We start from the raw sequence: 55830 nt of genomic DNA on the forward strand, positions 1-55830 counted from the left end.
GCGGCTACCAGATCGTGCTGGAACACGCCGACACGCCCGAGCTGCAGCAGCGCTGCCTGAAAATCTGCGAGATCGGCGCACAGATGCGCCTGCTCTACACCACCGCGCTCTATCACGACTACGTCGCCCAGGAGATCTCCCTGCCTGAACTGGGCATGGCCGCCTGAGCGCGTCCCTGGACGGAAAAGCAGCATCGCATTGGAAATGGACGGCCCCGCCCGGGGCCCGACCGGATAAAGGCTTGGACATCATGGCAGTGGCAAAGACAGACGAATTCACCAACTACATCAACGGCGAGTGGTCGAAGAGCGCCAGCGGCCGCACTTTCGACAACGTCAACCCGGCCGATACCGGCGACATCGTGGGCCGCTTCCAGGCCTCGACGGCGCAAGACGCGCAGGCCGCCGTGGCCGCCGCCGCGGCCGCGTTCGACGCGTGGAAGAAAACCCCGATCACCAAGCGCGCCAGGATCCTCAATAGCGCCGCCGACTACCTCGAAGCGCACGCCGACCAGATTGCCGAGGAACTCACGCGCGAAGAGGGCAAGGCGCTCAACCTGAGCAAGGACGAAGTCCTGCGCTCGGCGCAGACCATCCGCTTCTACGCGGTGGAGGGGCAGTCGTTCTCGGGTGAGACCTATCCCCAGGACGATCCCGACATGATCGTCTACAGCCAGCGCGAGCCGCTGGGCGTGGTGACCGTGATCTCGCCGTGGAATTTCCCGGTCTCGATTCCGGCGCGCAAGATTGCGCCGGCGCTGATCGCCGGCAACACGGTGGTGTTCAAGCCCTCGTCGGATGCGCCGCTGAGCGGCTACCGGCTGGCGCAGGCTTTTATCGAAGCCGGTATCCCCAAGGGCGTGCTCAACTTCATTACCGGCCGTGCCGGCGACGTGGGCGCGGCGATCACCGAAGCACCGGCGGTGCGCGCGATTTCCTTTACGGGCTCCACCGCGGCTGGCCAGCACATCCATCGCTCGGTGTCGCTGAGCACGCGCACGCAGATGGAGCTCGGCGGCAAGAACCCGCTGATCGTGATGGAAGACGCCGATCTGGACCGCGCCGTGGATCTCACCATCAAGGGCGGCCTGTCGCTGAGCGGACAAGCCTGCACCGGCACCAGCCGCGTGCTGGTCATGGCATCGGTCAAGGCAGCCTTTACCGAGAAGCTGCTGGCCAAGGTCAGGACGCTGAAGATCGGCAGCGGCATGACGCCTGGCATGGACGTCGGCCCGCTCGCCACGCGCAAGCAACTGGAAACCGTGCTCGGCTTTGTCGAGGCCGGCAAGGCCGAAGCCACGCACCTGTGCGGCGGCGACCGCCTGGGCGGCGAGCAATACGACAAGGGCTTCTATGTCTCGCCGGCGATCTTCACCGACGTCACGCAGCAGATGCGCATTGCCCGGGAGGAAATCTTCGGGCCGGTGATCGCCATCATCGAAGCCAGCAGCTACGCCGATGCCATTGCCAAGGCAAACGACACTGAATACGGTTTGTCGGCCGCCATCGTGACCAGCAACCCGCGTTATGCGCATGACTTCGCGCACGACATCCAGTCGGGCACGGTCAAGATCAACCGCACCACTACCGGCAACCTGATCAACGCGCCGTTCGGCGGGCTCAAGCAATCCAGCACCTCCACGTTCCGCGAGTCGGGCCGGGCAGGGCTGGAGTTCTACACGCAAATCAAGACCGTCTACCGCGGCTGCTGAACCAGCGCGCCCGCAAACCAACCGGCATTCACGCAGCATTCACGCATCAAGCAGGAGCAGGACATGAGAAAAGCCATCAAGCTGGAACTGAAGGAAGCCCGTCACATGGTGGCGGCAGCCATCCGCAAGTCCGAGGAAATCGGCGTGCTGGAATCGATCTGCGTGGTCGACGACGGCGGCTACCCGCTGGTGCTGGAGCGCATGGACGGCGCACGCATCACCGGCCCGCAGATCGCCTGGAACAAGGCCTTCACGGCCGCCGGTCACAAGCGCTCGACCCACCTGTTCAACCAGGCGCCGAACGGCCCCGCGCTGCCGGGCAATGAAGCCTTCGGCATTCAGTGGAGCTTCGAGGGCAAGTTCGCGGTATTCGTGGGCGGCTTCCCGATCGTGGTCAACGGCGAAGTGATCGGCGGCATCGGCCTGAGCGGCGGCAATGGCGAGCAGGACACCGCCGCTGGCGTGGCAGCACTGCAGGCCCTGCAGGAACTGCTTGCCGGCGAGGATCTGAAGGTGCTGGCCGAAGCCGATATCAAGAAGTAAATCCAGCACCCGGCGACAGCCCGCAAACCGCGCAAATCACGCGATGCGAAGCGAGCCCCCCAAGCGATGCGAAGCGAGCCGTCAAGGTGTACCAGGCCGTATGGGGCGCCTCGGGATCCGGCGAAAAGAGCGGAAAAGAGGGACCCATGTTTGAGTATCGCCTTAAGGCGATGCGAGTTTGGGTCCCGGCCGCTCTTTTCGCCGGATCCCGAGGGGGTGTCGCCCCATCCGGCGCGCCTTCTTTGCCTACTTTCTTGGCAAGACAAGAAAGTAGGTCGCCCCCCGCAGGGGGGTGAAATCGCCTTTGACTTTAGGTTTTAGGTTTTAGGTTTCAAAGCCCATATCCCCACGCATTCCGAGTCAGCCATGTCCTACCGCATCCATCTCCTCGAATCCCAGCAATCATTCGAAGCCGGCGCCGGCGAAACGGTGCTGGACGGTGCCCTGCGCGCCAACGTGCAGATGGCGCACGACTGCCGCTTCGGCGGCTGCGCCACGTGCCGCGTCAGGCTGGTCGAAGGCGCGGTAGCCTATGACGAGTACCCCATGGGCCTGACCCCGGAAGAAGAGGCCGAAGGCTTTGCGCTGGCATGCCAGGCCCGGCCCACCAGCGACCTGGTGATCAGCACCGCGCGGCCGGGCGAGCCATGCGCCGAACCCGCGCGGCACACCGCCGTGATCCGCAATATCGCGCCGCTCAGCGCCGACGTGATGCACCTGACGCTGGAACTGCCGCAGGCGGAAACGCTCGACTACCGCCCCGGCCAGTACCTGAAGATCTTCACCGGCGACGGCATCGCGCGCAGCTTCTCGATGGCGTCGGTGCCGAGAGACCGCACGGTGGACCTGCACGTGCGCCGCATTCCCGGCGGCTACTTTACCGAACGCCTGCTGGCCAGCTTGCGCTCGGACGACCGGCTCGACGTGGAGCTGCCTCTGGGCGGCTTCTATTTCCGCAAGGACGACTATCGTCCGCTGGTGATGGTGGCCACCGGCACCGGCCTCGCCCCGATCAAGAGCATCCTTGAATCGCTGATGGACGATCCGGACTGCCCGCCGGTCTCGCTGTACTGGGGCATGCGCACCGCGGCGGATCTCTACATGCACGAGCAGATCCAGGCGTGGGGCGCGCGTCTCTACGATTTCCAGTACGTACCGGTGCTGTCGCGCGCGGACGAGGCATGGAGCGGCCGGCGCGGTCATGTGCAGCACGCCGTCGCCGCCGACCTGCCGGACCTGTCCGAACATGCGATCTACCTGTGCGGCTCGCCGGACATGATCCGCGACGCGCGCGAGACGTTCCTCGCGCTCGGTGCCAGCGGCGCGCATATCTACGCGGACAGCTTCACCTTCCAACGCAGCTGAACCCACGCGCACGTGGCGGGCCAGGCGCTCGCCATGTCGCGCGACCACATGACGAACATGTCCGACCAATCCGGCAGTGTTCCACCCGGCGCCAAGGCGGCGCTTTCCGGCGATAACCTCGGCACGCGCCATTCGCCGCTGTTCGCGCTGGTGACCGACACGCTGCGCCAGCGCATCGTCGGCGGCGCCTACCGCCAGGGCGACCGGCTGGTGGAACACACACTGTCGGCCGAGCTGGGCGTGTCGCGCGTGCCGGTGCGCGAAGCGCTGCGCGCGCTGGCGGCCGAAGGGTTGGTCAGCATCGAGCCGCGCCGCGGCGCCTCGGTGGCTTGCCTGTCGGAGCATGTCGCCAGGGAAATGGTCGAAGTGCGCGCCACCCTGGAGGGCCTCAATGCCAGGCTGGCCGCGCAGCGGCGCGACCCGCGGCTGGTCGCCGAGTTGCAGGAGGTCCTGCGCCAGGGCAGCGCGGCCGCCCGCGAGGACGAGGCCGAGTGCCTGCTCGCGCTCAACTTCCGTTTTCATGAGGTGCTGGGCACCATCGCCGCCAACGGCGTGCTGCAAGACATGATGCGCTCGCTGCGTGAGCGCACCGGGCTGGTATTCGCGCCGGCTCACCACCTGCGCGCCCAGCAGAACTGGGACGAGCACGCGCAGATCCTGAAGGCGGTGATTGCCGGCGATGCCGATCTTGCATCGCTGCTGGCCACGCGGCACGTCTATAGCGCCGCGGAGGCGGCAACGCCCGCCGGCGGCTAGCCAGCCCCTCAGCGGTGCAGCGCTGCGGCGATGGCGTGGTCGAGATGCTCCATGCCGAAGGTCACATCCTGTATCACCCCGTTGACGAAGAAGGCCGGCGTGCCGCGCACATGGCTGGCGATGCCGCTCTGCTGGTGCTCGCGCACACGCTGGAGGTAGGAGTGGGACTTCATGTCGTAGTCATAGCGCTCAAGATCCAGTTCCAGCGCGGCGGCGTACTGCCGCAAGGCCGCGGGCTTGAGTCCGTGATGCCGCTCGAACATTTGCTGGTGCATCGGCCAGAACTTGTGCTGGGCTCCGGCCGCCTCGGCCGCTTCGGCGGCGCCCTCGGCCAGCTGGTGCCAGGCGGTCAGCGGGAAATGGCGGTACACAAAGCACACGCGGTCGTGGTAACGGCTGAGCAGGATCTTCACGCCGCCATAGGCCAGGTGGCAATACTGGCATTCGAAGTCACCGTACTCGACCACGGTGACGTGGGCCGCTGCGCGCCCCAGCACGTGATCGGTCTGGTCAATGGGAGTCGACAGCATGGCATTCTCCTTGCGGGATTGGCGTGTCTGGACTGGCTTGCGGCTTCAGCGCCTTTAGGGGCTTTGGCGGTGTTGCCGGGCATTGGCTGGACGCCCTTCAAGGGATGAACAGCTTGTCGATATAGCACCATCGCCAGGATTCGCCCGGCTCGAACGACTGGATCACCGGATGCTCGGTGGCGAGGAAATGCCGGGTGGCATGCCTGTTGGGGGAATCGTCGCAGCAGCCGACGTGGCCGCAGCACAGGCACAGGCGCAAGTGCACCCATTCGTCGCCGCTGCGCATGCATTCCTCGCAACCGCTTGCGCTCGGTGTGACAGGGTGGCTCAGCGCGAGATGCGGACATGCCGTTGTCATCGCGAATCTCCCTCGTTGACGCGGGCCCGGCAGGCCCGTGCCGCGCGGCACCGGCACATCCCAGGGTATTTCATTGTAGGCGGCGCGGATGCGAAGGGAAGGGTGGCCGCCGTCGCGCGGCGCGCTGTCGTCGCCTAGACTCAAGCAGATGGGCGGCACTGCATACCGTATGTGCGCGCCCCGCGCCGGCGATGATCAGTGCCGGCTACTTCTGTTGCGGACGTCCTCCGGGCGCCTGCCCCTTCCTACACACAGGAGCCTTGTCATGACCTGCAAGATTCAGGTGGTCTTCTACAGCATGTACGGACACGTCTACAAGATGGCCGAAGCCGTGGCGGCAGGCGCGCGCGAAGTTGACGGCGCCGAGGTGGCGCTGCTGCAAGTGCCGGAACTGGTGCCCGACGCCGTGCTGGAAAAGAGTGGGGCGAAGGCCGCCCGCGCGGCCTTCGCCCATGTGCCGATGGCCGTGCCGGAGAAACTGGCCGACGCCGATGCCATCCTGTTCGGCACGCCCACGCGCTTTGGCAATATGTGCGCGCAGATGCGCAACTTTCTCGACCAGACTGGCGGGCTGTGGATGAGCGGCGGGCTGGTTGGCAAGATCGGGAGTGTCTTTACCAGCACGGCGACCCAGCATGGAGGACAGGAAACCACCATCACCAGCTTCCACACCACGCTGTTGCACCAGGGGATGGTGATCGTGGGCGTGCCGTACACCGAGGCGCGTCTGCTCGACATGAGCCAGATCACCGGCGGTTCGCCTTATGGCGCGTCTACCCTGACCGCGGCCGATGGCTCGCGCCAACCCAGCGAGAACGAATTGGCGATCGCCCGTTACCAGGGACGGCATGTCGCGGGCATTGCCGCGAAACTGATGGCGCGCTAAGCGCGGCTGCCGGAGCCCGGCCCGAACCGGCACTCGTCAGGCGGCGCCAAAGCCACGCGCCCGCGTAGCCGGAATCAGGAAACGTTCCCGCAAAAATATAAGGCGGGCAACAGGGGCAGAGTATGCGAAGATGAAGGCACAGCGGCGCGCCAAATGTGCGCGCCAGGCTGTGTCGGTACCGGGTCCTCAGTCGCGCCCCGCTCCTTTCCGCCAGGGCTCTCGGTTCCAGTGCCTCCCCGAAGCATGCTGCCATCACCTGGGCCCTGGGCTGCCGATGGTTGTCATGCCATTCTCATCGCTGCGTCTCTTCCCGCAACGAATCCGCTGCGGATCCGCAGCGCTGCGTGACCATACACGGCAGGTCATCTTCTTCCCGGACGGTTTCCGGGCGCTGGATTTGATTCCCGCTTGTCACACAGTCCCGGCGGCCCGGCGGCGCCACACTGTCCGCACTGTCCGTCATCGTACCGACAACATACCCAATCAATGGCAGGGTGACGTTAGCGGTCAGGCCCGTGCCAAGTGACGCGAAGTGGCGCGGCTACCTTTGCCTCGGGCTCGAAGATTCCGGCCCCCCTGGCGAGATAGCTGTGGAGGCCTGGCCGAAACGCGGAGTCGGAAAGGGAGCGTTACATGTTAGGAACCGTATTGCTGGTCGTGCTTGTATTGGTCTTGTTCGGCGTCATGCCGACCTGGCCGCATAGCCGTTCCTGGGGCTATATGCCTAGCGGCGTGCTAGGCGTGCTGCTGCTAGTGGTGGTTGTGTTGTTACTTATGGGTCGCTTATAGGCGACAACGTTCTCGTGAGCGCAACAGTCCGCGAAGCGATCGCATGATGGCCGGCAAGCGCGGAGCTTGCCGGCCAGCCGTTTTCAAGGAGGCGAGTCCGTTTCCCGATCCACGTTGACAACCAAGGCGCGCATGTATTCAGCTCTAGGCCGTACGTTCGAGTATTCCCGCTCGCCTTCGCCGTGGGACGACAAGGCACCCGTACGGGAGGAACTGTTCGGCATCGAGCGGCTGGAGCAGCATGCGCAAAGCCTTGCCGCCGCCCAGCCCGTCACGGCAAAGCCGCCGCGTGTCCGGTCCCTGCGCAGCCGCCTCAATGACAATGCCGCGGTCTTGCTGGCGGCCTACCGGGCCGGCGCGGCGGAGCTGGAAAGCGGCAGGGCGGTTGTGCCCGCCGCCGAATGGCTGCTCGACAACTATCACCTGGTGGAGGCGCAGATCCGCGAGATACGCGACGACCTGCCCCCTGGTTACTATCGCCAGTTGCCCAAGCTTGGCGAGGGGCCCTTCGCCGGCTACCCGCGCGTCTTTGGCCTTGCCTGGGCCTTCGTCGCGCATACCGACAGCCATGTCGATCCTGACACCCTGCGGCGGTTCATTACCGCCTACCAGCGCGTGCAGGCCCTGACCATCGGCGAACTGTGGGCGGTGGCCATCACGCTGCGCATTGTCCTGATCGAAAACCTGCGGCGGCTGGCGGAGCAGATCACTGCCGGGCGCATCGCACGCGCGGACGCGGACGCCTTGTCGAAGCGGCTTCTCAAATCGGGTTGCGCCCGCTCGGCGCTCGATACGGATATCGCCTCGCGCCCGTTGGCGCCTTTGTCGGAACTGTTCGCCGCGCAACTGGCCAAGCGGCTCAGGGACCAGGACCCCCGAACCACGCCAACGCTCGGCTGGCTGGAGGAGCGGCTCGGGCTGCAGGGCGCATCGATCAACGACGTGGTGCGGCACGCCCAGCAGCGCCAGGGCGCATCGAACGTCACCGTGCGCAATGTCATCACCAGCATGCGCTTGATTTCCGACATCGACTGGGCTGAGCTGTTTGAGAGCGTGAGCCTGGTCGACGAGCGGTTGCGCGCGGGCAGCGGCTATGCCGCGATGGATTTCGCCACCCGCAATCTGTACCGCAGCGCCATCGAGCAACTCGCCCGGGGCTCGCCGGCTTCGGAGCTCGAGATCGCCGATCTTGCGCTGGCCACCGCGCGCGCCGCGTCCGCCGGCAGCGCAGATGTGGCACAGGCGGAGCGCATCGGGGATCCGGGATATCACCTGATCGCCGAGGGCAGGCGTGCCTTCGAGGCGTTGATCGGATTCCGTCCCCCTGCACGGCTGCGGTTTAGCCGCATCAATATCGCGCTTGGGATCGGCGGCTATGCGGGCGCGATCCTGCTCGTCACCATCGGCTTGCTCACCGCTTCGCTCTGGTTGCTCGCCGCGGTGGCGGTTCCCGCGCTCTCCGGCGGCTGGCTTGCGCTGGTGGGCCTGCTAGGCCTTGTGCCAGCCAGCGAGGTGGCGACGGCACTGGTCAATCGCGGGATCGGCTGGACCTTTGGGGCATCCATCCTGCCGGGGCTTGAACTGACCGAAGGCGTGCCGAGTTCGCTGCGCACGCTGGTGGCGGTCCCCACGCTGTTGTCGAGCGAAGCCAGCCTGCGCGAGCAGATCGAGCGTCTTGAAGTCCACCACCTCGCCGGCGCCGGCGGCGACCTGACCTTCGCGCTGCTGACCGATGGGACCGATGCCGACGACGAGACCATGCCGGGCGACGCCGCGCTGCTGGCCGTGGCCGTCGAGGCGATCGGCGAGCTGAATCGCCGCTACTGGCCTGGCCCCGCCGGCAACCGCTTCCTGCTGCTGCACCGGCGCCGCGTCTTCAACGCGGGTGAAGGCGTGTGGATGGGCTGGGAGCGCAAGCGCGGCAAGCTCCATGAACTCAACCGGCTGCTGCGCGGCGCCACGGACACGAGCTTTGTCCCCCTTGACGGCCAGCCGCCCCAGGTACCGCCCGGCGTGCGCTACGTGATCACCCTCGATGCCGACACGCGCCTGCCGCGCGACGCGGCGCTCCGGCTGATCGGCAAGATGGCCCACCCGCTGAACCGGCCACGGTTTGACGAACAGCTGCAGCGCGTCACCGGCGGCTACGCCATCCTGCAGCCGCGCGTCACGCCTTCGCTGCCGGTTGGCAGCGAAGGTTCGCTGTACCAGCGCATATTCTCGGCACCGGGCGGCATCGATCCTTATGCGGCAGCCGCATCGGACGTCTACCAGGACATCTTCGGAGAAGGTTCGTACACCGGCAAGGGCATCTATGATGTCGACGCCTTCGAGGCCGCGCTGCGCGGCCGCGTTCCGGAGAATGCGGTGCTCAGCCATGATCTTTTCGAAGGCACGTTCGCCCGGGCCGGCCTGGCCTCGGATATCGAAGTCATCGAGGATTTCCCTGCGCGCTATGACGTCGCGGCCAAGCGCCAGCATCGCTGGACGCGCGGTGACTGGCAACTTGTCGACTGGATTTTCCGCGGCCGCGCGGGCAGCGCGGCGGTACCGATGCTGGGCCGCTGGAAGATGCTGGATAACCTGCGGCGCTCGCTGCTCGCGCCTTCGCTGCTGCTGGGCTTTGCCGCGTGCTGGCTGCTGCCGCCGGGCGCCGCCTTGCGCGGCACGCTGCTCTTGCTTGCGGCCATGGTCATTCCTGTTTTCTTTCCCGGTATGTTTTCCGTGATTCCCCACCGCGCCGGCATCCGGCTGCGCAATCACGTCGGGATGCTGGCCGGCGACCTGCGCGGCGCCGCCACGCAGGTCCTGCTGACGCTCGCGTTCCTGCCCGACGTGGCCTGGCGGATGGCCGATGCCATCGCCAGGACGGCGGCGCGGCTGCGATTCACGCGCCGCCACCTGCTGGAATGGACCACGGCCGCCCAGTCGATGACCAGTCCACGGCTCGACCTGGGCGGCTCTTACCGGCAGATGGCGGGCGGGGTATCGCTGACGCTGGCGGCGATGGCCGGCACGCTTGGCTTCGCCCCCGTTTCCTGGCCGCTTGTGCTTCCCCTTGGATTGCTCTGGCTGACGGCGCCGGTGCTTGCGCTGTGGGCAAGCCGGGCGCCGAAGGTCGGCAGGCGGCTGGTAGTGTCGGACACGGACGCGCGCGAGCTGCGCCTGACCGCGCGCCGCACCTGGCGCTACTTCGAGACCATGGTGACGCCGGCGGACAATATGCTTCCGCCCGACAATTTCCAGGAGCAGCCAAGACCGGTCGTCGCGCACCGGACCTCCCCCACCAATATCGGCCTGTACCTGCTCTCCGCCATTGCCGCGCGCGACTTTGGCTGGAGTGGAACGGCGGCGACGGTCGAGCGGCTGGAAGCGGCGTTCTCCGCCATGCGCAAGCTGCCGCGTTCCCATGGCCATTTCTACAACTGGTACGGGACGCTGGATCTGCGCGCGCTGACGCCTGCCTATGTCTCATCGGTGGACAGCGGCAACCTGGCCGGCCACCTGATCGCGCTGGCCAACGCCTGCGAAGAATGGACCGACGGCGCGGCGGCGCCGGAGTTCCGGCTTGGCATGATGGACACCGTCAGGCTGGCGCGCGAGGCCATAGCCGGACTGGCCATAGCCGGCAGCGAGCGCGCCGGCAAACTCAATGAACTGCTTGAGCAGGTCGAAACCCAGCTCGATGGCACGCAGGCCATGGCCATGCTGATGCCCGCGCTCAAGCGGCTCACCGAGAAATGCGCGGGCATCGCCCACGACATCCTGCCCGCGACGGGCGATGACAGCCTCGCCGACCTGGCGTTCTGGATGGAGGCCCTGCGCAAGACCGTGGCCGAACATGAGCAAGACCGGGTACAGCGGATCGACGCGCCGGACTTGCTCCGCACGCGCCTGAACGCGCTGGCCGGGCTGGCGCGCGAGATGGCGCTGGGGATGGACTTCGCGTTTCTCATCGACGAGGAGCGCAAGCTGCTGTCGATCGGCTATTCGCAGGACGAAAACCGCCTCGACGTCAGTTGCTATGACCTGCTGGCGTCGGAAGCGCGGCTCGCCAGCCTGTTTGCCATCGCCAAGGGCGATGTGTCCACGCGCCACTGGTTCCGACTTGGCCGGACCGCCACGCCGCTGGGCAATGGATCGGCATTGATTTCCTGGTCCGGGTCCATGTTCGAGTACCTGATGCCCTCGCTGATCATGCGCGCGCCGGCAGGCAGCCTGCTCGAGCAGACCAACCGGCTGGTGGTGGAACGCCAGCAGGCCTACGGCCGCTCGCTGGGCGTGCCGTGGGGCGTGTCCGAATCGGCATACAACGCCCGCGATATGGAGTTTACGTACCAGTACTCCAACTTCGGCGTGCCGGGGCTGGGCCTAAAGCGCGGGCTTTCCGACAACGTCGTGATCGCTCCGTATGCGACCGGTCTCGCGACCATGGTGGACCCGCAGGGCGCGCAGCAGAACTACGCCCGTCTCGCGCAGATCGGGGCAAAAGGACGTTACGGCTTCTACGAGGCCCTGGATTTCACCCGCTCCCGGCTGCCGGAAGACGAGGAGTTCGCCATCATCCGCAGCTACATGGCCCATCACCAGGGCATGACCATCGTCGCCATCGCCAATAGCCTGCACGGCGGGCAGATGCGGGAGCGCTTCCATCGCGAGCCGATGATCCAGGCCACCGAACTGCTGTTGCAGGAGCGCATGCCGCGCAATGTCGCCATTGCGCATCCACGCGCCGAAGAGGTAAAGGCTTCCGCGGTGGGGGCCGGCAACGAAGATGCCACGGTGCGCAGGGTCTCGGGGGCGCCGGCCGGCGCGCCGGTCACGCATCTGCTGTCGAACGGGCGCTACGCGGTGATGCTGACCGCGGCCGGCGCGGGCTACAGCCGCTGGCGCGATCTTGCCGTGACGCGCTGGCGCGAGGACGCAACCCGCGATGACGCTGGCAGCTTTATCTTCCTGCGCGATACGCAGAGCCGCAGCGTCTGGCCGGCCGGCGCGCAATTCGCCGGCGGTGACGCTGAAGAGAGCGGGCAGGGCAGTGAAGTGGTCTTCGCGGAAGATCACGCGGAGTTCATCCGGCGGGATGGCAGCCTGACCACCACGCTCTCCATCCTGGTCTCCGGAGAGGACGACGGGGAAGTCCGGCGTGTCTCGCTGGCAAACAGCGGGCGCCGTGCGCGCGAGATCGAGCTGACTTCCTATGCGGAACTGGTCCTGGCTGTGCAGGCCGCCGACGTCGCGCATCCGGCCTTTTCCAAGCTGTTTGTCCAGACCGAATACCTGGCCGAGTTCGGTGCGCTCGTTGCCACGCGCCGTCCGCGCTCACCCGCGGAGCCCGAGATCTGGGCCGCGCATTTCACGGTGGTCGAAGGCGAGGTGGTTGCGGATCCCCAGTACGAGACCGACCGGGCGAATTTCCTCGGACAGGGGCGTGCTGGCAGGATCGCCGATGGCATCCGGGATGGCGACCCCCTCTCGGACACGGTCGGCACGGTGCTCGACGCGATCTTCTCGCTCCGGCAGCGCGTGCGCGTCGCGCCGGGCCGGGTTGCCCGGATTGCCTTCTGGACGCTGGTGGCGCCGTCGCGCGCCGCACTGCTGGACCTGATCGACAAGCATCATGACCGCAGCGCGTTCGAGCGGGCCAAGACCCTGGCCTGGACACAGGCCCAGGTCCAGTTGCGCCATCTCGACGTCAAGGCGGACGAGGCGGCGGATTTCCAGCGCCTGGCGGCGCCGATCCTCTATGCCGATTCCCGTTTCCGCGTTCCGTCGGAGGCGATTGCGCAAGGGGCGGGGCCGCAGTCCGGGCTCTGGCCGCATGCCATCTCCGGCGACCTGCCGATCGTTCTGTTGCGCATCGACGAGATCGACGATATGGCGCAGGTTCGCCAGCTGCTGCGCGCACATGAGTACTGGCGCATGAAGCGGCTGGCCGTCGACCTGGTCATCGTCAATGAACGTGCCTCTTCCTATATCCAGGACCTGCAGATCGCCATCGAGACGGCAGTGCGTAGCAGCCAGTCGCGGCCACGCTTCGGTGACGAACTGGCGCAAGGCTCGGTCTATACGCTGCGCGCGGACCTGATGCGCGTCGAGGCGCGGGCCTTGCTCCTGTCGGTCGCCCGCGTCGTGCTGGCCGCACGCCGGGGCTCCATCGCCGAGCAGCTAGCCCACTTGCCGCAGCCGCCGCAGCGCGCCGCTCCCGCGCGCGGCCAGGCTCCGCGTCCGTCGCCAATGCCGCCGCGGGCCGCGCCGGACCTTGAGTTCTTCAACGGGCTTGGCGGCTTCGACAAGGACGGGCGCGAGTATGTCATCGTGCTCGATGGCGCGGCCTCGACACCCTCGCCGTGGATCAATGTGGTCGCCAATCCCGGCTTTGGCTTCCAGGCCTCGGCGCAGGGCAGCGGCTACACCTGGGCGGAGAACAGCCGCGAGAACCAGCTCACGCCCTGGTCCAACGACCCGGTGCTGGATCCGGCCGGCGAGGCGATCTACGTCCGCGACGAAGACAGCCTCCAGGTCTGGAGCCCGACCGCGCGGCCTATCCGCGACGGCGGCGCCTACACGGCCCGCCATGGACATGGCTACAGCCGCTTTGCGCACCAGGCCAACGGCATTGCGCTTGACCTGCTGCAGTTCGTGCCGCTCGAAGACCCGGTCAAGATCTCACGCCTGACCTTGAGCAACCTGTCCGCCGGGCGCCGCCGGCTTTCCGTCACCGCTTACGTGGAGTGGGTGCTTGGTACCGCCCGCGGCGCCTCGGGCCCGTTCATCGTGACCGGGATCGACGAAGCCACCCATGCGTTGCTGGCGCGCAATCCCTGGAGCACCGCCTTCTCCGGCCGCGTCGCCTTTGCCGATCTCAGCGGCAGGCAGACGGCCTGGACCGCCGACCGCACCGAGTTCCTGGGCCGCAACGGCGGCACCGAAGCGCCCGCGACGCTGCTTGGCGCCACGCCATTGTCCGGGGCGGTGGGCGCGGGCTACGACCCCTGCGCGGCCTTGCAGTGCTTCGTGGAGCTCGCTCCGGGCGAGACGCTCGAAGTCGTTGCCTTGCTCGGAGAGTGCGGCTCCGTCGCTGAGGCGAGGGCACTGGTGCTGCGCTATCGCGCCGCCGATCTCGACGCGGTGCTCGATGCCGTGACGGGACACTGGGACACACTGCTTGGCGCGGTCCAGGTCAGGACGCCGGACCGCGCGATGGACATCATGCTCAATGGCTGGCTGCTGTACCAGACCCTTGCCTGCCGCATCTGGGCGCGCTCGGCGTTCTATCAGGCGAGCGGCGCCTATGGCTTTCGCGATCAGCTGCAGGACAACATGGCGCTCACCTTTGCCAGGCCGGCGGCCACGCGACAGCATCTGCTGCGGGCAGCGGCGAGGCAGTTTGCCGAGGGCGACGTCCAGCACTGGTGGCTGGCGCATACCGGGCAGGGCGTGCGTACCCGGATTACCGACGATTGCGTCTGGCTGGCTTTCGCCACGGCGACCTACATTTCCTGCTCGGGCGATGCGGCGGTGCTGGATGAGCCGGTGCCTTTCCTCGACGGGCCGGCACTTGGCGCCGACGAACATGACACCTTCTTCCAGCCAATGACCGCGCAGGATTCGGCCTCGCTGTTCGAGCACTGCGCCCGAGGCATCGAGCGATGCCTTGCCTTGACCGGGGAACACGGCCTGCCGCTGATCGGCGGCGGCGACTGGAACGATGGCATGAACCGGGTCGGGGCCGGCGGCAAGGGCGAGAGCGTCTGGCTTGGCTGGCTGCTGGCACGCACCCTCGCGCTCTTTGCGCCGCTGGCCGATACACGTGATGCCGCTCGCGCCGCAAGCTGGCGCGCACACGCGGCAGCGCTGGGCGAGGCGCTGGAGCGCCATGGCTGGGACGGCGGCTGGTATCGCCGCGCCACCTTCGACGACGGCACCTGGCTGGGCTCGAAGGCAAGCGCGGCTTGCCGGATCGACGCCCTTACCCAGTCGTGGGCCGTGCTGTCGGGCGTGGGCGATCCCGCGCGCGCGGCGACGGCCATGGCGTCGATGGCGCAATACCTGGTGCGCCGCGATGAGGGGCTGGCGTTGCTGTTCTCGCCGCCATTCGAGGGCGCGTCGCCCGATCCCGGCTACATCGCAGCCTATCCGCCCGGCGTGCGTGAGAACGGCGGGCAGTACAGTCATGCCGCGATGTGGTCGGTTCTCGCCTTCGCCAGGCTGGGCGAAGGCGCAAAAGCCGTCGAACTGTTCTCCATGCTCAACCCGATCCACCACGCAAGCACGCCCGCTGGCGTCGAGCGCTACAAGGTCGAACCCTATGTGGTCGCGGCCGACGTCTATTCCGTCGCACCCCACACCGGACGCGGCGGATGGACCTGGTACACCGGCGCGGCCGGATGGATGTATCGCGCCGGGGTGGAGGGCATCCTGGGTATTCGCCGCGAAGGGGCCTGGCTGGTCGTCCAGCCGAGCATTCCGGCGGCGTGGCCGGGGTTTGACGCTGCCATCAGCCTGGGTGCCTGCCACTACGAAATCCGCGTGGAGACGCTCGCGCCCGGTGCTGGCGGCGGGCATGCGGTCCTTGACGGGCTGGCGATCCGCTGTGGCGAAGGCACGGTGCGCGTGCCGCTGGATGACGGCAGGCACAGGCTCCTGCTATGCATCCGGCCGGCGGTGGAGTAGGGCGCATACGTGGCATATCGCGCGGCCGGAAACGTCTTTTTGAATTCGCTTGACTCCTGGTCCAATGAGCCTATGATGTGTCCAATTGCTGCAACGCAGCAAAGGTGATGCCGCCCACGGAAAACTCTTCGAAAGCGTTGGATCATCCTCAGGAGTTATTACATGGCACAACCCTCGCAAGCCCAATCCCAAGCCCAGGCCCAAGCTCAGTTCTTCGGTTTCCAGCAAGCTAACCTGGACCTGTTTGTCGCGCTGGTCGGTCCCCTGGCCCGCGGCGCCGAAAAAATCACCGAATTGAACATGCAGGCGGCCAAGGCAAGCCTGGCGGACGGCGCGGAATACGTGCGCGAAGCCAGTCAGCAATCCGTTGGCGGCGTGTCTGGCTTCAAGCCGGAACTGACCAATGCGTTTGGCCAGAAGTTGAGCGCCTACGCCGGGCACATGAACGAAATCATCACCGCCACCGGCACCGAGTTCGCCCAGGTAGCCCAGCGCCAGATGAGCGCCTACGTTGCGCAGACCCAGGAAGCACTGGCATCGCTTGGCCAGAATTTCATGTCGAACACGAACGGTTCGTTCCCTGGCGCCGGTGCTCAGGGTTGGGTCGCAGCCTACGAGACGGCACTCAAGCCGATGCGCGAGGCCATGGAATCCGTCACCGCTTCGGCTACGAAGTAAGGCGGCGCGCCGGGCACTGCCCGGCCGCTGCGCGGTACAAGGCTGTTGCTGGAAGAATCTGCGCCCGAGTGGCGCATTTTTTTTGGTTCATCGCCGAACTGCGTGAGCGCCAGGAATTAAGAAGGGCCAGACAGCTACCGATGTCAGGGTGTCGTGTTCTTCGCGGCATCGGCAGTGGGGGGAGTCGCATCTGGAGGACGCCTGAGAACCCAGGCTAGTCGCGCCGACACGCCAGGACGGTGGCAACCTGCTGGCGCAGTACCGGCAGCAACTCCCTGGCGAACCAGTCATTGCGCTTGAACCACCCCTGGTTGCGTGGTGACGGGTGCGGCAACGGCAGATAGCGCGGCCCATGCGCGGCAAAGCCCGCCACCGTCGGCGTCACGCCACCGCGCGCAGCGGCGCCAAGAAACCGCCGCTGCGCATATTGCCCGACCAGCAGTGTCAGTTCAATATCCGGCAGGCACGCCAGCAACGCGTCCATCCACAGCGGTGCGCACTCCTTGCGCGGCGGCAGGTCGCCGCTGGCGCCGCGGCCCGGATAGCACAGGCCCATCGGGATGATGGCGATGCGCGCGGGATCGTAGAAAACTTCCTTATCAATCCCCATCCACTCGCGCAGGCGGTCGCCGCTGGGATCGTCCCAGGGGATGCCGCTGGCATGCACGCGCGTGCCGGGCGCCTGGCCGACGATCAGGATGCGGGCCGGGGTGGCGGCTTGTACTACGGGGCGGGGGCCAAGCGGCAAGTGCGCTTCGCAGCTGCGGCAGGCGCGCACGCGCGCCAGCAGGGCATCGAGGTCCGGCAGGCTGGCGGCTTGCGGAACCATTGCGTGGATGTGGGAAAGGGGCTTCATGCTTTGCTACGGCCCATTACGGGGGGACGCCAGACCATAGCATAGCGCGCGCTGCGATCGGCCATCTGCCTTCGCGCCTGGAAAGAGGCATGCCGGATGGCGTCCGGCAAGCGCGCAGTGGCGTTCGTCGCTATGAAAGGAAACGGCCGGTCAGCAATGACCGGCCGTCATGTATGCGCACGCACGCGCCGTGCGCCTTGCGCCGGATCAGAACCGGTGCCGCACACCCACCCCAAAGCTGTCGGCATGCGACTGGTCGCTCAGCTTGTCGTAGAAGTAGGCAGCATAGACATCGGTGCGCTTGGACAGGTTGTAGTCGTAAGCCAGCCCAACCGTATTGCGCTTGAAGTCCGCGACATCGTTCCTGGTCTTGTCGTAGGCGTACGAGACCAGCACGTTGCCGTTGCCCAGCGGCACCGAGGCGCCGACCTGGCCGTTGGTGTGCTTGATGTCGCCGGTGGCGTTGTTGACGCTGCTCTTGATGTACTGGCCCTGTGCGAACAGCTTGACCACCTTGAAGTCGTAGCTCACGCCCACCTGCACGGCGTTCTGCCTGTCGAACCCGGACAGTGCCGCGGGCGAGGTCACGTCGCCCGGCACGCTGTTGAACTTGACCTGCTGGAAGGCCACCGTGGCGCCGAAGTTGCCGTTGAAGTAGAGCACATTGCCGCCCCACTTGTTCTTGCCGACGCTACCCGCCTGCTCGCCGAAGGCGTAGATGGCATTGGCGGTGAGGCCGCCGAAGTTCGGCGTGGAGTACACCAGCGAGTTGCTCCAGCCCGAGTCGCCGATGATGCCCGGGTCGTACACGCGGCCGTTGCTGGCCGAGAAGTACGTATGGAAGATCGCCGGCGAGAACACATAGGAGTCGACCAGCGGGTTGAAGAGGATGGTCGAGAGGAAGTAGGGCGTGGTATTACGCCCCATCTTGACCGTGCCCAGCGTGGCGCTCTGCAGGCCGACGTAAGCATTGCGGGTGAACAGCGCATCGCCGTCGAAGCGGCCCTGCTTGCCGGTGTCCGGGCGCAGGAAGCCGTTGAGGTCGAAGATCGCCTTGAGGCCGGTGCCGAGATCCTCGGTACCCTTGATGCCCCAGTACGAGGTTTGCATGCCGCCGCTGTTGACGCCCCAGGCGCGGTCCGCGCCGCCTGCCTTGGTGGCGCCCACGTAGGCGTCAACCATCCCGTAAAGCGTGACGCTGGATTGCGCCATCGCATGGCCGCAGAGCAAGGCTGCGGCCATGACCGCCAGTTTCATGACCGGCTTGAACTTGTGTTGCATAAAGACCTCCATGGTTGACCCCGTTCTCTTTCGTTGCTGGCTCTGTCGAATTCTCCGGGCACGACAACGCCCCCGCGGGGACAGGCCCCGGCTATTTAAAAAGTGCGTGATCTGGAAATGGCTGGCGCGGGAATGCGCCGGTGGCTAACGGCGCTGGCTCATGCTTGTTGCGGGATTCTCATCTTGCTGTGGTTGCTGTCGTTGCTTTCGTAGGTGTCCGGGCCGGGCCGGTGGCGCCGGGCTTGACTGCATTGAATGTGCGATGGATGCAGTTTGCGGCAATTCGATTGCATGCAACCAGCACTTATTTCTTCTCATGGCGCACGCAAATTGTGTGCACTCGCCGGCGCGCGTGGCGGGCCGCGGCGCCGGTCAGGCCGCACATCAGGCCGCCTCGGCCAACGGCTGGTGCAGGCCCGTCAGCGCTGCCTTCAGGTGCTCGGCAAAAGCCGCCGCCGGCGGGGGCAGGTTGCGGCCCTTGCGGGCACCCAGCACCAGCCGGCCGCCGCACAGTTCGGGGTCGGACAGCGGCACGGCGACCAGCGTGCCCTGGCGCGCCTCGCGCAGCGTGCCGGCCTGGAACTGGAAGCAGATCGCGCCGGTCTGGCGCGCAAAGCTCATCAGCATCTCCACAGTGGTCGCCTCCAGCATGACCCGTAGCGACAGCCGGTTGCGCGCGCAGATCGCCTCGATCAGCCGCCGGCTGCCGAAGCTCTCGGGCCCGAGCGCGACCGGATAGGGCTGGCAGTCGGACAGCCGCAGCGAGCGCCGGCCAGCCAGCGGATGGTCCGGGCGCATCATTGCGCAGAAGGGTTGCGCGGATACCGTCAGTTCATGCAGGAAGGCGGTGGGAGGGGGATCGTGCGCCAGCAGCAGGTCGGCCTCGTCCTCCCTGAGCGCGGCCAGCAGGTCGCCGGTGTTGCCCACCGACACGCGAAACTGGACGCCGCGATAGGTGGACTGGTAGTGGCCGATGACACCGGGCAGGAAATCCGTAGCGACTGACTCGACCGTCGCAATGCGCACCATGCCGCGCACGAGCCCGCGCAGCTGCTCCATCTGCGCGGCGGCGGAGTCCAGGTCGGCCAGGCTGCGGCGCACGGTGGCGATCAGCACTTCGCCGGCGGCGGTCAGCCGCACCCCGCGCGGCAGGCGCTCGAACAGCGGGGTGCCGACCTGTTGCTCCACCTCCAGGATTTTCCGGTTCAGCGCGGTGGAGGCGACGTGGAGCTGCTCGGCGGCCTTGCGGATCGAGCCGTGGCGGGCCACGGCATCCAGGTAGAGATAGAGGCGAGGGGGGTGGAGCATGGTGATTGCGCTCGGGCGCTAGTGAGATCGATCCGCTCTCACTAGCAAGGATCGTGCGCAGGCGGGACGGCTCGCTTCGCGTCGCGAGGCAGGTGGCCCGCTGGCGGGCCACAGTCAGCGGCGCTCAGGGCACGACGGACAGGAACAGGTAGGCCGCCAGGATGACCAGGTGCACTACGCCTTGCAGCATGGTGGTGCGGCCGGAATGCAGCGTGAGCGTGCTGACCAGTAAGGTCAGCGCGAGCAGCACGGTTTCGGTCGGGCCCAGGCCCAGCATCAGCGGCTTGCCGACCACGATGAAGACCATGGCCACGGTCGGGATGGTCAGTCCGATGCTGGCCAGCGCGGAGCCCAGCGCCAGGTTCATGCTGGTCTGCAACCGGTCGGCGCGCGCGGCGCGCAAGGCGGCCAGGCCTTCCGGCAACAGCACCAGCGCGGCAATCACGATGCCGACCACGGCCGGCGGCGCGCCGGCGCTGGCCACCGCGGCTTCCACCGTGGGCGAGAGCAGCTTGGCCAGGCCGACCACCGCCACCAGGCAAACCAGCAGCATGCCGCCGCTGGCAAGCGCGATCTTCGCGGGCGGCGGCGGCGCGTGCACGCTCTCGTCCGAGGTGCCGTCGACAAGGAAGTAGTCCCGATGGCGCACCGTCTGCACGAACACAAAGCTGCCGTAGAGGACCAGCGAGGCGATGCCCGCGAAGGCCAGTTGCGACTGCGACAGCATGGGTCCGGGGATGGCGCTGGTGTAGTTCGGCAGCACCATCGTGAGCACCGCCAGCGCGGCCAGCACCGCCAGCGCGGCGGTGGCGCCCGGTGCCTGGAAAGCCTGTTCGCGATGGCGCAGCCCGCCGACCAGAAGACAGATCCCCACGATGCCGTTGCATACCAGCATGGCCGCGGCGAACACGGTATCGCGCGCCAGCCCGGCTTTTTCGGGGCCGGAGGACAGCATCACCGAGACGATCAGCGCCACCTCGATCACGGTCACCGCAATCGCCAGCACCAGCGTGCCGAACGGCTCGCCCACTTTGTGCGCTACCACCTCGGCATGGTGGACGGCCGCGAATACCGAGCCCGCGAGGGCCAGGCCGGCCAGCACCAGCAGCAGCGCCTGGCCAGGCGCCGCCATGCCCGCCCCGAGGATGGCCCAGGCTGCCAGTGGCAGCCACAAGGTCCAGGCAGGCAATTTATTGGAAGTCAATGACATCCGTTCTCCCTTTGTTGTGATTGGATGGTGGTCAATTGTGATGGGTGCTGCGCGTTCGCTGCGGACCGCCAGGCGGCTCGCAGCGAGGCTGCTGGCCGTTTTCCGGATTGCGTCCTATTGTGATTCAGCTTGGCCCGGTAGCAATCCGCCGATGTTGCGCGGCGGAAGTAAGGCAGCCGAAGGAGGGTTCGGTTCCCGATAATTGCGATAAATTGAGAGAAATTGTCCGTTCATTTGATGGAATTAGCTGTTGATTCAGGAAGTTTGCCTTCTGGTGGAAGATTTTTCCCGGCCGGCGGCAGTGAGCTCAGGTGACCATGCCTGCGGCACCAACGCTGCACCGAAGTATGCGGACGGGCACTTGCCGCCTCACCCCCGGCGCGGCGAAGGTTGCGCCACATTGCTTTTCGACCATGGAGAACACTCATGCAAAAGTACGGATCGGCTAAATGGCAGGGCGGCATCAAGGACGGCCTGGGCAGCATCTCGGCGGAGAGCGGAGTGCTCAAGGACGCGCCATACGGCTTCAAGGCCCGCTTCGAGGGAGGGCCGGGCACCAATCCCGAGGAACTCATCGGGGCGGCCCATGCCGGCTGTTTCTCCATGGCGCTGTCGCTGTTCCTGGGCGAAGCCAAGATGGTCGCCGAGAGCATCGCGACCAAGGCCACCGTCACCCTGGACAAGGATGATTCTGGCTTCACCATCACGGCCGTGCACCTGGACGTGAAGGTGCGCGTCCCCGGTGCCGACAAGGCCGCGGTCGAGAAGGCACTGCAAACGGCCAAGGCGGGCTGCCCGGTCTCGAAGCTGCTCAAGGCCGAGATCACCATGGACGCCACGGTAGAGACCTGAGCGGCGGTTCGCGCGGGCTGGCTTGCGTCCGTCACTCCGCCCTGGCAACAGGTCGGGCGTAGCCAGCCTGGCTACCTATAATGAAGATTCGCCGCTTCGCGCCGTAGTATCGGCGTGGCGCCGCGAGGGCGTTCGCCGGACGGAACGCCGTCTCCTATATCCAGACCTTCAAAGATAAGGCAGACATCATGTATAGCAGTGAAGCAGTCCTGACCCAGGCTCGGGCGGCCATCGCCCACGTGCCCTTTCACAGCCATGCCATCCATCCCACCATCCACCTGCGCCTGAGCGACGGCGCGCTGATTCTCGAAGGCGAAGTGCCCGATATTGTCGACAAGAGCCGCGTTGCCGCCTCGGTGCGCCGTGTCGACGGTGTGTCGGCGGTAATCGACCACCTGCGCGTGACCGACGGCGGTGCGGCGGTTGGCGACGGCGAACTGCGCAATGCGATCTGCGTGCGCCTGCTGCAGGCGATCGATTTCCGCAATTGCCGGATCTGCGCGCACACCAAGGGGCGCATCGAACCGGTGCGCGAGGCCGTTGGCGAGTCCAGCGGCGAGATCGAGATCGAAGTCGTCGACGGCGTCGTGACGCTGCGGGGGCACGTGATCAGCCTGTCGCACATGCGGCTGGCCGGCGTGCTGGCCTGGTGGTCGCGTGGCTGCCGCTGCGTGGTCAACGAACTGGTGGTGGCCCCGGCGGAAGCCGACCGCGACGACGAAGTCACGGAAGCGCTCAAGCTGGTCCTGGAGACAGACCAGTTCGTCGATGCCGACCGCATCCAGGTACGTACGGAGAACCGGGTGGTCACGCTTGAAGGCTACGCCACCACCGAAGCCGCGAAACGCCAGGCCGAGCGGGATGCCTGGTACGTGCATGGCGTGGAGGATGTCGTCAATCGCATCGTGCTGAGTAGTTGAACAGACGTTTGCAACCTGAAGCCCGGACGGTGGGGCCGCGCAAGGCTGGCGGCCCCCGCTCTGGTGCGCCCGATGCGCTCATGCGCTGCCGGCCGTGCGCGGCATGTCCTCCACGCGCCAGTAGCGCCGCTGCGAGCGCAGCGCGAAGCGCGCCCGATAGCTCGACAGCGACATCCCCGTAGCCCGCTGGAACAGCCGGCGGAACGCCGCCGCATCGCTGTAGCCGCAGGCTTCCGCCACGGCTTGCGAGCCGTGCAGCGTCACCTCCAGCAAGGTCTTGGCGCGCTCCACGCGCAGCCCGTGCAGATACTCCAGCGGCGTCATGCCGCTGACTTGCCGGAAATGCCGCAGCAAGGTGCGCTCGCTGGTGGCGGCCGCCTGCGCCACCAGGGCCAGCCGGTACGGCGCATCGACGTTGGCCTGCAGCCAGCGCATGGCGCGATAGACCGGGCTGTCGGCTGTCTTGCTGAGCCAGCGTTGCGACACCAGTTCCGGCGTGAGCTGCTGGCGCTCGGCCTGGTACAGCAGCATGCGCGAACAAGTCTGCGCGAGGTCCGGGTCATGCAGGTGGCCCAGCACGCGCAACATGAACTCCGTTTGCAGCGCCGGCGCGACGCAGCCGAACACGCGCTGATGCACGCTCATCGGTTCACTGGCGGAGAAATCGCAGCGGGGATAGCGCTTGGCCATCCAGCTCTGGAAGGTCCAGGGCGCGCCCATGCGCGCGCCATCGAGCAGGCCAAGTTCGGCGGCGAAGGCGATACCGCTTGCCCCGGCGGCAAGCCAGCCGCCCGCCTGCGCGTGGCGCTCCAGCAAGCGCAGCGCCTGGGTCGCGCCGCTGACGATTTCGCCCAGATGCGGGGCATTGCGCGCCAGCAGGCCCGGTATGACGACCAGCGCATTGCCATCGGCCGCGGCGCGCCGGCGCCGCCGCGCGGGCTCCAGGCCCAGGGCAGGCAGGGCGAGCGCGCGGCCCGACGGGCCGATCACGCTCCAGCTCAGGTCGCGGTCCGCATCCGGGCGTTGCAGCCTGGCCACCCCGGCCGCCGCGCGCAGCACGTCCAGCGCCCCGAACAGCATCCCCGGCATGGCCTCCGGCAGCCATAGCAGGCGCACGTGCAGCGGCACGGGGCGGCTCGCGCCGCTGGTGGCGGGATTGTCGGGGTTGTCGGATCCGGCGGGCGGCGCCGGGAGGGCGGAGGAGTCAGCGTCGGGCATGGCGGGATCGGCATTCCAATTGGCGGGATTGATCCTACCTTGCCGCGCGCGCAAGGGCTAGCATCGTCGCTCGGCGGGCAACCCGCGTGACCACAATAACGATGCAAGCAACAGGAGACTTCATGCAGCCATCCCTGCGCCGACTTACCCAGACCGCTGTCGCCGCGCTCACGCTGGCCCTCGGTGCCGCCGGCAGCGCCCGCGCCGCCGATGCGCAACTGCTGGACGCGGCCCGCGCAGCCGAGCCCGGGCTGATCCAGTCGCTCAAGGACATGGTGTCGATCGAGTCCGGCAGCGCCAACGCGGCGGGCCTGGCGCAGATGGCCAGCTTCACCGAAGGCCGGCTCAAGGCGCTGGGCGCCAGCACCGAGCGCATCCCCGTCACCAAAGGCCCGGGCACCATGGTCAAGGGCACGTTCACCGGCACGGGCAAGCGCCGCATCATGCTGATCGCCCACATGGATACGGTTTACGGGCCGAACACGCTGGCGACGCAGCCCATCAGGCTGGATGGCAACCGCCTGTACGGTCCCGGCATCGCCGATGACAAGGGCGGCATCGCCGTGATCCTGCATTCGCTGGCGATTCTCAAGGCGGCCGGCTGGAAGGACTACGCCGAGCTGACGGTGCTGTTGAACCCGGATGAGGAAGTGGGCTCGCCCGGTTCCGGCGACACCATCGCCAGGCTGGCCGAACAGTATGACGTGGTGCTCTCCTGCGAGCCCTCGGCCGGCTCTGTGGTGATGAAAGGCCAACCCCTGCTGCTGGCTTCCGCCGGCGTCGCCACCGCCACGCTCGATGTCAAAGGCCGTGCGGCACATGCCGGCGCCGCGCCGGAGCTGGGCCGCAATGCGCTTTACGAACTGTCATACCAGATGCTCCAGACGCGCGACGTGGCCAAGGACGTGCCGGGCGCGGCGCTGGTCTGGACCCGCGCGAGCGCCAACGGCCCGCTGAACCAGATCACCGAGAAGGCCGAAGCCGTGGGCGATGTCCGACTGACCCAGCCCGGCGCGCTGGAAAAACTGCAGACGGCGCTCCAGGCCAAGCTTGGCTCCAGCAAGCTGGTTCCCGACACCGAAACCACGCTCAACCTCACGCCCGGCCATCCGCCGTACGTGGCCGACCAGCGCAGCCGCGCGCTGGCAGCGCGGGCGCAGGCCATCTACAAGGAGATCGACCGTGACCTGACGCTGGTGCCGCAGACCGGCGGCGGCACCGACGCGGGCTACGCCGCGCGCTCGGGCAAGCCCACGGTGCTGGAGAGCTTCGGCCTGGCGGGCTTCGGCTACCACGCGCGCGACGAGTACATCGAAATCGATTCGATCGTGCCGCGGCTCTACCTGATGTCGCGCATCCTGCAGGAGATCGGGCGCAACTGACGCGCGCCCGACGCGTACCTGCCGATGATTGGCGGCGGCGCGTTTGCGTTGCCGCCGCCAGCGCAAACTGGCAAGAACGAATCCACAAGTACAAACATCCTCAACGGGAGATTTCATGCATTCATCCTTGCGCCGGCTTACGCATGCCGCCATGGCCGTCCTTGCCCTCGCCACCGGCAGCGCCTGCGCCGCGGATGCCCGGTTGCTGGACGCGGCGCGCACCGCGGAGCCGTCGGTGATCCAGTCGCTCAAGGAGATGGTGTCGATCGAGTCCGGCAGCGCCAACGCGGCGGGACTGGCGCAGATGGCCAGCTATACCGAAGGCCGCCTGAAGGCGCTCGGCGCCGGCACCGAACGCATCGCCGTGACAAAAGGCCCCGGCACCATGGTCAAGGGCACGCTCACCGGCACGGGCAAGCGCCGCATCATGCTGATCGCCCACATGGACACGGTTTATCCGGCCAATACGCTGGCGACGCAGCCGATCAGGCAGGAAGGCAACCGCCTTTACGGCCCCGGCATCGCCGACGACAAGGGCGGCATCGCGGTGATCCTGCATTCGCTGGCCATCCTCAAGGCGGCCGGCTGGCAGGACTACGCGCAACTGACCGTCCTGTTCAACCCGGACGAGGAAGTGGGCTCGGTCGGTTCCGGCGAGACCATCGCCAGCCTGGCCGACCAGCATGACGTAGTGCTGTCGTTCGAGCCGACCGCCGCCAAGGCGGTGGTCAAGGCCGAAGCCCTGTTGATGGGCGCCAGCGGCACCGCCACCGCCACCATGGAGGTGAAGGGCCGCGCCTCGCATGCCGGCGCCGCGCCGGAACTGGGCCGCAATGCGCTGATCGAGCTGGCCTACCAGTTGCAGCAGACGCGCGACGTGGCCAAATCGGTGCCGGGCACCCAGCTCAACTGGACCACCGCCCAGTCCGGCGAGGTACGCAACCAGATCCCCGAGCGTGCCACCGCCATCGGCGACGTGCGCATGACGGTCAAGGACGGCCCGGAGAAGCTGCAAGCCGCGCTGCAGAAGAAGGTCGAGGAGGGCAAGCTCGTCCCCGACACGCAGACCACGGTGACCATGGAAGCCGGCCGCCCGCCGTTTGTCGCCAACGCACGCGGCCGCGAACTGGCGCAGCGCGCGCAAGCCATCTACGCCGAACTCGACGGCCGCCAGCTGGCGCTGGCCGAAGGCACCGGCGGCGGCACCGACGCGGGCTTCGCCGGGCGTTCCGGCAAGGCCGTGGTGGTGGAGAGCTTTGGCCTCGCGGGCTTCGGCTACCACGCGCGCGACGAATACATCGAGATCGATTCGATCGTGCCGCGGTTGTACCTGCTGACGCGCATCCTTCAGGAGATCGGGCGCAACTGATCCCGTCCCGCAGGGGGGGGCGTTCGGCGGGTTTGCAGGCAGGGTGGAAGTCCTGCCTGCAGCCTGCCCGCAGGGCAGGATCTCTTTCGTTAGGACGGGGCCGTCGCAACGCCACCATCCGCCGGGTCGGGCGCAGGTGGCCATGGTCGCTCAGTCCGGTCGGGCCGGCGGGTTGGTGGTCGAGAAGATGTAGCGGGCGAATCGCCACTGACCATCGGCTTCGCGACGCAGCAGGAACAATTCCTGGTTGGCTTCGGGCCCAGGCGGGACTGCATTGCCCAGCCGCGTCACCGTGCCGCGTGAGCGGGTACGAGCATAGGCCCACTCATCCGATAGCAGGCGGATCTCATCGATCTCGAAGCGCACATTGAGCTTGATCGAGTCGAAGACATGCCCATAAGCGCGCCGGACCGCCTCGCGGCCCACGGCCGGCGAACCGTTTTGCGGCATGAATACCGGGTCGCGGGCATAGAGCGACATGATCCGCTCGATGTCGGCACTGTTCAGCGCCTGCTCGTAACGAGCGAGCTGTCCGGATATGGCCGTACTCACTGCGGCTTCCGATGCCGGCGTGGCTCCCTGGGCAGCAGGCTGCAACAGCATGGACGCTGCAACCGCAGCCAACGGGACACGAAGTATGTTACGCATGATGCTGTCCTCGGAATCGGTCGCGACTAAAGTCGCACGACGAGCTTGCCGAGGGCCCGGTTGCTCTCCATCAGGCTGTGGGCCTGGCGGACTTCATCGAAATCGAACGTCCTGGCATGCGTCGATGGAATGAGACCTTTGGCGAGATCCTGCGCAATCCATGGCAGCGGCGATTCCGACAGCGGCAAAGCGGCAGTGCCCAGCAGGCCGCTCGGGAAAAAGTTGAGGCGCACCGCGGCGGGAAGGTCTTGCATCAGGTGAAACGACTCCAGGGCAGGCGGCCCCCCTAACAAGCCGATAACACTGACCGCCCCGAACGGCCGCAGGGTCTTGACCGTATCGCGCAGCGTCGTGGCGCCGACGACTTCCAGCGCCGCATCCACGCCTTCCGATGCGAGCTGGCGGACATCGGCTGCGATTTCGCCGGTGTCGACGACCACCTTGTCAGCGCCGGCTTCCCGCAGGCGCCCTGCATTCGTCTGCGAGCGGGTGGTGGCAATGACATTCAGGCCGAGCGCCTTGGCGTAGGTGAGCGCTGCAAGGCCGACGGACGACGTGGCGCCGCGTATCAGCAACGTTTGACCACGTTCGACAGCAAGGCTCTTCTCCAGCGCACCCCATGCGGTCAGATAGGCTTCGGGTAGGGCTGCAAGCTCCTCCCATGTCAGGGAGATGTTGTCCAGGGCAATGACATTGCTGCGCAACACGGCTATCTGTTCGGCGTAGCTGCCACCTCGCGTGAATTGCATGCCGCCCATGGCCGTGGCGACGCGCTGACCGGTGCGAAACACGCCCGCGGGATCGTCGACGATCTCGCCGACGGCTTCGATGCCTGGCACGCGTGGCGCGGTGATCGGCCCCATTTTCCCGGCCCGCAGATAGGCTTCGGCGCGATTCAAACCAAATGCGCGCACGCGGATCAAAACTTCGTCCGCCGCTGGCTCCGGGGATGCAATCTCACGCATTTGCAGGACTTCGGGGCCGCCTGCTTGTTCGATGACATAGGCTTTCATGGCTGGTCTCTCTTCAGTGGCGGGGTGAAGGGCTGGCAAGACGGGAATGCCGGATCTTTGACATGTGCGTAACTCCTGGTTCAGTTGAAGATGCTGGCCAGGGGGCCAGCGCCTGGAAGCAACTTTCGCCTATTCAATGTCGGAAGAAAACCGTTGATTTTGGTAACATTCCTCTCATTTTTGAGAGGTAAAGAATGGACCTCAATGCCGTGGAGATGTTTGTGGAAGTGGTGCAGGCGGGGAGTCTCTCCGCCGCTGCAAGTCGCATGGGCGTACCGCTGCCAACACTAAGCCGCCGGCTTCGGGAACTGGAGCGGCAATTGAACGTGCAGTTGTTGGAGCGTTCAGTGCGTGGAACCAGGCTCACGGACGCCGGGGCGCGCCTCTATGAGCACGCCAGTCGTGGCATCGAGGCCCTGCTGGAGGCGGAGCAGGCCGTCATGAGCGACCAGACACGCCTCAAGGGACGGCTGAGGTTATCGCTACCGCCGTCATTCGAACCCTGGTGGGACCTGCTTGCGGCATTTCAACGCCAGTGTCCCGATATCCGCCTGCATATTTTCACGACCGACCGGCGCGTCGATCTCGTCGAGGATGGCATCGACGTTGCGCTGCGCGTTGGGACAATTGCACACGAGACCATGGTCGCGCGGCGCGTCCTGTCCTATCGTCATGTCCTGGTCGCAAGTCCGGCCCTCGTCGAGCGTCTTGGCATGCCGGAGACGCCCGAGGCTTTGCATCGCTTTCCCTGCGCGGTATGGAACCAGGGCTCGAATGCTCCAACTGTCTGGCGCCTGGGTTCGTCCGAACATAGCCCCGCGGCGGTACTGTCCGCAAATGACTATGCGCACCTGCGCAGCCGGGCGCTTGCCGGTGAGGTCGTCACAGAACTGCCCCCGTTCATGGCTGCCAGCGCCATTCGGGAGAAGAACCTTGTGACCCTGCTGCCAGAACACCCCTTGCCTGTGCAGGAACTCAATTTGCTATATCCCTCGCATCGTCATCCGTCCGCAATCGTCAGGTCCTATCTGGACTTTTGCCAGGCGCAGTTGCCATCCTTCCTCTAGGTTCAGGCATCGGCACGTCCCACGGAGTACCAGTCGGCAGGACGAACAAAATGCTGTTGCGTAGCCCGGTTGTCCAATCTGGGTCGACCACCATTGGTCGATGTGACCGCGACCAGGGCATCGCCTCCTTCGCTTGCGCCGCGCAAGCTGGCCGGACGCAAATTGGCCGCGCATCAGGTCAGACGGATCTGCGGGCAGTGCCGAAGGCCTGCTCGCAACAAGCCAGCCAGGCCCGCGCGGCGCGCGACAAATAGCCTTCCCGCCAGACCAGCCCCAACTCCCACGTCAACTGCGGCGCAACCAACGGCCGGATCGCCACGCGTGCCGGATCCAGCTGGCCTGCTATCGGCGCCGGCAAGATTGCCACGCCCACATCGGCCGCCACCAGTTCCCCGATAAAGTCCCAATGCCGGCTCTGCCCCGCAATCTGCGGCGTAAAACCAGCAGCCTCGCATGCGTTCAGGATGACCCGGTAGAGCACAAAGTCATCTTCATACATCACAAAGGGCAGACCAGCCAGATCCGCCAGCCGGACCGGGCCGGCCTTGCGCGGCGCGCGCTCGCCGGGAAACACCGCGACCAGCGCCTGGCGTGTCACGGTCAGGCTGGCCAGGCCCGCCACGGCGGCGGGCAGCACCGTCACCCCCAGGTCCAGTTCGCCCGCGGCCACGCCTTCTTCCAGTGCGCGCCCGCCTTGCTCGCCCAGCCGCAGCTTCACGCCGGGGTACTGGCGGCGATAGGCACCGATTACCGGGGCAAGGTAACGCCCGGCCATGGGGGGAATGCCTACCTTCAGTTCGCCGCGCGCCATGCCGTCCACCTCGGCCACCTCCTGGCGCAGCCGCGCCACTTCGGCCAGCACCGCCTGGCTGCGCGCGAACACAACCTCGCCGGCGTCGGTCAACCGCACCGTGCGGCCTTCGCGCAGCAGCAGCGGGCCGCCCAGTTCGTCTTCCAGGCTCTTGACCATCTTGCTGATGGTGGGCTGGGTAACGTGCAGGGTTTCGGCGGCGCGGGTGAAGCCGTTCTGGCGGACGACTTCCACGAAGTAACGCAGGGCCCGGATATCCATGGTGCCTCCGATGGAATGTGCGATGCCGGATTTGCCATTCCGATCTGGCATCAATTCAATAATTTATATTCATTTTATATATCGAATGGCTCTCCGTACACTAGCGTCACTGCCACTTCGTCCCTGGCGCAATAGACTGACTCGAACCATGCAAAGCGCTGTCCCCTCCACCCCGGCCGCCGCCTCATCCGTACCGCCGCCGATGCCGGCCTTCGGCCGCCTGCGTGCGGGCGCGATCGGGCTCACCCAGGTGGCGGCGCTGTCGGCGCTGTGGTTGCTGGCCGACTGGCTGCGCGTGCGCCTCGGGCTGCCGTTGCCGGCCGGTCTGCTCGGGCTGCTGGCGCTGGCGGCGCTGCTGTTCAGTGGCGCGGTGCGCGGCGGCTGGGTGCGGCGCGGCGCGGACTGGCTGCTGGGCGAGATGCTGCTGTTCTTTATCCCGGCGGTGCTGGCGGTGGTGCAGTATCGGGAGCTGGTCAGGCACCAGGGTTGGCGCATCTGCGCGGTGATCGCCCTGAGCACGCTGGCGGTGATGGTGGTGACGGCACTGGTGGTGGAGCAGGTGTACCGGCTGGAGCTAAGGCTGGCGCGCCGCGCGAGCAACGCCACCCGCAACGGGCAGCAGCGTCATGCATGACACCGCGCTGGCGGCGCTGAGCCTGGTGGCTACCGTTGCCTTCTATTACTTCAACAAGCGCCTCTATGCGCGCCGCGCCCGCCTGTGGCTGATGCCGCTGCTGGCTACACCCGTGGTGCTGATCGCGCTGGTGCTGGCTGCCCATATTCCCTATCGCGACTACATCGCGGACACGCGCTGGCTGATGTGGCTGCTCGGCCCGGCCACCATCGCTTTCGCGTTGCCGATCTACGATCACCGCAAGCTGGTGCGCCAGCACTGGCTGTCGATTTCGCTCGGCGTGCTGGCTGCGGTGCTGACCTCGGTGGTCAGTTCGGTCTGGCTGGCGCGCGGTTTCGGCTTGTCGGTGATGCTGCAGAAGGGCCTGGCGGTGCGTTCGGTGACGACGCCGTTCGCCGTGGATGCGGTGCGCGCGCTGGGCGGGCCGCCTGATCTAGCCGCGATCTTTGTCGTGATCACCGGGCTGACGGGCATGGCCATCGGCGAGGCCGTGCTGGCCTGCCTGCCTTCGGTACGCAGCCGGCTGGCGCAGGGCGCCATCTTTGGCGCCGCCGCGCACGGCGCCGGTACGGCCAAGGCGCGCCAGCTTGGCGAAGTGCAAGGCGTGGTGGCATCGCTGGTGATGATGATCGCCGGGCTGGTCAGCGTGTTGGCGGCACCGCTGATCCGCAGCGTGTTCTTTTGAGGCGGCTTTGCGTAGTACTGCGCGGTCGACGGAAATGCACGGGCGAAACCGCTGAGTAGTACTGCGTAGCCAGTCGCCTTGTGACCGCTTCGGGCACAAGGTTTTTAGCGGGGCGGCCAACGTCCCGCGCGAAATTGGCGCAGAATGCCGGACTTGCGCAATCGTGCCGGCGCGCCGCAAAGCGCTTTTCACATGCACGCGGCGTGCTGTCCTTTTCGCCGCGGCGTGCGCAACGTCCATCTCCGCCGGGCGCGCAAGCTTCGCCGATCTCTCTCGTCCTTCAATAACAACATCATGCGATTACCGCTACTCGCGCTGGCTGCCGCGGCCTTTGGCATTGGCACCACCGAATTCGTCATCATGGGGCTGTTGCCCGATGTCGCCGCCGATCTAGGCGTCTCCGCGCCGGCTGCCGGCATGCTGGTTTCCGGCTATGCCATCGGCGTGGCCGTGGGCGCGCCTATCCTCGCCATCCTCACCGCCAGGTGGCCGCGCAAGACCGCGCTGGTCGGGTTGATGGGCTTGTTCATCCTCGGCAATGCGTTGTGCGCGCTGGCGCCCAACTATGCACTGCTGATGGCCGCGCGCGTGGTCACGGCGTTCTGCCATGCCGCCTTTTTCGGCATTGGTGCGGTGGTGGCCGCCGAGCTGGTCCCGCGCGAGAAGCGCGCGCAGGCTGTCGCGCTGATGTTCACCGGCCTGACGGTGGCCAATGTGCTGGGCGTGCCGTTTGGCACCGCCTTCGGCCACCTGATGGGCTGGCGCTCCACGTTCTGGGCTGTCACCGTGATCGGCGTGGCCGCCGCCACGGCGCTGGTGGCATGGCTGCCAAAGGCCATTCCGATGCAGGCCGGCAGCATCCTGCGCGAATTCCGCTCGATCGGCGCGGCCCAGGTCCAGCTTGCGTTGCTGATCAGCACGCTGGCTTCGGTCAGCATGTTCACGGTGTTTACGTATATCGCCTACATCCTGCGCGACGTGACCGGCTTCACCGCGCAGCAGGAGAGCATGGTGCTGCTGCTGTTCGGCGCAGGCATCACCGTGGGCGGCCTGGCCGGCGGCAAGCTGGCCGACTGGAAGCTGATGCCGGCGCTTGCCAGCCTGCTGGCAGCGGTGGCGGTGGTGCAACTGGTGTTCTCGTGGACCAGCCATTTTCCGGTGCCGACGCTGTTCACGCTGTTTGTCTGGGGCATGGTGAGCTTTGCGGTGGTGCCCGCCACGCAGGTGCGCGTGCTCGACAAGGCCAAGGGCGCGCCCAACCTGGCTTCCACGCTGAACCAGGGCGCCTTCAACCTGGGCAACGCCACCGGCGCGTGGCTGGGCGGGTTGATGATCAGCGCGGGCCTGCCGCTGACACAACTGCCCTGGCTGGGTGCGGCGGTGGCCGCGCTGGCATTGCTGGCGGTTGGCGTGTCGGCCTCGCTGGACCGGGGCCGGCGGGTGGCGGCGTAAGGCCGCTGCAAGGCCATGTCTCGTTGTACGATACGCGGAACCCGCTGGCGGCCCGGATGTTGTCCGGCCCGCGGCGGCCCGGAACAGAGCGGCTCGGCGACCCCGGCATGGACTACGCACACATCCTCCAACGCATCCACCGCGACATCGCGCCCCTGCTGGGCCAAGGGCGGGTGGCGGACTACATCCCCGAACTGAGCAAGGTGCCCGCCACGCGTTTCGGCATGGCGCTGGTGTTTGCCGATGGCCGCAGCCATTGCGTGGGCGACGCCGCGGTGCCGTTTTCGATCCAGAGCATTTCCAAGCTGTTCGCCTGCACGCTGGCTTTCCAGTTGCTGGGGGAGGACCTGTGGCAGCGGGTAGGGCGAGAGCCTTCGGGCAATGCCTTTAACTCGCTGGTGCAGCTGGAGTACGAGCAAGGCAAGCCGCGCAACCCCTTTATCAACGCCGGCGCGCTGGTGGTGACGGACGTACTGTGCAGCCGCTTCGTCCAGGCGGAGACCGCGCTGGTGCAGTTCATCCGCCGGCTCAGCAATAACCCGGCCATCGACTACGACCCGAAGGTGGCGCAGTCCGAGCGCGAGCACGCGGACCGCAATCGCGCCATGGCTTACTTCATGAAGGATTTTGGCCGGCTGGATATGCCGGTGGACAAAGTCATTGACGCCTATTGCCGCCAGTGCGCCATTGCCATGACCTGCGAAGACCTGGCGCGCGCGGCGCTGTTCCTTGCGCACGGCGGCGTGGTGCCCTGGAGCGGCGAGCGCGTGCTCGGCGCCAGCCCTGCCAAGCGGCTTTCGGCCCTGATGCTCACCTGCGGCACCTACGATGCCGCGGGCGATTTTGTCTACCGGGTGGGTTTGCCGGCCAAGAGCGGCGTGGGCGGCGGCATCGTGGCGGTGCTGCCGGGGCGCTGGGCGGTGTGCGTGTGGTCGCCGGGGCTGGACCACAGCGGCAACTCGCTGGCGGGTGTGCAGGCGCTGGAGTGGCTGACTACGCTAAGCGGGCATTCGATTTTCTGAGCCCGGCGGGGCCTCAGTCCTGTGCGCGGCGGAACAGCGCCAGTCCGCCCGCCAGCGCCATCAGCGTGCCGCCGGATACGCGATTCAGCCAGCGCATGCCGGCGCCGTGGAAGGCGTGCACGATCCTGGCGCCAAGTGCCGCGTACACCAGCATGGCCAGCAGGTTCAGCAAGCATTGCGCGATCGTCAAAACGGCGTACTGTGGGAGCAAGGACGCGCTGGTGTCGATGAACTGCGGCAGGAACGCCGAAATAAACAGCAACGCCTTCGGGTTGGTGACGGCTACCAGGAAGCTGCGTGAAAACAACACATGTGCCCGGCCGCTATCCACGGCCGCCGCGAATTCCGCCGGTGCCGTGGCCGGTACATTGCCGGAGCGCAGCAGTTTCCATCCCACATAGGCCAGGTAGGCTGCGCCAAACCATTTGATCAACGCGAAGGCAAACTCGGATGCTGCGATTACTGCGCCAAGCCCGGCCGCAACGGTGGCGATCAGGATGATATCTGCAGCGATCGCGCCCGCCATGCCCCACGCTGCCTTGCGCACGCCATGCCGCGAGCCGTTATTCAGGGCGAGCAGGACGGTGGGGCCGGGCGTGGCGATGGTCACGGCGGAAGCAAAGAGAAACAGGAGCAGGGTGGCGAGTGTCATGGTCTGATCTGGCGTGCGGCAGGGCGGCGACATTGCCTGGCATCATAGAGCAGACATACCAACTTTTGATACGATGGCGGATAGATTCCAACGATAGCCCGCAGGCGTCATGGCGCTTGTGACGGGCACGATTCAACGAATGGCGTGCCCTTGGCGACGTTGCGATTCTCCAATAAGAATCGGAGACAGCGATGATCAAAGAGATTGCATGGAAGAAGCGGGTTTTTGAGACACACGAGGTACAGGTGCAGGTGCGGCCCAGAACGCCCAACGTCTGGGAGTACACGGTCCGGGTCTGCCGCCCCGGCACGAATATCCGGGCTGCAGGGACCTTGCTGGAGTCATCGAAGGTGACGGACCTGTTCCCGACGGCGGAGGCGGCCGAGACGGCTGGCTTTGCCCATGGCGCGGAGTTGGCCAAGCGGCTGCTGTAGGTTGCGGTTGAACGGCTTTACGGCATCGGCATCGTTCTGATGCATGTGGCGGTTGATCAAGGCAGGGGTGTGACTTTTTGTTGCGGCCAGTTTGGGCTGCGCCACCCCACGCTATACTTCGCACGTCGCTGCAACCACAGCGGCCGGGTTTGACAGCCCGAAAAGAAGGCGGACAGCCGCCACCAAGCGGCATTTTTATGTCCGTCGCGCCTTTGCACGCCCCTATGGGTGGGCCTGGGCGGGGGAGCCTTCGGGCTCGCCGGTTCCTTCTTTCCGGTCTGTCAACCTCGCCTTGCGCCCGCCCACCCCGATTGACAGCGGGGAACGGGGTTGAAATCGCTTAAGAAGGAGGCACTCCCATGCCCCAGTCTTCGCTCGCCCATTCCGGGCAACTCGCCTGTCCCAACGCTCCCGTCATCTGCCAGCGCCCGAGCGCGTCCCAACGGAGGGCGCACGATGTATGACTACCCGCGCTACAACATCACCGCCCAACGCGCAGGTCGCGACACGTTCCTGACCGCGCATGCCCCATCCGAAAGCCCGCTAAGCCTCGCCGCCGAGAAGACCGCGCAACTCAACGCGCTGTTGTCCGTAGCCATCGAGAACGCTGCCGGCGGCACCCTTTGCAACCTGACTGAAGAAACGCAGGGCCATTTGCTCTCGCTGGCGACCGTGCTCGCGCACGAGACGCTGGTGCTGAGCGAACTGGCCGCGTTGGATGAGCAGGGGGAGGGTGGCGAGGGGTGATGCCAGCGTGCTGCGGATCTGCTGGCGAGGAGCAGTCGAGGTAGCCGTAGTAGCAATCCGCTAGCGTATTTTCCTAGACGGTCACAACAAGATCGGTGTAGCCGGCGAGGCGACCGTCAGAAGTCACCAGCCGGAGGGGCTCACTCATTGCTTGGGCAACCAAAAGCCGATCGAACGGGTCGCGGTGAATATCGGGAAGATCGCGCACCGCTGCACCATGCACAGCCCGCACCGGCAGCTCCGAGAAACCGCTTGTTTCTATGGCTGACACCAACTGATTCACGTCGGCGTCCAGCTTGCCTAAACCGACTTTGATTGATGCCTCCCAGATGCTCGCACTGCTTACGAAGACGTGCTCGGCATTTGCAATCATCTCGCGAGCAGTCTTCGGGAGTCTGCGGTCATCTGTCACGACCCACAGGTAGATGTGCGTATCGAGCAGAAGGCGCATCAACGCCCCTCGAATGCAGCGATCACGTCATCGGGCAGCGGCGCGTCGAAGTCGTCCGCGATATGAACCTTTCCTTTCAACGTACCGAAGCGGCGCGTTGGTTTAACGCGCTCCATCGGGACCAGCCGGGCTGCGGGCTTCCCGGCCTTGGCGATAATAATCTCTTCGCCCCCGGCAGCGGCATCGACTAGCCGGGAGAAGTTCGTCTTGGCATCGTGGATATTAACGACCTGCATAAGTGCTCCTAGTGGACTAAGCCCATATTAGTCCACTAGGACAAGGTCGTCAATACTGGCCGGCCGGAACGTCAAGTCCGCGTAATCGACGCACCCCCATCGACCAGCGAAGCCGTGCCGGTCACGAAGGCCGAGTCATCCGACGCCAGGTACAACACCGACCGTGCCAGTTCCTCGGGCTTTGCCACGCGCTTGAGCGCGTGGAGGTTGGTGATGAAGCTCTGCGATTCCGCGGTGTCGTTCATCGTGCGGTACATCTCCGTATCCACCGCGCCCGGCAGGATCGCATTGACGCGCACCCCTTGCGGGCCGAACTCGGCCGCCAGCGCCTGCGTCAGCCCGATCAGGCCGGACTTGCTGGCTGCGTAGGCGGCCACCCCCGGAAAGGCGAAGGTGTAGCCGACGAAGGTGGATGTGAAGATTACCGAGCCGCCACCATTCCTGAGCATCTGCGCGATCTGGTGCTTGGCACCCAGGAAGGCGCCGGTCAGGTTGATGGCAATGGCGTCGCTCCAGCCCGTCTCGGACACTTCGGTGCTGGGGCCGCCTTCGCCCAGAGTGCCTGCATTGTTGAAGGCGATATCCAGCCGCCCGTAGCGCTCGACGGCCAGCGCTACCAGCGCCCGGGCATAGTCCTCCAAGCGTACGTCGCCGGCCAGCGCCGCCACTTCGCCTCCGGCCGCGTGGATTTCCGAGACCAGTTGGTCCAGTTCGCTCGCGCGGCGCGCACCAACCACAACCCTGGCGCCCTCGGCGGCGAACAACAGCGCCGTGGCGCGGCCGATGCCGGAACTGGCTCCGGTGACAATGGCAGTTTTTCCGGACAAGCGTCCCATTTCGATCTCCTGGTTTGCGCCTGGCGACAACGTCGCATTGGGGCGCTTTGATGCATAGGTTTTGCGTTTCGAATAATCAGCATAGTGAGTCGCGGCAACGCCGGATCACCTTTCGCTTTCGGTACCCAGTATGGTTCGCCGTGGCTGCTCGCGGTAGAGTGCGAATCACGGAACTGCTTTTCGGGAAAACCGGACAATGTTGAAACTTGAGGGCGTCGCCAGCTTCGTGGCCATCGCGGAGTCCGGGTCGATCAGCGAAGCGGCGCGCCGCCTGCAATTGTCGAAATCCGTTGTCAGCGAGCGGTTGGCCGATATCGAGCGGCAGCTGGGCACCACCCTGGTGCACCGGACTACCCGCAAGCTCAGCCTGACCGAAGACGGCCTGGCATTCCTGGCGCGGGCGGCACGCATCATGCGTGAGGTCGAGGAGGCCACCTCCGACATGGCCGAGCGGCGCGGCAGCCTGGCCGGCCCCTTGCGGATCTCCGCGCCGGTGACGTTTGGCCGCATGCATCTCGGCCCTGCGCTCTATCCCTTTCTTGCCAGGCACCCGAAGCTGGAACTGACGCTGGACCTGGATGACCGCCGCGTGGACGCGGCCGCCGAGCGCTACGATGCCGTGGTCAGGCACGGCGCGCTGGAGGATTCGCGGCTGGTGGCGTGGCAGCTTGCCCCGAGCCGGCGTGTCCTGGTTGCGTCGCCGGCCTATCTGGCACGGCAGGGCACGCCTCGCGCCATCGAGGACCTGCAGCAGCACCGTGGCATCTTCTACGTCAACCGGGGCGTGGCCGACTGGCGCCTCGCGGGCCCGGATGGCGCGCTGTCGGTTCGCACGCACGTTGCGTTGCGCGTCAATAACGGCGACATGATGCACGACGCCGCCCTGGCGGGCCTGGGCATCGCGTTGCTCCCAACGTTTATCGTCGGCGCATCGATCCGTTCCGGTGCGCTGCAGGTGATCGACGCGGGCGTTCAGGCGGCGGCGGAATCCATCTACGTGGCGCACCCCGAGGGCCAGCGTGCTTCGGCCAAGCTGCGCGCCTTTGTGCAATGCATACGGGAGGCTATCGGCGACCCGCCGTACTGGGATGCAGCGGGCCGTCCAGCGGAATGACCGCTTGCGGCGCGATAGCATTCGTGCCAGGCGGTGGCGTGACTTTGCACCGTGTCTACCCGCGCTGCGGCCCGTAAAAAGGTTCATCGCCGATTTCCGGGGAAGGCTGCATGGATATTCAGGATGAAGTCAGTGTCGTCATTGGCATTGGCCCTGAGTGCATGGAGTGAGGATTGCCGTAGTTTGGTTGACACACCAAGTCGAAAATTTGATGCATTCGCAAGAACGACCCTGACGAAAAATCCCACGGCTGATGACTTGTTAATACATGTCAAGGCGCGTTTAAATGAATTTGGCTAGAGACAATAATCCCACCAGCGGGAGGCTGGCGTGCGAGTCATGCTTTAGCTTATTATTGGCGCTGCCTGAAAAGAAGCGAGGCCGCTCGCCAATTGGGCTGGCAGAAGCCGAATAGGCGGGGCGGGTAAACAAACGCAGCGACGCGTAGAAATACGGCAAGTATGGGAATCCATTTCAAGATCAGGAAGCTGCACTGGCATATTGCGTTGCTAATGGGCGGGTTCCTGTCCGCCGCGTCGTGCCTGGCGATGGACGCCGGCGAGCTCTACGAAAAACGCTCACCCAGCATCTGGCTGGTCAGCGTCTACAACGCGCAAGGCCAGCGCATCAAGTTGGGCAGCTCGGTGGTGATCGGGCAGGAAGAGCTGGTCACCAATTGCCACGTGCTGGCGCAGGGAAAGGCCATCTCCATCAAGCATGAGAACACGCTGCACGAGGCACGTCTTGTGCATGCCGACGTGGAGCGGGATCTGTGCATCCTCCGAGCCAAGGGCCTGGTTGCCCCGGCGGTCAAGATTGCGCCGGCTTCGACGCTGAAGGTCGGTCAGCGGGTATTTGCCATCGGCGCGCCGAGTGGGATGGAGTTGACACTGAGCGACGGCTTGGTGGCAGCGCTGAATCGGGACAGGGATGACAAGCTGTCGCGCATCCAGATCAGTGCCCCGATTTCCGGCGGATCTAGCGGTGGAGGGCTGTTCGATACCGAAGGTCGCTTGCTCGGCATACCTTACCTCACGATTCGCGAGGCGCAGAATCTTAACTTCGCCATTCCGGCGGAGTGGATCGCCGAGGTGCCAGCGCGAGCTAAAGTGGCCCTGGCGAAGTTCCGCGCCGAGAGCGCTGCCCCTCCTGCGCCGATCGTGGCGGCCAGCAGCCCCAGGGGCACAGCAAGACCCGCGGCCGAGCCGGGCCAGCGGTTGTCCGGGGATGATCTGAGCAGCCATTTTGCGAATCTGACGCGCATCGTCGCCATCTCGCCAAATGGCACACCGCTTGAGCTTGAATTCAAGCAGAACGGGGCTTTCGGCGTAACCAACATGCAGACGCGGGGCTATTCCGATGGCCGCTGGCGCATTATGCCGGAGAGCAACGAAGTCTGTTTCGACATGGGCAACCCCAGATTCATTGGGATGCAACATTGCTATCAGCTCGTCAGGTACGGGCAGACCTATACCATGCGCTCGGTTTCCGGCAGCTATTTCTTCACCTATTCGATGCAGGGATCCTGATCAATGACTGGCACATCCCGTGGTTCGCTTGTCTCTATCCTGTTTTTCGCCACGCTGGTTGTCAGCGCCTGCGCGGCTCCTACCGTCGCGGTCACCAATCGCGCGATGGACTACCAGGGGCGGCCGGTCCGTCTATATGTGATTTCCAGCGCTGGCATGGGCTGGGGCCCGGAGTTCTCCGGTGCGTTTCGTTCCAAGTTCCAGCAGATTGCCAGGCAGTGCGGGACAAATACCAGCTTCGAAGAGGTCTCTGGCCTGGAACTGGACCAGAACGGACCATTAGCCAGGGCCAATGCGTTCGGCGCCGACACCATCCTGACGATCAGCCATGGCGGCGGCGTCGTCAGCGGTCAAGGCGGCGCGCGCCTTTCTGCCAGCTATGGCGCCACGCTCAGGGACGTCAAACAGAGCCGGGCCGTGTGGCGGGGAAATTTCTCCTTCAGCCGTGGCGGTACCGCGATCGCTATTGAAGAGCGGGGGGCGGTGCTGGCCATAGATATCACCAACAGCCTGAAAAAAGACGGCATTCTGCCCGGCTGCAGCCAGATCACGCTTGGCCAGAATGGCCGGCTGGACCCCGCCGCCGTCCCCAAGCCTGGGTCGGGCGCTCCCGGCCTGCCGGCCGCGCCGGTGTACTCTTCGCAAGCACCAAACGCGGCTCCCAGCTTGCGTGACCTGCAGGACTTGTTGCCTAAACAGTAAGGCGTGGTGCGGCTGCCCTATTGCTTCAATCCTGACCAAGTGATTTCGGTCGCATCAACCTGCAACGTTTGTCCGGGCGCCGTAGCGTATGCGCAAGCACGCGTTGCCAGAGCAAACCACGACGCAGCGTCTGGCGTGGTCGACTCCAGGGAGATCGATCTTTCGGCGTATTCACAGGCCAAACTCAACGCCGTGGCGAGGCGGTTGAATGAGCTTCAGCGGAAAACCCTGAACTATGAAACCCCCCGCCGAACGATTTCTTCAACCGTTGCATCGTCCGGTTGAATCCGCAGCCGGTTGCGGTCATATTCCCTGTGCGCACGCCTATTCAATTCAAATTTCCCCTCCATCCCCCTTCGGCCTAAAACTAACCCAAATTCCGGTCCCATTTGGCTGATCCATAAGGAGATCAGGATACGTCCGCACCATATCCGACAATGCCGCATGCCCAAATGCCTTGGGTGAAAATGCAGGATCAGTCCGTTTAAGATACTGTCCCAACGCCCCCAGTCCAACCCGTCCATCAGGCGTGCCCCCGGCCAGTAGTGCGACCGCATTGATCACGGCCTTCGGACGGCGCTTTACAGATGGTTTAGGCGCAACAGCAATCTTCGGCTTGGCAGGATCTACCGGTTCGCCTGCCGGCTCGGGCGGAACCCATTCGAAAAACTGGTCGCTGGCATTGCGAAGCGCGTCGGGTGTCTTTGCTTCTCCCACGATATGCACCGTAGCACCACGCTCCCTCAGCTTCCGGCACAGGTATGCAAAGTCCGAATCGCTGGTGACCAGGCAGAAAGTATCGGCGCGGGAATCGAACATGGCTTCCATCGCGTCGAGTGCCAAGGCAATGTCGGCTGTATTCTTCCCGGCTGCATACTGGTATTGCAGGCAAGGCGTGAAGGCCAGACGCACGAGCGCATCCTGCCATTTGTTTGCCAGCGTGGCGTGGTTGCCATAGCCCCTGCGCAGCACTACGCGGCCAAACTGCGCGACTACGCGCAGGGCATGTTCGAGAATCTCAGGCGTCGTATTGTCGCAATCCACCAGCACCGCGACACGCACTTCCCCCGTGGTTACTTGATTCGCCATTTATCTCTCTCACTTTTCGTCTCGCTCACCAGCCAGCCTGAAGGCGGAAGCAGCATGTTTTTTCCTGGGCGGAAGGGAGCATGTTTTGGCCGAAAGCCGGTTTTCGGCCTGGTAATTTCCGCACCCATGGCAGCAGGAATAGGATTTTCGGTCGCCAGGCTCCGCTCAGCGGCGGCTCCAAAGCGGGGTGCCAAGGACAATATCTGAGAATTGGTGTTGGGCGTCCTTTCTGGTGCCTTGCGCAAGGTTGCGCCTAGCGCTGTTGAGCGATACCTCCAGGAGTCACAGCGACAGTATCTGGAGGCAGTGCGGGGCTAGTCACCGAAACATAGTCCCCAAGAATGACCGTGAAATCCACGTCCTTGGATGTATACCGCTTGATAGGAATCCCCGCCGACGCCAGCACCTGATCCTTCTGCGCATCACGCTTGCGCGCCTTGGCCGACCCATGAGAAGCCCCATCAAGCTCAATGACATACAGCGGCCGCATTGTCTTACGTTCGCAGACAAGATAGTCCACGTACTTTTGCGAAAACATATTCCGTGCAGCCTGCGCCTTGCCCTTATGCTGAACAAAGGCCGACATGGACACCTGGGGAAAGACATGTGCGTTTCTCAGCGCCATAACGAGCCTGTCATATAACTCAATCTCATCATTACGCATGAATGGCGCTCTTCGGGCAAACAGATATCCCGAAGTTGCTGTGGCAGGGGCACCACCCCGCTTCACCTTGAGTAGTGCGAGAAGAAACAGCCCGACCGCGAACAGCACGGCGACAGCGAACAGCGCTTTCATTTGACCCCCGGATTTTTTCTTATTCGGGAGATATTAACTCAGGAAGCTGGCAATGCCGCTATGGCCTGGGTGCAAGCGGAGGCCCGCTCCTGCCCGAACTCAGCCGTCGGACCGATCCCTGAACTAGACCGTTACCCCGGCCGTCCCGGCTCTCCCGTCCCGCAATGCGGCGAAGACAAGAAAAACTGGTCCGCCCGAAAAGACTTCCTATATTAGTTAGGCTCCGCGCGCGAGGCGAACTTCACCCCGCTTCCCGCGAGCGCACATGGCGCGCAATCCGGAACACTGATCCCGGCGAGGCTGCCTCGCCTGAAACCTGCTGTCCCCGGAGAACATCATGACGAATCCCAGGCTCGAAGTACTGACCCCACAGAACTGCCAGCTGATCTTCATCGATCACCTGCCGCAGATGGCATTCGGGGTGCAGGAGCGTTGCCATGCATCAGCCTTCCAGGCCCGAACTGATCCTGATGAACGGGCGGTTCACGACACTCGAGTCCCCGCATGCCGAGGGCCTGCTGACCATCCGGCTGGCCTACAACCTTTTCATGCAGAAGCCCAGGAACCGCCGGCCATGCCGGACTGGGCGCCGGTGCGCGCATTAGGCGGCTACCAGCCGCGGCGCGGCGCGTTCGGCTGCCCCTGCCGGGCGTTCTGAGCGAGGGCCATCGTTGCGTTGCCCACTCGTTTCGCTACGCCGGCGGTGCGCCGCCTGACATGACTGGCGGTGTGGCACGCAACACTACCAAGGAGGAAAGTCATGAAGCTCTATCTGGTTTCGCTAGGCGCGGGAATCCTGGTTGGCATCATCTATGCGCTGTTGCAGGTCCGCTCGCCAGCTCCGCCCGCCATTGCCCTGGTCGGCTTGCTTGGCATGCTGATCGGGGAGCAGGTCGTGCCGACCGCCAGGCGCATCATGGCCGGGGAACCGATCACCGTGGCGTGGTTCCGTTCCGAGTGCATCCCGAAGATCAGCGGTGCGCCCCCTGAGTCTCCGAAGGCAGTGACTGCGGCGGCGCCCACCGCGGGAGAGAAGGACGGCACGTGATCCGGGCGACGCGGCATTTTGATTTGCATCAGCGAAGAACAATGCGGGGGTTGTGATCCCATGCGCCGCTGCTAGAATGAATTTCCCTTTTCAGCATGCAGGAGCGCAGTCATGGCGACATACCAGCGCGGCGATCTTTTTATCGTCACTTCTGTCGAGGAACTGCCATGGGGGCGTTACCGGGGCTTTGTGACATTCACGGCGGGCGTACAGCCGGCGGCCTCCTCGCGGCACACCTGCGCGAAATGCTGGGACAATCCGCTGCAGGCGCATGAGGACGCCGATGCCGAGGTCGAGTACGCCTACAGGCACTATCTGTCCGATCACACCGACTGGAGCTCCAGGGCCGGCAGTACCGAGCATTGACCGGCGCATCCCCTTGCCCGCTTGCGTGACTTGCCAGGCTTACTTGAAGTTGTCGCGCCAGTAGGTTTCGATCTGCTTGACCAGTCCGGGTGGCAGCGCCACATAGTGCTCGGCAGCGGCGTCGGCCTGCCCGTCGTTGAGTGCCCATTTGAAGAAGGCAAGCGCACCCTGTGCGCTTGCCTGATCCTTGGGGACTTTCGGCATGATCACGAACACGGCGCCGGCAATGGGCCACGCCTGCGTGCCGGGCGCGTCCGTGATGACCTGGTAGAAATCCGTTTGCTGGGTCCAGTTCACGGATGCCACCGCCGCGCTGAAACTCTCACGTGAAGGGCTGACGTACGCGCCGTCTCTGTTTTGCATTACTGCGTAAGGCAGTTTGCGTTGCAGGGCGTAAGTCAGTTCGACATAGCCAATCGCCCCTTTGACATTCTTGATATAAGTGGCCACACCGTCGTTGCCGTTGGCCCCGACGCCGGTGGGCCATTTGACCACCGTGCCGGCACCCACGGCGTTCTTCCATTCGCCGCTGACCTTGGACAGATAGTCGGCCCAGTTGAACGTCGTTCCCGAACTGTCACTGCGATGCACGACCAGGATCTTTTGGTCGGGGAAGTGAATGCCGGGGTTGATTGCGCTGATGGCGGGGTCGTTCCAGTTGGCGATCTTGCCGAGGTAGATATCCGCCAGCAACTGGCCGGTAAAGCGAATCTGGCCCGCCGCGACGCCATCCAGGTTCACAATCGGCACCACGCCGCCGATCACCAGCGGAAACTGCGCCAGCCCGGCAGCGCGCAATTCATCCGGCTTGAGGGGCATGTCCGAGGCACCGAAGGTGACATTGGCTGCCTTGATCTGCCGGATGCCGTTGCCCGAACCCGTGGGCTGGTAGTTCACCTCCTGGCCTGTCTTGGTGTGATACGTGGCCGCCCATTTGACCAGCAAGGGGTAGACGAAGGTGGAACCTGCGCCGGTGATGTCGCCAGCGTGCGCAGCGAGTGCAAAGCCCGCGAGCGCGCATGCGAGGGTGGCTTGGCGCCACGTGTTCCGAAAGAACAGGGATCCAGTCATATCGCAACCTCCATGCCGGCGGATCGGGAGTGGGTAACGAGTAACGGAGAACGGGGAATGCGCCGGTGCATGCTCCGCCGAGGAGGTCACTTGCTTATCCTAGCACCTGGTCCCGCGCAGCCGGCAAGGCGTTTTTTTCGAATTCGCGCGGCGCTGTCACGAAAATGTCATACACCGTGTTCGAATTCTTGCTGTTGTGCGCGCATTGGACGCATAGCGAAAAAATCGTGCAAAGGTGTTCGCGCATCGGATCAAACCTGATGCACCGGCAAGCTCGCGCGGCGCGCTCCCCGATCCATCTCGCCGCCGCCTGCACCGCCTGCCGCATGAAACCGCATGAAGCCGCATAGAGGCGCGATACGCCTAGGCTTCGCAAGGGCCGCCCAAGTTGTTGCGGGCCGGCCTTGGGCGTCTTGGCGAGCTTGTCCATCAGTCCCTGTACTTCGCGGAACGGGCAGAGCTTGCAGCCGTCCTGCATCGTGATGCACGACCACCTAGGGAAATCCCCCGGTTCAAATGGTGCAAAACGTTGCCAATTTATCGACAAATCGTGGATATACTGCACGGGCATTCCCACTCGTACTGGCACACATCATGGCAAACGCAATCCTTCCCCGCTGGCAGTTCTGGATCGACCGTGGAGGTACCTTCACCGATGTGGTGGGGCGCCGTCCCGACGGTACCCTCGTCACGCACAAGCTGCTGTCGGAAAACCCGGAGCAGTACCGCGACGCGGCGGTGGCCGGCATCCGCCACCTGCTGGGCCTGGCGTCGGGCAAGCCGGTGACGGCGGACCTGGTCGAATGCGTGAAGATGGGCACCACGGTGGCCACCAATGCCTTGCTGGAACGCAAGGGCGAACCGACGCTGCTGATCACCACGCGCGGCTTCCGCGACGGGCTGCGCATCGCCTACCAGAACCGGCCGCGGCTGTTCGATCGCCATATCGTGCTGCCGGAACTGCTCTACAGCCGGGTGATCGAGGCCCAGGAGCGCATCGGCGCGCACGGCGATGTCGTCGAGCCGCTGGACCAGGACCACCTGCGCGAGCGGCTGTGGGCCGCCTACGATGCAGGGCTGCGCAGCGCGGCCATCGTCTTCATGCACGGCTACCGCTATGCCGCCCACGAGCAGGCCGCGGCGCGCCTGGCACGCGAGGTCGGCTTCACCCAGGTCAGCACCTCGCACGAGACCAGCCCGATGATGAAGTTCGTCAGCCGTGGCGATACCACCGTGGTCGATGCTTACCTGTCGCCGATCCTGCGCCGCTACGTGGACCAGGTGGCCGGCGAGATGCCAGGCGTGCGGCTGCTGTTCATGCAGTCCTCCGGCGGCCTGACCGATGCGCAGGCGTTCCAGGGCAAGGACGCCATCTTGTCCGGCCCGGCTGGCGGCATCGTCGGCATGGCGCGCACCGCGGGGCTGGCGGACCAGGCGCGCGTGATCGGCTTCGACATGGGCGGTACCTCGACCGATGTCAGCCACTACGCGGGAGAATTTGAGCGCGAGTTCGAGACGCAGGTGGCGGGCGCGCGCATGCGCGCGCCGATGATGAGCATCCATACCGTGGCGGCCGGCGGCGGTTCGCTCCTGACCTTCGACGGCGCGCGCTTTCGCGTGGGGCCGGAAAGCGCGGGGGCCAACCCCGGCCCGGCCAGCTATCGGCGCGGTGGGCCGCTGGCGGTCACCGATGCCAACGTGATGCTGGGCAAGATCCAGCCGGCCTGGTTCCCGCACGTGTTCGGCCACGGCGCCGACCAGCCGCTCGACGCGGAGGTGGTGCGCGAGCGTTTCGGCACGCTGGCGCGCGAGAGCGGCCGCCAGGCCGAGGAGGTGGCGCACGGCTTTATCCAGATCGCGGTGCAGCAGATGGCGAACGCCATCAAGAAGATCTCGGTGGCGCGCGGCTATGACGTGACGCGCTATACGCTGCAGTGCTTCGGCGGCGCGGGCGGCCAGCATGCCTGCCTGGTGGCCGATGCGCTGGGCATGACGCGCGTGTTCGTGCACCCGCTGGCGGGCGTGCTGTCGGCCTATGGCATGGGCCTGGCCGACCAGAACGTGATCCGCGAGCAGGCGGTGGAAACCCGCCTAGACGCGGCGGCGTTGCCCGCGATCGACGCGGCCCTGGGGCAACTGGCCGAGGCCGCGCAGACCGAGTTGCGGCGCCAGGCGGCGGGGGATGCACCGGTCGCGGTGCACCGGCGCGTGCACGTGCGCTACGAAGGCAGCGATGCGGCCCTGGTAGTGCCACACGGCGATCTGGACCAGATCGTGCGGGGTTTCGAGTCGGCTTACCGCCAGCGCTTCGCCTTCCTGATGCAGGGCAAGGGCCTGGTGGTGGAGGCGGTGTCGGTCGAGGCCGTGGTGCCGGGCGATGCGCCGGCCGAGCGCGCACACCCGCTGCATCCGGTGCGCGAGGTGCCACGGCGCGGCACCGTGCCGATGTTCACCGCGGGCACCGACGGCGCGCCGGCGTGGCAGGACGCCGCGCTGGTGGTGCGCGAGGACATGCGGCCGGGCGATGTGCTGGCCGGCCCGGCCATCATCGCCGAGAAGAACGCCACCACCGTGGTCGAGCCCGGCTGGCAGGCCAGCCTGACGGCGCTGGATCACCTGATGCTCGAACGCACGATGGCGCGGCCGGCGCTGACCGCCGCCGGCACCACGGTGGACCCGGTGCTGCTGGAGGTGTTCAACAACCTCTTCATGAATATCGCCGAGCAGATGGGGCTGCAACTGCAGAACACCGCCTACTCGGTCAACATCAAGGAGCGGCTGGATTTCAGCTGCGCCCTGTTCGACGCCGCCGGCAACCTGATTGCGAATGCGCCGCATATGCCGGTGCACCTGGGTTCGATGGGCGAGAGCATCAAGGCGGTGATCGACGGCAACGCCGGGCGCATGCGCCCGGGTGATGTCTACGTGCTGAACGACCCCTACCACGGTGGCACGCACCTGCCCGACATCACCGTCATCACGCCGGTGTACGTGGGCGAAGGCGCCGAGCCCACCTTCTATGTGGGATCGCGCGGGCACCACGCCGATATCGGCGGCACCACGCCGGGCTCGATGCCGCCGTTCTCGACGCGCATCGAAGAGGAGGGCGTGCAGATCCAGAACTTCAAGCTGGTCGAGGCAGGCCGGCTTCGCGAGGGCGAGATGCTGGCCCTGCTGCGCAGCGGCGAATATCCGTCGCGCAATCCGCAGCAGAACATGGCCGACCTGCGCGCGCAGGTGGCGGCCAACGAGAAGGGGGCGCAGGAACTGCGCCGCATGGTGGACGAGTTCGGGCTCGACGTGGTGCAGGCCTATATGCGCCATGTGCAGGACAACGCCGAGGAATCGGTGCGGCGGGTCATCACGCGGCTGCGCGACGGCGAGTTTACGCTGCCGCTGGACAACGGCGCGCAGATCCGCGTGTCGGTGCGGGTGGATGCCGCCGCGCGCAGCGCCGTGATCGACTTCACCGGCACCAGTGCCCAGCAGGCCAATAACTTCAATGCGCCGCGCGCGGTGTGCATGGCGGCCGTGCTTTATGTCTTCCGTACGCTGGTGCAGGACGATATCCCGCTCAACGCCGGCTGCCTGAAACCCCTGCAGGTGGTCATTCCGCCGGGCTCGATGCTCAATCCCAATCCGCCGGCTTCGGTGGTGGCGGGCAATGTGGAAACCTCCACCTGTATCACCAATGCGCTGTACGGCGCGCTGGGGCTGATGGCGGCGGGGCAGTGCACGATGAACAATTTCACGTTCGGCAACGCGCGCTACCAGTACTACGAGACCATCTCGGGCGGCAGCGGCGCGGGCGGGTTCCATGACGAGACCGGCCAGCTGGCGGGCGGCTTCCACGGCAGCAGCGTGGTGCAGACCCATATGACCAACTCGCGCCTGACCGACCCGGAAGTGCTGGAGTTCCGCTTCCCGGTCCGGCTGGAGGGCTACCGCATCCGCGAGGGTTCGGGCGGCGCCGGCCGCTGGAAGGGCGGCAACGGCGGCGTGCGCCGGGTGCGTTTCCTGGAGCCGATGACCGCCAGCATCCTGTCCAACGGTCGCCACCATGGTGCCTTCGGCATGGCCGGGGGGCAGGCCGGCGCGCCGGGTATCAACCGGGTGGTGCGGGCCGATGGCCGCATCGAGCCGCTGGACCATATCGGCCAGGCGGAGATGCAGCCGGGGGATGTGTTCGAGATCCACACCCCGGGCGGCGGCGGCTTTGGCGGCGGCGCTGCCTGAGGGGGCGAGCGATGAGCGTGCTTGTAACCGGCTTCCAACCCTTCGGTGCCGACAGCATCAACGCATCGTGGGAAGTGGCGCGGGCCCTGGACGGGGTGTGCATCGGGAATGCGCGCTCGGTTGCGCGCATTCCCGACAATGCGGCCACTAGCCCATCGACCGGCTTTTCCACCCTGCCGATCGAGCGGATGGCCGCCGCGCTGCCTCCGGGATCGCACGCCGCTATCGGTTACGGCGCCCTTCATTGAATCTATAGTCGTGCCCTTTGCCGTACGCGGCGCTTTTTTCAGGAGATATCCCCATGTTTGTGAAGCAATGGCTGGCCGCGTGTGCCGCGTTCGCGACCTTGTGCGCGCCCGCGCTCGCTGCCGATTTCCCCACCAAGCCGGTGGTGATCGTGGTGCCTTACGCGGCCGGTGGCGCCGCCGATTTCGTCGCCCGCACCGTTGCCGCGAAGCTGTCGACGCGGTTGAAGCAGCCGGTGGTGGTGGAGAACGTCGGCGGCGCCAGCGGCACCATTGGCGCCGCCAAGGTGGTGGCAGCCGCGCCGGATGGCTATACGCTGCTGCTGGGCTCCGGCAGCGAAGTGTCGATCGCACGCCTGACCAATCCGAAGATCCGCTACGACGGCCAGCGCGACCTTGCGCCGGTGGCGCTGGTCGGCACCCAGCCCCTGGTCCTGGTCGGCAGCAACAGTCTGTCCGCGCGCACCATGGACGAGGTGCTGGCGCTGGCCCGGGCCAACCCCGGCAAGCTGAACTACGGCACTGCCGGCGTCGGCACGCCCCAGCACCTGATGGGCGAACTGATCAATCTCGATGCCAAGGTGAAACTGTTCCACGTGCCCTACAAGGGCGCGGCTCCCATCATCAACGATCTGCTGGGCAAGCAACTGGACCTGGCGGTGGTGACCTTGTCCGGCGCCCAGGCCCATGTGAAGTCCGGCGGCATGCGCGCCATCGCGCTCAGTGAAAAGCGCCGCGCCGCTGCGATGCCGCAGGTGCCCACGGTCAGCGAAACGCGCGGGCTGGAATCGGTCGACATGGGCGTCTGGTCGGGCCTGTTGGCGCCGGCAAAGACGCCGCCGGAAGTGGTCGATCTGCTGAACCGCGAAGTCGGCCAGGTGCTGCGCCAGCCCGATGTGCAGGCGCGCCTGACCGAGGCCGGCTACCGGATCGTCGGCGGCAGCCCCGCATCGTTTGCCGAGTTCATCTCCGCGGAAACGGATAAGTACCGCCGCATCGTGCAGGCGGCTGGCATCCAGGCCGAGTGACAGCACGCCGGGGGCGGGCGCGGCACTGCGCGCGGCCCCGGGAAATTAACGGGTAACGGGTAACGGGTAACGGGTAACGCGCCGGCGCGTGCTCCGCCGGCAATGTCACTTGCCTATCCTGGCGGGTGCAGCCCCAACCTCGCGCCTACCGCTCCCCGATCCACCTCGCCACCGCCTGCACTACCTGCGGCTCGATGCCGTTGAAGCCGTGATACGCCATGGCTTCGCAAGGGTCGCCCACGTTGTTGCCGCCATCGAACTGGATCAGGCCGGCCTTGGGCGTCTTGGCGAGCTTGTCCATCAGTCCCTGTACGTCGCTGAACGGGCAGAGCTTGCAGCCGTCCTGCTCGTGGTGCACGACCAGCACGGGCACCTTGATCTTGCCGAGGTCCATCGCCGGCACCGGGCGGCCGCGTTCCTCGCGAAGGATGGTGGAGGTCAGCACGATGCCGTCGGGGCCGCCGCCGTCCGCGAGCCGGATGGCGATGGCGGCCACCGACTGCGTACCGCGGCTGGTGCCGGCCAGCCATACGGGCAGGCTGGTATGGCCGCGCATCCAGGCGATCACGGCCCTGGCGTCCTCGGCATGCTCGGCGGACTGGCGGAAGCCGTTCAGGAAGGGGGAGGTCAGGTGGTCGCTGGGTGCGTCGATGACCGCAACTGCCAGCCCGTTGTCGACGAAGAGCTGGCGTGCGCGCACCAGGAAGTTGCCGGCACCCCAGCCCAGGCTGCCATTGGGATAAATCTGCAGGCCGCCGTGGCCGCCCGCGTAGAGGATCACGGCGGCCTTGGGCTGCGCGGGCGCGAGGTAGAGGAAGCGCTGCGTCACGCCGGGACGGGTCGGGATATCGACGACCTGTGCCGGCGCCGGCTGTGCCCGCGCCACCAGCGCGCAGAGCAGCAGGGTGGCGCAGAATGCGGCTTGACGCAGCAATCCCATCGGCATGTTTGCGTGGCGGCGGGGCATGGGCTGGGTCTCCGGTTTCTGTTTGCTTTCCGTTTGCTTGCTGTTTGTCCCCCGGCAACCTATGCCGCGGCCCTGACCCGGTACACGCAGCGGCGCGCATCGCTGAGCAGGTGTTCCTCGCGCGTGACCGTCGCCTCGCTGCCGGCGACTTCCTGGAAGATCCGCAGCTCGGCCCGGCAGAATCCCTGGCAGGTCCGCGCCGCGGCGCAGATCGGGCAATGGTCTTCGATCAGCAGCCAGTCCGCCCCGTCCTGCTCCAGGCGTGCCATATAGCCTTCGGCCTGGCGTAGCGCGGCAAGGGTCGCCAGCCGCTGCGCGAGCTGCTCCTGGCCGGCGACGGCGGCAAGGTATTGCTGGCGGGTTTCCGCTTCGCGCTGGCCGATCAGCTTGTCCAGCCCTTCCTCCCCGAACAACTGCCGCACCGAGCCGATCAACTGGATGGTGAGCTGCGCATGGGTATCGGGAAAGCGCCCGTGGCCGCTGGCAGTCAGGGTCCAGTCCTGGCGCGGCCGTCCGGCACCGCTGGCGCTTTGCTGGCGGCCTTCGATCAGTCCGGCGGCGAGCAGCTTCTGCACCTGCTGGCGCGCGGCTTCCGCGGTACCGCCGAGCGCCTGCGCGATCTGCGTGGTCGAGGCCGCGCCCTTGGTCTTCAGCAGGAACAGGATGCGATCACCCGGAGAACCAGTAGGGTTATCCAAGCTTTCTGTTGTGTAATTCATGCGGCGCGCCTAATATCCAAAAACGTTCTTGGATATTAGGGCAGGCGGGCAGCCTTGTCGAGCCTGTCCCGCATGCGGCCAAGCAGCGCATTGCCACCGAAAAAGGAAACTGCATCCATGTCAGCCTCACTCACGCATCCCGCCAAGCGCCAGCTCACCATGCTCAATCCCCTCGGTCTCTACGATCCGAGCGCCAACGGTTATTCCCATGTGGCGCTGGTGGCGCCCGGCGCAAGCCTGATCTGCGTGGCCGGGCAGGGCGGCGAGCGGGCGGACGGCAGCTTGCCGGACAGTTTCGAGGCGCAGGTGCGGCAGGCGCTGGACAACCTGCGCGTGGCGCTGGCCGCCGCCGGCTCGCACTTGCACCAGGTTGCCAGGCTGACCGTACTGGTGGTGGATCACGATGAGGCGCGCCTGCGCGTGCTGGCGGAGGTGCTGGCGCGGGCCTGGGGCGATGCGCCCAAGCCGGCCTGCACGCTGATCCCGGTGCCGCGGCTGGCGCTCGACGGGATGTTGTTCGAGGTGGAAGCGCTGGCCGTGGCGGATGCGTCCAACGTATCCGCCACGGCCAGCGCGACCTAGCCCGTGGCGCGTTCAGGCCGCCAGTTTGGGCGGCTGGGGTTGCCGGGCCGGCCCAGCCTGTGTTTCCCCGAAATGCGGATGGCGCGCGAACAGCTCGGCTGCCCAGTTGACGAAGACGCGCACCTTGGCCGACAGGTGGCGGTTCTGCGGATACATGGCGGCGATCGGCAGCGAGTCGGTGGGCCAGTCGGCGAGCACCTCCACCAGCCGGCCGCTTTCCACATACGGCAGCGCCATCACGCGCGAGATGCGCGCAATCCCGTGGCCTTCCAGCGCGCAGGCCAGGTAGACGTCGGCGTCGTTGGTGGAAATGGCCGAGGGCAGCAGCATTTCCGTGCGTTGCTCGCCCGCTCCCATCGGCCACGGCATCTCGCGGCCGGTGCGATTGGACAGGTAATTCACGGCCTTGTGCTGCACCAGGTCGCTGGGCTGGGTGGGCGTGCCGTGGCTCTTGAGATAAAGCGGCGAGGCGTAGAAGCCCAGCCGGAGTTGCCCGATGCGGCGCGCCACCATGGTGTCGTCCACCGGATCGCCCACGCGCAGCACCACGTCCACGCCCTCCTTGAGCAGGTCGATGGGTTTGCCGTTGATGGTCAGCTCCATCTTCAGCTCGGGATACGCGGCGAAGAACTCATGCAGCCTGGGGATCAGTACCAGTTGCGCCAGCCCGGCGGTGGTGTCAACGCACAGCGTGCCGCGTGGCGTGTTGTTCTGGTGGGTGAGCGATTGCTCGGCCTCTTCCACGTCCGCCAGGATCCGCACGCAGCGTTCGTAATAGGCGGCGCCGTCGGTGGTGACGCTGATGCGCCGGGTGGTCCGGTGCAGCAGCTTGACGCCCAGGTGCGTTTCCAGGTTCTGGATCAGGCGCGTGAGCGTGGCCTTGGGCAGGTCCAGCGACTCGGCCGCCCGCGCAAAGCTGCCTACATCCACCACGCGGGTAAATGCCTGCATTGATACGAGACGATCCATGTTCACTCCCCCGGATAAGGAAACAGGCAGGTCTGGCCGGCAGGGCAGGCACCCGAATGGGGTGCGCCCCGGCCAGGCGCATGACGGGTTGCGCGTGTGGCGCGGATGCGGAAGTGCGGGAGTGGATCACAAAACGGATGACCTTGCATAGCGAAGGGTTTCCCGATCGCGGAAACCGCGATTATTCCACCTGAGAAACAGTGCATTGGCAAAGCCTCGCTTTATCCCACCTTTATCAACCACCATAATTCGCTGCATCGCAATATGCAATGGAGGCGCCGTTAACGTACCCGTTAGTGCACCCGTTAGCGCGCAACAAGTCACCGCCATGTCGCCCACGCAACCGAAATCCGCAGCAGCAGCCTCCGCAGCCGAACTGGCCGAGGGGCACACGACCGAGCATACGGTGGAAAGCAGCGGCCGCACGATCGCGGTGCGCCTGAGCTACCCGCCGGGCTATCCGGCGGGCAAGGCGGCGCCGCTGCTGCCCTGGCTGATCTACCTGCACGCCGGTGGCTTTGTCGACGCCAGCCTGGAGAAGTCCCAGCGCCTGGCACGCTCACTGGCCGGCACGGTACCCGCGGTGGTGGTGACGCCGGCATACTCGCTGGCCCCCGATTTCCCGTTCCCTGCGGCGCCGGAAGATGCGTTCCATACCGCAGAGTGGGTGTTGCGCCATGCGCGCCGCCTCAAGGTGGACAAGCTGCGCTTTGCCGTGGTGGGTGAGGAGGCGGGCGGCAACCTGGCGATCGCGCTGTCGCAGATGCTGCGCGACCGCGGCTTGCCGGAGCCGCGCGCGCAGTGGCTGATCCGCCCGGTTACCGATCCCTGCCTGCAGCACGCGTCGTGCGCGGTGGGGCAAGGCGGGCGCAGCGTGCCGCTGGAAATGCTGCAGCGGCTGGCCGGGTACTACCGCGATTACCTGCCTACCCCGGCCGCCAGCGTGCACCCCTACGCGGCCCCGGCCCTTGCCTCGCGGCTGGCCGGCCTGCCGCCCACACTGATCCAGGTGGCCGAGGAAGATGCGCTGCGTGCCGAAGGCGAAGCCTTCGCCGGCCGCCTGCTGACGGCCGGCGTGCCGTCCGAAGCCCGAATCATGGCCGGTGCCTGTGGCGCCGGCGTGGAAGAATCCCACGACCGATGTCAGGTGTGGATAAACGAAGGCGCGCGCTACCTGCAAGGCTATCTTGCCGGCGACGACGACGCCTCGCCCAAGGCCGAACGCCAGACAGGAGCCAGCCCGCCCGGCTGATCCCGAATTACAAAGCCAAGCCGGCCTGCGCATAGCAGGCGTACCGGGCGCGATCCTTTGCGCGCGCCGGCGGGGGCGTTCGTCCCATTTTTTGCTTTCCAGTTGAAGAAAACCGCAGACGGAATACGGAGTCAAGAAAATGAATCAGCAATATCGACGCACCATGATTGCCCTGGCCATCGTCGCTGTGCTCGGCGCCGGCCTGGCCACCTCGATCTTCAAGCCCTGGCACGCCGGCGAGGCGCAGGCCGTGCCCGCGCCGGCGGCGCCCGCCACGGTGGACGTGGCAAGCGCGCTGGGCAAGACCATCACCGAATGGGATGAGTTCTCCGGCCGTCTCGAAGCCGTGGACCGTGTGGAGATTCGCGCCAGGGTCGGCGGCACCATCGACGCCGTGCACTTCCGCGAAGGCGCGCTGGTGAAGAAGGGCGATCCGCTCTTCACCATCGACCCGCGCCCTTACGCCGCCGAAGTGGCGCG

General features: G+C 65.9%; 51 protein-coding genes and 3 pseudogenes (1 of these 54 only partly in view). 33 read left to right on the forward strand and 21 right to left on the reverse strand.

The window, feature by feature from the left end; all coding sequences use genetic code 11:
- The 5 genes and pseudogenes from AC1DS6_RS26550 to AC1DS6_RS26570 form a co-directional block, all read left to right on the forward strand.
- A pseudogene (locus tag AC1DS6_RS26550) lies at window positions 1-167 on the forward strand (TenA family transcriptional regulator); the annotation flags it as partial.
- An 83-nt stretch (window positions 168-250) separates the two neighbouring features.
- Entirely contained in the window at window positions 251-1711 is a 1461-nt protein-coding gene (locus AC1DS6_RS26555; protein ID WP_477103519.1) for an aldehyde dehydrogenase family protein, read from the forward strand.
- A 63-nt stretch (window positions 1712-1774) separates the two neighbouring features.
- The gene (locus AC1DS6_RS26560) at window positions 1775-2254 is read left to right on the forward strand and encodes a GlcG/HbpS family heme-binding protein (protein WP_477103492.1); all 480 of its coding nucleotides are present in this window, start codon (window positions 1775-1777) and stop codon (window positions 2252-2254) included.
- A 366-nt stretch (window positions 2255-2620) separates the two neighbouring features.
- The gene (locus AC1DS6_RS26565) at window positions 2621-3619 is read left to right on the forward strand and encodes a 2Fe-2S iron-sulfur cluster-binding protein (RefSeq protein WP_477103493.1); all 999 of its coding nucleotides are present in this window, start codon (window positions 2621-2623) and stop codon (window positions 3617-3619) included.
- A gap of 57 nt (window positions 3620-3676) precedes the next feature.
- Entirely contained in the window at window positions 3677-4375 is a 699-nt protein-coding gene (locus AC1DS6_RS26570; protein ID WP_477103520.1) for a GntR family transcriptional regulator, read from the forward strand.
- A gap of 8 nt (window positions 4376-4383) precedes the next feature.
- On the opposite strand, the gene AC1DS6_RS26575 is transcribed toward AC1DS6_RS26570, so the two are convergent.
- Together AC1DS6_RS26575 and AC1DS6_RS26580 are read right to left on the reverse strand one after the other, a co-directional pair.
- Window positions 4384-4905 (reverse strand): DsbA family protein, encoded by a 522-nt coding sequence (locus AC1DS6_RS26575; RefSeq protein ID WP_477103494.1) that lies wholly within the window; start codon window positions 4903-4905, stop codon window positions 4384-4386.
- A 97-nt stretch (window positions 4906-5002) separates the two neighbouring features.
- On the reverse strand, window positions 5003-5263 hold the full coding sequence (locus AC1DS6_RS26580) for a UBP-type zinc finger domain-containing protein (protein ID WP_441628716.1): 261 nt from the start codon (window positions 5261-5263) through the stop codon (window positions 5003-5005).
- 265 nt (window positions 5264-5528) lie between these two features.
- Here AC1DS6_RS26580 and wrbA point away from each other — a divergent pair, with 265 nt between their 5' ends.
- The 4 genes from wrbA (at window position 5529) to AC1DS6_RS26600 (ending at window position 16292) form a co-directional block, all read left to right on the forward strand.
- On the forward strand, window positions 5529-6149 hold the full coding sequence (gene wrbA / locus AC1DS6_RS26585; RefSeq protein WP_477103495.1) for an NAD(P)H:quinone oxidoreductase: 621 nt from the start codon (window positions 5529-5531) through the stop codon (window positions 6147-6149).
- A 633-nt stretch (window positions 6150-6782) separates the two neighbouring features.
- Window positions 6783-6938, forward strand: coding sequence for a DUF3309 family protein (locus AC1DS6_RS26590; protein WP_441628720.1), 156 nt, complete (start codon window positions 6783-6785; stop codon window positions 6936-6938).
- 132 nt (window positions 6939-7070) lie between these two features.
- Window positions 7071-15614 carry a GH36-type glycosyl hydrolase domain-containing protein gene (locus AC1DS6_RS26595; protein ID WP_477103496.1) on the forward strand — a complete coding sequence of 2848 codons (8544 nt, stop codon included), beginning with the start codon at window positions 7071-7073 and terminating at the stop codon, window positions 15612-15614.
- Between the two features lie 162 nt (window positions 15615-15776).
- Entirely contained in the window at window positions 15777-16292 is a 516-nt protein-coding gene (locus AC1DS6_RS26600) for a phasin family protein (protein WP_045240143.1), read from the forward strand.
- Between the two features lie 214 nt (window positions 16293-16506).
- Here AC1DS6_RS26600 and AC1DS6_RS26605 read toward each other — a convergent pair whose 3' ends face one another.
- The 4 genes from AC1DS6_RS26605 to AC1DS6_RS26620 all read right to left on the reverse strand — a co-directional run bounded on the left by AC1DS6_RS26605 (window position 16507) and on the right by AC1DS6_RS26620 (window position 20947).
- Window positions 16507-17148, reverse strand: coding sequence for a uracil-DNA glycosylase family protein (locus AC1DS6_RS26605; RefSeq protein ID WP_441628724.1), 642 nt, complete (start codon window positions 17146-17148; stop codon window positions 16507-16509).
- A gap of 207 nt (window positions 17149-17355) precedes the next feature.
- Window positions 17356-18429, reverse strand: coding sequence for a porin (locus AC1DS6_RS26610; protein WP_477103497.1), 1074 nt, complete (start codon window positions 18427-18429; stop codon window positions 17356-17358).
- Between the two features lie 384 nt (window positions 18430-18813).
- Window positions 18814-19737, reverse strand: a complete 924-nt coding sequence (locus AC1DS6_RS26615; RefSeq protein ID WP_441628727.1) for a LysR family transcriptional regulator — start codon at window positions 19735-19737, stop codon at window positions 18814-18816.
- 124 nt (window positions 19738-19861) lie between these two features.
- Window positions 19862-20947, reverse strand: a complete 1086-nt coding sequence (locus AC1DS6_RS26620) for a calcium:cation antiporter (protein WP_441628729.1) — start codon at window positions 20945-20947, stop codon at window positions 19862-19864.
- 426 nt (window positions 20948-21373) lie between these two features.
- Between AC1DS6_RS26620 and AC1DS6_RS26625 the strand changes: the two genes are divergently transcribed.
- Complete coding sequence (locus AC1DS6_RS26625) at window positions 21374-21799, forward strand: OsmC family protein (RefSeq protein ID WP_441628731.1); 426 nt, start codon at window positions 21374-21376, stop codon at window positions 21797-21799.
- Between the two features lie 188 nt (window positions 21800-21987).
- Window positions 21988-22719, forward strand: a complete 732-nt coding sequence (locus AC1DS6_RS26630) for a BON domain-containing protein (RefSeq protein WP_441628733.1) — start codon at window positions 21988-21990, stop codon at window positions 22717-22719.
- A 78-nt stretch (window positions 22720-22797) separates the two neighbouring features.
- On the opposite strand, the gene AC1DS6_RS26635 is transcribed toward AC1DS6_RS26630, so the two are convergent.
- The gene (locus AC1DS6_RS26635; protein WP_441628844.1) at window positions 22798-23808 is read right to left on the reverse strand and encodes a GlxA family transcriptional regulator; all 1011 of its coding nucleotides are present in this window, start codon (window positions 23806-23808) and stop codon (window positions 22798-22800) included.
- 251 nt (window positions 23809-24059) lie between these two features.
- Between AC1DS6_RS26635 and AC1DS6_RS26640 the strand changes: the two genes are divergently transcribed.
- Both AC1DS6_RS26640 and AC1DS6_RS26645 read left to right on the forward strand, forming a co-directional pair.
- Window positions 24060-25319, forward strand: coding sequence for a glutamate carboxypeptidase (locus tag AC1DS6_RS26640; RefSeq protein WP_477103498.1), 1260 nt, complete (start codon window positions 24060-24062; stop codon window positions 25317-25319).
- 115 nt (window positions 25320-25434) lie between these two features.
- The gene (locus tag AC1DS6_RS26645) at window positions 25435-26688 is read left to right on the forward strand and encodes a M20/M25/M40 family metallo-hydrolase (RefSeq protein ID WP_477103499.1); all 1254 of its coding nucleotides are present in this window, start codon (window positions 25435-25437) and stop codon (window positions 26686-26688) included.
- A 150-nt stretch (window positions 26689-26838) separates the two neighbouring features.
- Here AC1DS6_RS26645 and AC1DS6_RS26650 read toward each other — a convergent pair whose 3' ends face one another.
- The gene (locus AC1DS6_RS26650) at window positions 26839-27336 is read right to left on the reverse strand and encodes a YybH family protein (protein WP_441628739.1); all 498 of its coding nucleotides are present in this window, start codon (window positions 27334-27336) and stop codon (window positions 26839-26841) included.
- 26 nt (window positions 27337-27362) lie between these two features.
- On the reverse strand, window positions 27363-28349 hold the full coding sequence (locus AC1DS6_RS26655) for a zinc-binding dehydrogenase (protein ID WP_477103500.1): 987 nt from the start codon (window positions 28347-28349) through the stop codon (window positions 27363-27365).
- 194 nt (window positions 28350-28543) lie between these two features.
- Between AC1DS6_RS26655 and AC1DS6_RS26660 the strand changes: the two genes are divergently transcribed.
- Complete coding sequence (locus AC1DS6_RS26660) at window positions 28544-29416, forward strand: LysR family transcriptional regulator (protein WP_276289875.1); 873 nt, start codon at window positions 28544-28546, stop codon at window positions 29414-29416.
- A 178-nt stretch (window positions 29417-29594) separates the two neighbouring features.
- Here the strand turns inward: AC1DS6_RS26660 and AC1DS6_RS26665 are convergent, their stop codons facing one another.
- Window positions 29595-30488 carry a LysR substrate-binding domain-containing protein gene (locus AC1DS6_RS26665; protein ID WP_477103501.1) on the reverse strand — a complete coding sequence of 298 codons (894 nt, stop codon included), beginning with the start codon at window positions 30486-30488 and terminating at the stop codon, window positions 29595-29597.
- A 148-nt stretch (window positions 30489-30636) separates the two neighbouring features.
- Between AC1DS6_RS26665 and AC1DS6_RS26670 the strand changes: the two genes are divergently transcribed.
- The 4 genes from AC1DS6_RS26670 to AC1DS6_RS26685 all read left to right on the forward strand — a co-directional run bounded on the left by AC1DS6_RS26670 (window position 30637) and on the right by AC1DS6_RS26685 (window position 34281).
- The gene (locus tag AC1DS6_RS26670; RefSeq protein ID WP_441628745.1) at window positions 30637-31122 is read left to right on the forward strand and encodes a CidA/LrgA family protein; all 486 of its coding nucleotides are present in this window, start codon (window positions 30637-30639) and stop codon (window positions 31120-31122) included.
- Window positions 31115-31807, forward strand: coding sequence for an LrgB family protein (locus tag AC1DS6_RS26675; protein WP_441628747.1), 693 nt, complete (start codon window positions 31115-31117; stop codon window positions 31805-31807). Before AC1DS6_RS26670 ends, AC1DS6_RS26675 begins: the two co-directional genes overlap by 8 nt.
- A gap of 294 nt (window positions 31808-32101) precedes the next feature.
- Window positions 32102-33259, forward strand: a complete 1158-nt coding sequence (locus AC1DS6_RS26680) for an MFS transporter (RefSeq protein ID WP_035859996.1) — start codon at window positions 32102-32104, stop codon at window positions 33257-33259.
- 107 nt (window positions 33260-33366) lie between these two features.
- Window positions 33367-34281, forward strand: a complete 915-nt coding sequence (locus AC1DS6_RS26685) for a glutaminase (protein WP_035859907.1) — start codon at window positions 33367-33369, stop codon at window positions 34279-34281.
- 13 nt (window positions 34282-34294) lie between these two features.
- Here AC1DS6_RS26685 and AC1DS6_RS26690 read toward each other — a convergent pair whose 3' ends face one another.
- A complete protein-coding gene (locus AC1DS6_RS26690) occupies window positions 34295-34933 on the reverse strand; it encodes a LysE family translocator (RefSeq protein ID WP_477103502.1) in 639 nt (212 codons plus the stop codon).
- 191 nt (window positions 34934-35124) lie between these two features.
- Between AC1DS6_RS26690 and AC1DS6_RS26695 the strand changes: the two genes are divergently transcribed.
- Together AC1DS6_RS26695 and AC1DS6_RS26700 are read left to right on the forward strand one after the other, a co-directional pair.
- Window positions 35125-35367 carry a hypothetical protein gene (locus tag AC1DS6_RS26695; RefSeq protein ID WP_441628754.1) on the forward strand — a complete coding sequence of 81 codons (243 nt, stop codon included), beginning with the start codon at window positions 35125-35127 and terminating at the stop codon, window positions 35365-35367.
- 456 nt (window positions 35368-35823) lie between these two features.
- A complete protein-coding gene (locus AC1DS6_RS26700; protein ID WP_441628756.1) occupies window positions 35824-36114 on the forward strand; it encodes a hypothetical protein in 291 nt (96 codons plus the stop codon).
- A 73-nt stretch (window positions 36115-36187) separates the two neighbouring features.
- On the opposite strand, the gene AC1DS6_RS26705 is transcribed toward AC1DS6_RS26700, so the two are convergent.
- From AC1DS6_RS26705 to AC1DS6_RS26715, 3 genes are all read right to left on the reverse strand, one after another.
- Window positions 36188-36565, reverse strand: coding sequence for a type II toxin-antitoxin system VapC family toxin (locus AC1DS6_RS26705; protein WP_477103503.1), 378 nt, complete (start codon window positions 36563-36565; stop codon window positions 36188-36190).
- Window positions 36565-36801, reverse strand: a complete 237-nt coding sequence (locus tag AC1DS6_RS26710; protein ID WP_441628760.1) for a type II toxin-antitoxin system Phd/YefM family antitoxin — start codon at window positions 36799-36801, stop codon at window positions 36565-36567. The genes AC1DS6_RS26705 and AC1DS6_RS26710 overlap by 1 nt, the downstream gene beginning before the upstream one ends.
- 71 nt (window positions 36802-36872) lie before the next feature.
- On the reverse strand, window positions 36873-37637 hold the full coding sequence (locus AC1DS6_RS26715) for an SDR family oxidoreductase (RefSeq protein ID WP_477103504.1): 765 nt from the start codon (window positions 37635-37637) through the stop codon (window positions 36873-36875).
- 196 nt (window positions 37638-37833) lie between these two features.
- Between AC1DS6_RS26715 and AC1DS6_RS26720 the strand changes: the two genes are divergently transcribed.
- The 4 genes and pseudogenes from AC1DS6_RS26720 to AC1DS6_RS26735 all read left to right on the forward strand — a co-directional run.
- Window positions 37834-38751: a LysR family transcriptional regulator gene (locus AC1DS6_RS26720; protein ID WP_477103505.1), complete on the forward strand. Its 918-nt coding sequence runs from the start codon at window positions 37834-37836 to the stop codon at window positions 38749-38751.
- A gap of 461 nt (window positions 38752-39212) precedes the next feature.
- Window positions 39213-40280: a S1C family serine protease gene (locus AC1DS6_RS26725; protein WP_441628764.1), complete on the forward strand. Its 1068-nt coding sequence runs from the start codon at window positions 39213-39215 to the stop codon at window positions 40278-40280.
- A 3-nt stretch (window positions 40281-40283) separates the two neighbouring features.
- Entirely contained in the window at window positions 40284-40982 is a 699-nt protein-coding gene (locus AC1DS6_RS26730; protein ID WP_477103506.1) for a hypothetical protein, read from the forward strand.
- 153 nt (window positions 40983-41135) lie between these two features.
- Window positions 41136-41267, forward strand: a pseudogene (locus AC1DS6_RS26735) (IS30 family transposase); the annotation flags it as partial.
- A 48-nt stretch (window positions 41268-41315) separates the two neighbouring features.
- On the opposite strand, the gene AC1DS6_RS26740 reads toward AC1DS6_RS26735, so the two are convergent.
- Both AC1DS6_RS26740 and AC1DS6_RS26745 read right to left on the reverse strand, forming a co-directional pair.
- Window positions 41316-42071: an NYN domain-containing protein gene (locus AC1DS6_RS26740; protein WP_441628768.1), complete on the reverse strand. Its 756-nt coding sequence runs from the start codon at window positions 42069-42071 to the stop codon at window positions 41316-41318.
- A gap of 253 nt (window positions 42072-42324) precedes the next feature.
- Window positions 42325-42867, reverse strand: coding sequence for a DUF2726 domain-containing protein (locus AC1DS6_RS26745; protein ID WP_477103507.1), 543 nt, complete (start codon window positions 42865-42867; stop codon window positions 42325-42327).
- Window positions 42868-43204: 337 nt separating this feature from the next.
- On the opposite strand from AC1DS6_RS26745, the pseudogene AC1DS6_RS26750 reads away from it, so the two are divergent.
- From AC1DS6_RS26750 to AC1DS6_RS26760, 3 genes and pseudogenes are all read left to right on the forward strand, one after another.
- Window positions 43205-43294, forward strand: a pseudogene (locus AC1DS6_RS26750) (hydrolase); the annotation flags it as partial.
- A 333-nt stretch (window positions 43295-43627) separates the two neighbouring features.
- Complete coding sequence (locus AC1DS6_RS26755; protein ID WP_441628772.1) at window positions 43628-43915, forward strand: XapX domain-containing protein; 288 nt, start codon at window positions 43628-43630, stop codon at window positions 43913-43915.
- A gap of 111 nt (window positions 43916-44026) precedes the next feature.
- Complete coding sequence (locus AC1DS6_RS26760; RefSeq protein ID WP_441628774.1) at window positions 44027-44281, forward strand: hypothetical protein; 255 nt, start codon at window positions 44027-44029, stop codon at window positions 44279-44281.
- 39 nt (window positions 44282-44320) lie between these two features.
- Here the strand turns inward: AC1DS6_RS26760 and pstS are convergent, their stop codons facing one another.
- Together pstS and AC1DS6_RS26770 are read right to left on the reverse strand one after the other, a co-directional pair.
- Window positions 44321-45352: a phosphate ABC transporter substrate-binding protein PstS gene (pstS, locus tag AC1DS6_RS26765; RefSeq protein ID WP_441628776.1), complete on the reverse strand. Its 1032-nt coding sequence runs from the start codon at window positions 45350-45352 to the stop codon at window positions 44321-44323.
- A gap of 94 nt (window positions 45353-45446) precedes the next feature.
- Window positions 45447-45923 carry a hypothetical protein gene (locus AC1DS6_RS26770; protein WP_477103508.1) on the reverse strand — a complete coding sequence of 159 codons (477 nt, stop codon included), beginning with the start codon at window positions 45921-45923 and terminating at the stop codon, window positions 45447-45449.
- A 23-nt stretch (window positions 45924-45946) separates the two neighbouring features.
- On the opposite strand from AC1DS6_RS26770, the gene AC1DS6_RS26775 reads away from it, so the two are divergent.
- The 3 genes from AC1DS6_RS26775 to AC1DS6_RS26785 are packed head-to-tail and all read left to right on the forward strand — an operon-like array spanning window position 45947 to window position 50861.
- Window positions 45947-49588, forward strand: coding sequence for a hydantoinase B/oxoprolinase family protein (locus AC1DS6_RS26775; RefSeq protein ID WP_477103509.1), 3642 nt, complete (start codon window positions 45947-45949; stop codon window positions 49586-49588).
- 11 nt (window positions 49589-49599) lie between these two features.
- The gene (locus tag AC1DS6_RS26780; protein ID WP_441628780.1) at window positions 49600-49836 is read left to right on the forward strand and encodes a pyroglutamyl-peptidase I family protein; all 237 of its coding nucleotides are present in this window, start codon (window positions 49600-49602) and stop codon (window positions 49834-49836) included.
- A gap of 53 nt (window positions 49837-49889) precedes the next feature.
- The gene (locus AC1DS6_RS26785; protein ID WP_441628782.1) at window positions 49890-50861 is read left to right on the forward strand and encodes a Bug family tripartite tricarboxylate transporter substrate binding protein; all 972 of its coding nucleotides are present in this window, start codon (window positions 49890-49892) and stop codon (window positions 50859-50861) included.
- A gap of 145 nt (window positions 50862-51006) precedes the next feature.
- Here AC1DS6_RS26785 and AC1DS6_RS26790 read toward each other — a convergent pair whose 3' ends face one another.
- Window positions 51007-51828: an alpha/beta hydrolase gene (locus tag AC1DS6_RS26790; RefSeq protein ID WP_441628784.1), complete on the reverse strand. Its 822-nt coding sequence runs from the start codon at window positions 51826-51828 to the stop codon at window positions 51007-51009.
- 59 nt (window positions 51829-51887) lie between these two features.
- A complete protein-coding gene (locus AC1DS6_RS26795; RefSeq protein ID WP_441628786.1) occupies window positions 51888-52547 on the reverse strand; it encodes a helix-turn-helix transcriptional regulator in 660 nt (219 codons plus the stop codon).
- Between the two features lie 117 nt (window positions 52548-52664).
- Between AC1DS6_RS26795 and AC1DS6_RS26800 the strand changes: the two genes are divergently transcribed.
- Window positions 52665-53129, forward strand: a complete 465-nt coding sequence (locus tag AC1DS6_RS26800) for a RidA family protein (protein ID WP_477103510.1) — start codon at window positions 52665-52667, stop codon at window positions 53127-53129.
- Window positions 53130-53141: 12 nt separating this feature from the next.
- On the opposite strand, the gene AC1DS6_RS26805 is transcribed toward AC1DS6_RS26800, so the two are convergent.
- Window positions 53142-54098, reverse strand: coding sequence for a LysR family transcriptional regulator (locus AC1DS6_RS26805; protein WP_441628790.1), 957 nt, complete (start codon window positions 54096-54098; stop codon window positions 53142-53144).
- Between the two features lie 328 nt (window positions 54099-54426).
- Between AC1DS6_RS26805 and AC1DS6_RS26810 the strand changes: the two genes are divergently transcribed.
- Both AC1DS6_RS26810 and AC1DS6_RS26815 read left to right on the forward strand, forming a co-directional pair.
- A complete protein-coding gene (locus tag AC1DS6_RS26810; protein ID WP_441628792.1) occupies window positions 54427-55350 on the forward strand; it encodes an alpha/beta hydrolase in 924 nt (307 codons plus the stop codon).
- A 139-nt stretch (window positions 55351-55489) separates the two neighbouring features.
- Window positions 55490-55830, forward strand: the 5' portion of a protein-coding gene (locus AC1DS6_RS26815) for an efflux RND transporter periplasmic adaptor subunit (protein WP_441628794.1). 967 nt of this gene lie beyond the right edge of the window; 341 of the gene's 1308 nt are visible here — the first part of the coding sequence; the start codon lies at window positions 55490-55492; its stop codon lies beyond the right edge, outside the window.

Source organism: Cupriavidus sp. 05L310, assembly GCF_056398185.1.

Bases quoted from the DNA above. Each gene is read 5' to 3' on its own strand.
- AC1DS6_RS26555 (WP_477103519.1), top strand. From the start codon at position 251: ATGGCAGTGGCAAAGACAGACGAATTCACCAACTACATCAACGGCGAG.
- AC1DS6_RS26560 (WP_477103492.1), top strand. From the start codon at position 1,775: ATGAGAAAAGCCATCAAGCTGGAACTGAAGGAAGCCCGTCACATGGTG.
- AC1DS6_RS26565 (WP_477103493.1), top strand. From the start codon at position 2,621: ATGTCCTACCGCATCCATCTCCTCGAATCCCAGCAATCATTCGAAGCC.
- AC1DS6_RS26570 (WP_477103520.1), top strand. From the start codon at position 3,677: ATGTCCGACCAATCCGGCAGTGTTCCACCCGGCGCCAAGGCGGCGCTT.
- AC1DS6_RS26575 (WP_477103494.1), bottom strand. From the start codon at position 4,905: ATGCTGTCGACTCCCATTGACCAGACCGATCACGTGCTGGGGCGCGCA.
- AC1DS6_RS26580 (WP_441628716.1), bottom strand. From the start codon at position 5,263: ATGACAACGGCATGTCCGCATCTCGCGCTGAGCCACCCTGTCACACCG.
- wrbA (WP_477103495.1), top strand. From the start codon at position 5,529: ATGACCTGCAAGATTCAGGTGGTCTTCTACAGCATGTACGGACACGTC.
- AC1DS6_RS26590 (WP_441628720.1), top strand. From the start codon at position 6,783: ATGTTAGGAACCGTATTGCTGGTCGTGCTTGTATTGGTCTTGTTCGGC.
- AC1DS6_RS26595 (WP_477103496.1), top strand. From the start codon at position 7,071: ATGTATTCAGCTCTAGGCCGTACGTTCGAGTATTCCCGCTCGCCTTCG.
- AC1DS6_RS26600 (WP_045240143.1), top strand. From the start codon at position 15,777: ATGGCACAACCCTCGCAAGCCCAATCCCAAGCCCAGGCCCAAGCTCAG.
- AC1DS6_RS26605 (WP_441628724.1), bottom strand. From the start codon at position 17,148: ATGAAGCCCCTTTCCCACATCCACGCAATGGTTCCGCAAGCCGCCAGC.
- AC1DS6_RS26610 (WP_477103497.1), bottom strand. From the start codon at position 18,429: ATGCAACACAAGTTCAAGCCGGTCATGAAACTGGCGGTCATGGCCGCA.
- AC1DS6_RS26615 (WP_441628727.1), bottom strand. From the start codon at position 19,737: ATGCTCCACCCCCCTCGCCTCTATCTCTACCTGGATGCCGTGGCCCGC.
- AC1DS6_RS26620 (WP_441628729.1), bottom strand. From the start codon at position 20,947: ATGTCATTGACTTCCAATAAATTGCCTGCCTGGACCTTGTGGCTGCCA.
- AC1DS6_RS26625 (WP_441628731.1), top strand. From the start codon at position 21,374: ATGCAAAAGTACGGATCGGCTAAATGGCAGGGCGGCATCAAGGACGGC.
- AC1DS6_RS26630 (WP_441628733.1), top strand. From the start codon at position 21,988: ATGTATAGCAGTGAAGCAGTCCTGACCCAGGCTCGGGCGGCCATCGCC.
- AC1DS6_RS26635 (WP_441628844.1), bottom strand. From the start codon at position 23,808: ATGCCGGGGATGCTGTTCGGGGCGCTGGACGTGCTGCGCGCGGCGGCC.
- AC1DS6_RS26640 (WP_477103498.1), top strand. From the start codon at position 24,060: ATGCAGCCATCCCTGCGCCGACTTACCCAGACCGCTGTCGCCGCGCTC.
- AC1DS6_RS26645 (WP_477103499.1), top strand. From the start codon at position 25,435: ATGCATTCATCCTTGCGCCGGCTTACGCATGCCGCCATGGCCGTCCTT.
- AC1DS6_RS26650 (WP_441628739.1), bottom strand. From the start codon at position 27,336: ATGCGTAACATACTTCGTGTCCCGTTGGCTGCGGTTGCAGCGTCCATG.
- AC1DS6_RS26655 (WP_477103500.1), bottom strand. From the start codon at position 28,349: ATGAAAGCCTATGTCATCGAACAAGCAGGCGGCCCCGAAGTCCTGCAA.
- AC1DS6_RS26660 (WP_276289875.1), top strand. From the start codon at position 28,544: ATGGACCTCAATGCCGTGGAGATGTTTGTGGAAGTGGTGCAGGCGGGG.
- AC1DS6_RS26665 (WP_477103501.1), bottom strand. From the start codon at position 30,488: ATGGATATCCGGGCCCTGCGTTACTTCGTGGAAGTCGTCCGCCAGAAC.
- AC1DS6_RS26670 (WP_441628745.1), top strand. From the start codon at position 30,637: ATGCAAAGCGCTGTCCCCTCCACCCCGGCCGCCGCCTCATCCGTACCG.
- AC1DS6_RS26675 (WP_441628747.1), top strand. From the start codon at position 31,115: ATGCATGACACCGCGCTGGCGGCGCTGAGCCTGGTGGCTACCGTTGCC.
- AC1DS6_RS26680 (WP_035859996.1), top strand. From the start codon at position 32,102: ATGCGATTACCGCTACTCGCGCTGGCTGCCGCGGCCTTTGGCATTGGC.
- AC1DS6_RS26685 (WP_035859907.1), top strand. From the start codon at position 33,367: ATGGACTACGCACACATCCTCCAACGCATCCACCGCGACATCGCGCCC.
- AC1DS6_RS26690 (WP_477103502.1), bottom strand. From the start codon at position 34,933: ATGACACTCGCCACCCTGCTCCTGTTTCTCTTTGCTTCCGCCGTGACC.
- AC1DS6_RS26695 (WP_441628754.1), top strand. From the start codon at position 35,125: ATGATCAAAGAGATTGCATGGAAGAAGCGGGTTTTTGAGACACACGAG.
- AC1DS6_RS26700 (WP_441628756.1), top strand. From the start codon at position 35,824: ATGTATGACTACCCGCGCTACAACATCACCGCCCAACGCGCAGGTCGC.
- AC1DS6_RS26705 (WP_477103503.1), bottom strand. From the start codon at position 36,565: ATGCGCCTTCTGCTCGATACGCACATCTACCTGTGGGTCGTGACAGAT.
- AC1DS6_RS26710 (WP_441628760.1), bottom strand. From the start codon at position 36,801: ATGCAGGTCGTTAATATCCACGATGCCAAGACGAACTTCTCCCGGCTA.
- AC1DS6_RS26715 (WP_477103504.1), bottom strand. From the start codon at position 37,637: ATGGGACGCTTGTCCGGAAAAACTGCCATTGTCACCGGAGCCAGTTCC.
- AC1DS6_RS26720 (WP_477103505.1), top strand. From the start codon at position 37,834: ATGTTGAAACTTGAGGGCGTCGCCAGCTTCGTGGCCATCGCGGAGTCC.
- AC1DS6_RS26725 (WP_441628764.1), top strand. From the start codon at position 39,213: ATGGGAATCCATTTCAAGATCAGGAAGCTGCACTGGCATATTGCGTTG.
- AC1DS6_RS26730 (WP_477103506.1), top strand. From the start codon at position 40,284: ATGACTGGCACATCCCGTGGTTCGCTTGTCTCTATCCTGTTTTTCGCC.
- AC1DS6_RS26740 (WP_441628768.1), bottom strand. From the start codon at position 42,071: ATGGCGAATCAAGTAACCACGGGGGAAGTGCGTGTCGCGGTGCTGGTG.
- AC1DS6_RS26745 (WP_477103507.1), bottom strand. From the start codon at position 42,867: ATGAAAGCGCTGTTCGCTGTCGCCGTGCTGTTCGCGGTCGGGCTGTTT.
- AC1DS6_RS26755 (WP_441628772.1), top strand. From the start codon at position 43,628: ATGAAGCTCTATCTGGTTTCGCTAGGCGCGGGAATCCTGGTTGGCATC.
- AC1DS6_RS26760 (WP_441628774.1), top strand. From the start codon at position 44,027: ATGGCGACATACCAGCGCGGCGATCTTTTTATCGTCACTTCTGTCGAG.
- pstS (WP_441628776.1), bottom strand. From the start codon at position 45,352: ATGACTGGATCCCTGTTCTTTCGGAACACGTGGCGCCAAGCCACCCTC.
- AC1DS6_RS26770 (WP_477103508.1), bottom strand. From the start codon at position 45,923: ATGCCCGTGCAGTATATCCACGATTTGTCGATAAATTGGCAACGTTTT.
- AC1DS6_RS26775 (WP_477103509.1), top strand. From the start codon at position 45,947: ATGGCAAACGCAATCCTTCCCCGCTGGCAGTTCTGGATCGACCGTGGA.
- AC1DS6_RS26780 (WP_441628780.1), top strand. From the start codon at position 49,600: ATGAGCGTGCTTGTAACCGGCTTCCAACCCTTCGGTGCCGACAGCATC.
- AC1DS6_RS26785 (WP_441628782.1), top strand. From the start codon at position 49,890: ATGTTTGTGAAGCAATGGCTGGCCGCGTGTGCCGCGTTCGCGACCTTG.
- AC1DS6_RS26790 (WP_441628784.1), bottom strand. From the start codon at position 51,828: ATGCCCCGCCGCCACGCAAACATGCCGATGGGATTGCTGCGTCAAGCC.
- AC1DS6_RS26795 (WP_441628786.1), bottom strand. From the start codon at position 52,547: ATGAATTACACAACAGAAAGCTTGGATAACCCTACTGGTTCTCCGGGT.
- AC1DS6_RS26800 (WP_477103510.1), top strand. From the start codon at position 52,665: ATGTCAGCCTCACTCACGCATCCCGCCAAGCGCCAGCTCACCATGCTC.
- AC1DS6_RS26805 (WP_441628790.1), bottom strand. From the start codon at position 54,098: ATGGATCGTCTCGTATCAATGCAGGCATTTACCCGCGTGGTGGATGTA.
- AC1DS6_RS26810 (WP_441628792.1), top strand. From the start codon at position 54,427: ATGTCGCCCACGCAACCGAAATCCGCAGCAGCAGCCTCCGCAGCCGAA.